The 56,973-nt window shown below is 59.4% G+C and carries 55 protein-coding genes, 3 tRNA genes and 1 other RNA gene (2 of these 59 running past the window's edge); 35 read left to right on the forward strand and 24 right to left on the reverse strand.

The features are described from left to right. The 3 genes from pdxH to anmK form a co-directional block, all read right to left on the reverse strand. Positions 1-60, reverse strand: partial view of a pyridoxamine 5'-phosphate oxidase gene (gene pdxH / locus ACJ8KE_RS07050; protein ID WP_028128179.1) — the start only. The gene continues 594 nt to the left of window position 1, outside the view; 60 of the gene's 654 nt are visible here — the first part of the coding sequence; its start codon is at positions 58-60; its stop codon lies beyond the left edge, outside the window. Between the two features lie 89 nt (positions 61-149). Next, positions 150-452 carry an MliC family protein gene (locus tag ACJ8KE_RS07055; RefSeq protein WP_016927910.1) on the reverse strand — a complete coding sequence of 101 codons (303 nt, stop codon included), beginning with the start codon at positions 450-452 and terminating at the stop codon, positions 150-152. A gap of 44 nt (positions 453-496) precedes the next feature. Next, a complete protein-coding gene (gene anmK, locus ACJ8KE_RS07060; RefSeq protein WP_016927911.1) occupies positions 497-1,618 on the reverse strand; it encodes an anhydro-N-acetylmuramic acid kinase in 1,122 nt (373 codons plus the stop codon). A gap of 359 nt (positions 1,619-1,977) precedes the next feature. Between anmK and ACJ8KE_RS07065 the strand changes: the two genes are divergently transcribed. Continuing rightward, positions 1,978-2,442: a glycine zipper 2TM domain-containing protein gene (locus ACJ8KE_RS07065; protein ID WP_028128178.1), complete on the forward strand. Its 465-nt coding sequence runs from the start codon at positions 1,978-1,980 to the stop codon at positions 2,440-2,442. A gap of 92 nt (positions 2,443-2,534) precedes the next feature. Here ACJ8KE_RS07065 and slyA read toward each other — a convergent pair whose 3' ends face one another. Further along, on the reverse strand, positions 2,535-2,966 hold the full coding sequence (slyA, locus tag ACJ8KE_RS07070) for a transcriptional regulator SlyA (protein WP_004931301.1): 432 nt from the start codon (positions 2,964-2,966) through the stop codon (positions 2,535-2,537). A gap of 180 nt (positions 2,967-3,146) precedes the next feature. Between slyA and ACJ8KE_RS07075 the strand changes: the two genes are divergently transcribed. From ACJ8KE_RS07075 to ACJ8KE_RS07085, 3 genes are read left to right on the forward strand one after another with little or no spacing between them, the layout of a single operon-like run. Beyond that, positions 3,147-3,383 (forward strand): DUF1656 domain-containing protein, encoded by a 237-nt coding sequence (locus ACJ8KE_RS07075; RefSeq protein ID WP_004931303.1) that lies wholly within the window; start codon positions 3,147-3,149, stop codon positions 3,381-3,383. A 3-nt stretch (positions 3,384-3,386) separates the two neighbouring features. Next, positions 3,387-4,250: an efflux RND transporter periplasmic adaptor subunit gene (locus tag ACJ8KE_RS07080; protein ID WP_442517182.1), complete on the forward strand. Its 864-nt coding sequence runs from the start codon at positions 3,387-3,389 to the stop codon at positions 4,248-4,250. A 3-nt stretch (positions 4,251-4,253) separates the two neighbouring features. Next, positions 4,254-6,284 carry an FUSC family protein gene (locus ACJ8KE_RS07085; RefSeq protein ID WP_016927916.1) on the forward strand — a complete coding sequence of 677 codons (2,031 nt, stop codon included), beginning with the start codon at positions 4,254-4,256 and terminating at the stop codon, positions 6,282-6,284. Here ACJ8KE_RS07085 and sodC read toward each other — a convergent pair whose 3' ends face one another. Beyond that, positions 6,285-6,806 (reverse strand): superoxide dismutase family protein, encoded by a 522-nt coding sequence (gene sodC / locus ACJ8KE_RS07090; RefSeq protein ID WP_033640491.1) that lies wholly within the window; start codon positions 6,804-6,806, stop codon positions 6,285-6,287. Between the two features lie 241 nt (positions 6,807-7,047). On the opposite strand from sodC, the gene ACJ8KE_RS07095 reads away from it, so the two are divergent. After that, the gene (locus ACJ8KE_RS07095) at positions 7,048-8,892 is read left to right on the forward strand and encodes a polyurethane esterase (RefSeq protein ID WP_097102149.1); all 1,845 of its coding nucleotides are present in this window, start codon (positions 7,048-7,050) and stop codon (positions 8,890-8,892) included. A gap of 59 nt (positions 8,893-8,951) precedes the next feature. Here the strand turns inward: ACJ8KE_RS07095 and ACJ8KE_RS07100 are convergent, their stop codons facing one another. The 3 genes from ACJ8KE_RS07100 to ACJ8KE_RS07110 all read right to left on the reverse strand — a co-directional run bounded on the left by ACJ8KE_RS07100 (position 8,952) and on the right by ACJ8KE_RS07110 (position 11,140). Then, complete coding sequence (locus tag ACJ8KE_RS07100; RefSeq protein ID WP_004931312.1) at positions 8,952-9,848, reverse strand: aldo/keto reductase; 897 nt, start codon at positions 9,846-9,848, stop codon at positions 8,952-8,954. Positions 9,849-9,947: 99 nt separating this feature from the next. Further along, the gene (locus tag ACJ8KE_RS07105) at positions 9,948-10,187 is read right to left on the reverse strand and encodes a DUF1289 domain-containing protein (protein ID WP_015377731.1); all 240 of its coding nucleotides are present in this window, start codon (positions 10,185-10,187) and stop codon (positions 9,948-9,950) included. Positions 10,188-10,210: 23 nt separating this feature from the next. Next, on the reverse strand, positions 10,211-11,140 hold the full coding sequence (locus ACJ8KE_RS07110) for a LysR substrate-binding domain-containing protein (RefSeq protein WP_442517183.1): 930 nt from the start codon (positions 11,138-11,140) through the stop codon (positions 10,211-10,213). Positions 11,141-11,279: 139 nt separating this feature from the next. On the opposite strand from ACJ8KE_RS07110, the gene ACJ8KE_RS07115 reads away from it, so the two are divergent. The 6 genes from ACJ8KE_RS07115 (at position 11,280) to rnt (ending at position 17,128) form a co-directional block, all read left to right on the forward strand. Next, positions 11,280-11,921 carry an NAD(P)-dependent oxidoreductase gene (locus ACJ8KE_RS07115; protein ID WP_016927920.1) on the forward strand — a complete coding sequence of 214 codons (642 nt, stop codon included), beginning with the start codon at positions 11,280-11,282 and terminating at the stop codon, positions 11,919-11,921. A gap of 139 nt (positions 11,922-12,060) precedes the next feature. Beyond that, entirely contained in the window at positions 12,061-13,698 is a 1,638-nt protein-coding gene (gene eptA, locus ACJ8KE_RS07120; protein WP_016927921.1) for a phosphoethanolamine transferase EptA, read from the forward strand. A gap of 103 nt (positions 13,699-13,801) precedes the next feature. Then, positions 13,802-14,422, forward strand: a complete 621-nt coding sequence (locus tag ACJ8KE_RS07125) for a TetR/AcrR family transcriptional regulator (RefSeq protein ID WP_016927922.1) — start codon at positions 13,802-13,804, stop codon at positions 14,420-14,422. An 89-nt stretch (positions 14,423-14,511) separates the two neighbouring features. Further along, positions 14,512-15,615: an alkene reductase gene (locus tag ACJ8KE_RS07130; protein ID WP_016927923.1), complete on the forward strand. Its 1,104-nt coding sequence runs from the start codon at positions 14,512-14,514 to the stop codon at positions 15,613-15,615. Positions 15,616-15,957: 342 nt separating this feature from the next. Beyond that, positions 15,958-16,365 (forward strand): lactoylglutathione lyase, encoded by a 408-nt coding sequence (gloA, locus tag ACJ8KE_RS07135; protein WP_004931325.1) that lies wholly within the window; start codon positions 15,958-15,960, stop codon positions 16,363-16,365. A 79-nt stretch (positions 16,366-16,444) separates the two neighbouring features. Further along, positions 16,445-17,128, forward strand: coding sequence for a ribonuclease T (gene rnt, locus ACJ8KE_RS07140; RefSeq protein ID WP_016927925.1), 684 nt, complete (start codon positions 16,445-16,447; stop codon positions 17,126-17,128). A gap of 68 nt (positions 17,129-17,196) precedes the next feature. On the opposite strand, the gene ACJ8KE_RS07145 is transcribed toward rnt, so the two are convergent. Next, positions 17,197-17,544 (reverse strand): Grx4 family monothiol glutaredoxin, encoded by a 348-nt coding sequence (locus ACJ8KE_RS07145; RefSeq protein ID WP_004931329.1) that lies wholly within the window; start codon positions 17,542-17,544, stop codon positions 17,197-17,199. A gap of 416 nt (positions 17,545-17,960) precedes the next feature. Between ACJ8KE_RS07145 and ACJ8KE_RS07150 the strand changes: the two genes are divergently transcribed. Together ACJ8KE_RS07150 and sodB are read left to right on the forward strand one after the other, a co-directional pair. After that, entirely contained in the window at positions 17,961-18,779 is an 819-nt protein-coding gene (locus tag ACJ8KE_RS07150; RefSeq protein ID WP_049300308.1) for a C40 family peptidase, read from the forward strand. A gap of 199 nt (positions 18,780-18,978) precedes the next feature. Beyond that, positions 18,979-19,557: a superoxide dismutase [Fe] gene (gene sodB / locus ACJ8KE_RS07155; protein WP_004931333.1), complete on the forward strand. Its 579-nt coding sequence runs from the start codon at positions 18,979-18,981 to the stop codon at positions 19,555-19,557. Between the two features lie 64 nt (positions 19,558-19,621). On the opposite strand, the gene cydH is transcribed toward sodB, so the two are convergent. After that, positions 19,622-19,711, reverse strand: coding sequence for a cytochrome bd-I oxidase subunit CydH (cydH, locus tag ACJ8KE_RS07160; RefSeq protein WP_004931335.1), 90 nt, complete (start codon positions 19,709-19,711; stop codon positions 19,622-19,624). Between the two features lie 324 nt (positions 19,712-20,035). Between cydH and purR the strand changes: the two genes are divergently transcribed. Then, on the forward strand, positions 20,036-21,061 hold the full coding sequence (gene purR, locus ACJ8KE_RS07165; protein WP_004931336.1) for an HTH-type transcriptional repressor PurR: 1,026 nt from the start codon (positions 20,036-20,038) through the stop codon (positions 21,059-21,061). On the opposite strand, the gene punR is transcribed toward purR, so the two are convergent. Next, complete coding sequence (punR, locus tag ACJ8KE_RS07170; protein ID WP_442517184.1) at positions 21,042-22,007, reverse strand: DNA-binding transcriptional activator PunR; 966 nt, start codon at positions 22,005-22,007, stop codon at positions 21,042-21,044. The genes purR and punR overlap by 20 nt on opposite strands. Before the next feature lie 123 nt (positions 22,008-22,130). On the opposite strand from punR, the gene punC reads away from it, so the two are divergent. After that, positions 22,131-23,342 carry a purine nucleoside transporter PunC gene (punC, locus tag ACJ8KE_RS07175; RefSeq protein WP_442517185.1) on the forward strand — a complete coding sequence of 404 codons (1,212 nt, stop codon included), beginning with the start codon at positions 22,131-22,133 and terminating at the stop codon, positions 23,340-23,342. Between the two features lie 344 nt (positions 23,343-23,686). Next, positions 23,687-24,838 carry a cyclopropane fatty acyl phospholipid synthase gene (cfa, locus tag ACJ8KE_RS07180; protein ID WP_004931341.1) on the forward strand — a complete coding sequence of 384 codons (1,152 nt, stop codon included), beginning with the start codon at positions 23,687-23,689 and terminating at the stop codon, positions 24,836-24,838. 71 nt (positions 24,839-24,909) lie between these two features. On the opposite strand, the gene ACJ8KE_RS07185 is transcribed toward cfa, so the two are convergent. Together ACJ8KE_RS07185 and ACJ8KE_RS07190 are read right to left on the reverse strand one after the other, a co-directional pair. After that, positions 24,910-25,203, reverse strand: coding sequence for an I78 family peptidase inhibitor (locus ACJ8KE_RS07185; RefSeq protein WP_016927929.1), 294 nt, complete (start codon positions 25,201-25,203; stop codon positions 24,910-24,912). A 54-nt stretch (positions 25,204-25,257) separates the two neighbouring features. Next, positions 25,258-25,908, reverse strand: coding sequence for a riboflavin synthase (locus tag ACJ8KE_RS07190; protein WP_016927930.1), 651 nt, complete (start codon positions 25,906-25,908; stop codon positions 25,258-25,260). Between the two features lie 239 nt (positions 25,909-26,147). On the opposite strand from ACJ8KE_RS07190, the gene ACJ8KE_RS07195 reads away from it, so the two are divergent. From ACJ8KE_RS07195 to ACJ8KE_RS07225, 7 genes are all read left to right on the forward strand, one after another. Further along, a complete protein-coding gene (locus ACJ8KE_RS07195) occupies positions 26,148-27,524 on the forward strand; it encodes an MATE family efflux transporter (protein ID WP_028128174.1) in 1,377 nt (458 codons plus the stop codon). A gap of 181 nt (positions 27,525-27,705) precedes the next feature. Further along, a tRNA-Val gene (locus ACJ8KE_RS07200) sits at positions 27,706-27,782 on the forward strand. A gap of 20 nt (positions 27,783-27,802) precedes the next feature. Then, positions 27,803-27,879, forward strand: a tRNA-Val gene (locus tag ACJ8KE_RS07205). A 20-nt stretch (positions 27,880-27,899) separates the two neighbouring features. Beyond that, positions 27,900-27,976 (forward strand) — tRNA-Val (locus ACJ8KE_RS07210). A 121-nt stretch (positions 27,977-28,097) separates the two neighbouring features. Continuing rightward, complete coding sequence (locus ACJ8KE_RS07215; RefSeq protein WP_016927932.1) at positions 28,098-28,403, forward strand: hypothetical protein; 306 nt, start codon at positions 28,098-28,100, stop codon at positions 28,401-28,403. A 393-nt stretch (positions 28,404-28,796) separates the two neighbouring features. Further along, entirely contained in the window at positions 28,797-30,209 is a 1,413-nt protein-coding gene (pykF, locus tag ACJ8KE_RS07220) for a pyruvate kinase PykF (protein WP_016927933.1), read from the forward strand. Positions 30,210-30,517: 308 nt separating this feature from the next. After that, positions 30,518-30,754, forward strand: coding sequence for a major outer membrane lipoprotein (locus ACJ8KE_RS07225; RefSeq protein ID WP_004931354.1), 237 nt, complete (start codon positions 30,518-30,520; stop codon positions 30,752-30,754). 143 nt (positions 30,755-30,897) lie between these two features. On the opposite strand, the gene ACJ8KE_RS07230 is transcribed toward ACJ8KE_RS07225, so the two are convergent. The 7 genes from ACJ8KE_RS07230 to sufA form a co-directional block, all read right to left on the reverse strand. Beyond that, positions 30,898-31,911: a L,D-transpeptidase family protein gene (locus tag ACJ8KE_RS07230; protein WP_004931356.1), complete on the reverse strand. Its 1,014-nt coding sequence runs from the start codon at positions 31,909-31,911 to the stop codon at positions 30,898-30,900. A 296-nt stretch (positions 31,912-32,207) separates the two neighbouring features. Next, a complete protein-coding gene (gene sufE / locus ACJ8KE_RS07235; RefSeq protein ID WP_004931358.1) occupies positions 32,208-32,624 on the reverse strand; it encodes a cysteine desulfuration protein SufE in 417 nt (138 codons plus the stop codon). 35 nt (positions 32,625-32,659) lie between these two features. Beyond that, on the reverse strand, positions 32,660-33,886 hold the full coding sequence (gene sufS, locus ACJ8KE_RS07240; RefSeq protein WP_049300242.1) for a cysteine desulfurase SufS: 1,227 nt from the start codon (positions 33,884-33,886) through the stop codon (positions 32,660-32,662). Continuing rightward, on the reverse strand, positions 33,883-35,169 hold the full coding sequence (gene sufD, locus ACJ8KE_RS07245) for a Fe-S cluster assembly protein SufD (RefSeq protein WP_442517186.1): 1,287 nt from the start codon (positions 35,167-35,169) through the stop codon (positions 33,883-33,885). Before sufD ends, sufS begins: the two co-directional genes overlap by 4 nt. Next, positions 35,144-35,890: a Fe-S cluster assembly ATPase SufC gene (sufC, locus tag ACJ8KE_RS07250; RefSeq protein ID WP_016927936.1), complete on the reverse strand. Its 747-nt coding sequence runs from the start codon at positions 35,888-35,890 to the stop codon at positions 35,144-35,146. Before sufC ends, sufD begins: the two co-directional genes overlap by 26 nt. A gap of 43 nt (positions 35,891-35,933) precedes the next feature. Further along, positions 35,934-37,430, reverse strand: coding sequence for a Fe-S cluster assembly protein SufB (sufB, locus tag ACJ8KE_RS07255; RefSeq protein WP_025302644.1), 1,497 nt, complete (start codon positions 37,428-37,430; stop codon positions 35,934-35,936). A gap of 14 nt (positions 37,431-37,444) precedes the next feature. Then, positions 37,445-37,816 (reverse strand): Fe-S cluster assembly scaffold SufA, encoded by a 372-nt coding sequence (sufA, locus tag ACJ8KE_RS07260; protein WP_004931368.1) that lies wholly within the window; start codon positions 37,814-37,816, stop codon positions 37,445-37,447. Between the two features lie 526 nt (positions 37,817-38,342). On the opposite strand from sufA, the gene ACJ8KE_RS07265 reads away from it, so the two are divergent. Further along, on the forward strand, positions 38,343-38,747 hold the full coding sequence (locus ACJ8KE_RS07265) for a hypothetical protein (RefSeq protein ID WP_004931369.1): 405 nt from the start codon (positions 38,343-38,345) through the stop codon (positions 38,745-38,747). Positions 38,748-38,792: 45 nt separating this feature from the next. On the opposite strand, the gene menI is transcribed toward ACJ8KE_RS07265, so the two are convergent. Together menI and ydiJ are read right to left on the reverse strand one after the other, a co-directional pair. Continuing rightward, positions 38,793-39,209, reverse strand: a complete 417-nt coding sequence (gene menI, locus ACJ8KE_RS07270) for a 1,4-dihydroxy-2-naphthoyl-CoA hydrolase (protein ID WP_016927938.1) — start codon at positions 39,207-39,209, stop codon at positions 38,793-38,795. Then, positions 39,206-42,262, reverse strand: a complete 3,057-nt coding sequence (gene ydiJ, locus ACJ8KE_RS07275; RefSeq protein ID WP_028128173.1) for a D-2-hydroxyglutarate dehydrogenase YdiJ — start codon at positions 42,260-42,262, stop codon at positions 39,206-39,208. Before ydiJ ends, menI begins: the two co-directional genes overlap by 4 nt. 245 nt (positions 42,263-42,507) lie before the next feature. On the opposite strand from ydiJ, the gene ydiK reads away from it, so the two are divergent. Further along, complete coding sequence (ydiK, locus tag ACJ8KE_RS07280; RefSeq protein ID WP_049191420.1) at positions 42,508-43,608, forward strand: AI-2E family transporter YdiK; 1,101 nt, start codon at positions 42,508-42,510, stop codon at positions 43,606-43,608. A gap of 258 nt (positions 43,609-43,866) precedes the next feature. After that, an RNA gene (gene rprA, locus ACJ8KE_RS07285) (antisense sRNA RprA) lies at positions 43,867-43,976 on the forward strand. A gap of 109 nt (positions 43,977-44,085) precedes the next feature. Here rprA and ppsA read toward each other — a convergent pair. Beyond that, on the reverse strand, positions 44,086-46,464 hold the full coding sequence (gene ppsA, locus ACJ8KE_RS07290; RefSeq protein WP_028128172.1) for a phosphoenolpyruvate synthase: 2,379 nt from the start codon (positions 46,462-46,464) through the stop codon (positions 44,086-44,088). Positions 46,465-46,924: 460 nt separating this feature from the next. On the opposite strand from ppsA, the gene ppsR reads away from it, so the two are divergent. The 9 genes from ppsR (at position 46,925) to ACJ8KE_RS07335 (ending at position 55,853) form a co-directional block, all read left to right on the forward strand. Beyond that, positions 46,925-47,785: a posphoenolpyruvate synthetase regulatory kinase/phosphorylase PpsR gene (ppsR, locus tag ACJ8KE_RS07295; RefSeq protein ID WP_161544659.1), complete on the forward strand. Its 861-nt coding sequence runs from the start codon at positions 46,925-46,927 to the stop codon at positions 47,783-47,785. Between the two features lie 196 nt (positions 47,786-47,981). Then, a complete protein-coding gene (locus tag ACJ8KE_RS07300; protein WP_015377715.1) occupies positions 47,982-49,028 on the forward strand; it encodes a 3-deoxy-7-phosphoheptulonate synthase in 1,047 nt (348 codons plus the stop codon). Positions 49,029-49,133: 105 nt separating this feature from the next. Further along, positions 49,134-49,619 carry a glutathione peroxidase gene (locus ACJ8KE_RS07305; protein ID WP_015377714.1) on the forward strand — a complete coding sequence of 162 codons (486 nt, stop codon included), beginning with the start codon at positions 49,134-49,136 and terminating at the stop codon, positions 49,617-49,619. Positions 49,620-49,790: 171 nt separating this feature from the next. Further along, positions 49,791-49,973 (forward strand): hemin uptake protein HemP, encoded by a 183-nt coding sequence (hemP, locus tag ACJ8KE_RS07310; RefSeq protein ID WP_016927944.1) that lies wholly within the window; start codon positions 49,791-49,793, stop codon positions 49,971-49,973. A gap of 94 nt (positions 49,974-50,067) precedes the next feature. Further along, on the forward strand, positions 50,068-52,140 hold the full coding sequence (locus ACJ8KE_RS07315) for a TonB-dependent hemoglobin/transferrin/lactoferrin family receptor (protein WP_016927945.1): 2,073 nt from the start codon (positions 50,068-50,070) through the stop codon (positions 52,138-52,140). Positions 52,141-52,206: 66 nt separating this feature from the next. Continuing rightward, entirely contained in the window at positions 52,207-53,244 is a 1,038-nt protein-coding gene (locus tag ACJ8KE_RS07320; RefSeq protein WP_016927946.1) for a hemin-degrading factor, read from the forward strand. Beyond that, positions 53,241-54,071: a heme/hemin ABC transporter substrate-binding protein gene (locus ACJ8KE_RS07325; RefSeq protein ID WP_016927947.1), complete on the forward strand. Its 831-nt coding sequence runs from the start codon at positions 53,241-53,243 to the stop codon at positions 54,069-54,071. The genes ACJ8KE_RS07320 and ACJ8KE_RS07325 overlap by 4 nt, the downstream gene beginning before the upstream one ends. Continuing rightward, entirely contained in the window at positions 54,071-55,075 is a 1,005-nt protein-coding gene (locus ACJ8KE_RS07330) for a FecCD family ABC transporter permease (protein WP_016927948.1), read from the forward strand. The genes ACJ8KE_RS07325 and ACJ8KE_RS07330 overlap by 1 nt, the downstream gene beginning before the upstream one ends. After that, positions 55,068-55,853 (forward strand): heme ABC transporter ATP-binding protein, encoded by a 786-nt coding sequence (locus ACJ8KE_RS07335; RefSeq protein ID WP_016927949.1) that lies wholly within the window; start codon positions 55,068-55,070, stop codon positions 55,851-55,853. The genes ACJ8KE_RS07330 and ACJ8KE_RS07335 overlap by 8 nt, the downstream gene beginning before the upstream one ends. A 33-nt stretch (positions 55,854-55,886) precedes the next feature. Here the strand turns inward: ACJ8KE_RS07335 and ACJ8KE_RS07340 are convergent, their stop codons facing one another. Beyond that, positions 55,887-56,973 carry the 3' portion of a protein adenylyltransferase SelO gene (locus ACJ8KE_RS07340; RefSeq protein ID WP_442517187.1) on the reverse strand. It continues 356 nt past the right edge of the window, so only the last 1,087 of its 1,443 coding nucleotides appear in the window; its start codon lies beyond the right edge, outside the window; the stop codon is at positions 55,887-55,889.

The raw sequence follows: 56,973 nt of genomic DNA on the forward strand, positions 1-56,973 counted from the left end.
GCCGCCCCGGGTGTATTCACGGCGCAGGTCCGCAACATCAAACTCATTCTTTTCAATCATCTGGGTTATCGACCAACTGAAAAAATCCGTCGTTACATTCTGCGCCTGCGGCGTCAGGAACTCAATCGCTCCGACGCCGCCGTCAACCCTCACTCCGTCAACACGCAGTCGCTCATGACTACCTTGCCGTTGCGCTCAAGATAGGCGTTACGGTCTTTCGACCAAAAAGTGTATTTACCGTCGCTGTATTTGGCGCCGGTCAGCGCCAGCACCTGCTTAAGATGCAGCTGCTCGCCATCCATCAGCAGGCTGACTTCACTCGCCTTGCCGTCGAGCGCCACCGTCAGCGGCGTAGTGCCACACTGATAGTGCATCGTCTGGCTGCTCTGCGGCAGGATGTAACTGCAGCCGGACAGCGCCAGCGCGCCGGCGACGAAAAAGACTTTTTTCATGCTGTTGCTCCTTAGAAAAATCCTCACAGGCTATCCTAACAGAGCTAACGGCCCCCCAATGGCAAAACCGGATAAATCCCACCCAGCACCGTTTCACGGCTGGCGCCGGTTACCGAAGGCAGATTGCCGGCCTGGCCGGACAGCGTACGGAAGGCCAGCCAGGCAAAGGCCAACGCCTCCATGTCGTCACCGCTGACGCCGAAATCGTCGGTCAGCCCAACTTCCGTGCCCGGCAGCAGCGCCGACAAACGCGCCATCAGCAGCGTGTTGCGCGCCCCGCCGCCGCACACCAACAGACGCTCGCACCCGCCGGCCAGCTGCACCTGTTCGCTGATGCTGACGGCGGTCAGTTCCGTGAGCGTGGCCTGTACGTCGACCGGCGCAATCGCCGGCAATCCGGCCAGCTGCCGTTCCAGCCAAGCGATATTGAAATACTCGCGGCCGGTGCTTTTCGGCGCCGGCTGCGCGAAGTACGGATCCGCCAGCATCTGCTGCAACAACGGCAAGCAGACCCGCCCCTGCATCGCCCAGCCGCCGTCCTGATCATAAGGCTGCGCGCGGTGGCGCCACACCCAGGCGTCCATCAGCATGTTGCCCGGCCCGGTATCGAAACCGCGCACCGCCGTACCGGGCAACAGCAGAGAAAGGTTGGCGATGCCGCCGACGTTTAGCACCATGCGCCGCTCGACGGGATGCCCAAGCAGCGCCTGATGAAATGCCGGCACCAGCGGGGCGCCCTGCCCACCGTACGCCATGTCACGCCGGCGGAAATCGCCGACGGTGGTGATATTGGTCAGCGCGGCGATGCGGTTGTTATCGCCGAGCTGCATCGAGAAACGCGCGTCGCCTTCCGGCTCGTGCCACACCGTCTGGCCGTGGCAACCGATGGCGGTGACCTGCTCCGCGTCGATGCCGGTTTGCTTCAGCAGGCCGAGCACCGCCTCGCCGAACAGCGAGCCCAACTGCGCGTCCAGCCGGCCGACGGCGGCCAACGTAGTTTGCTGCCCCTGGCACATCCCTAGGATCTCTTTTTTCAACGCCATCGGCATCGGATGGCTATAGCTGGCCTGCTGCGCCACCATGCGATCGTCGATCGCGGCCAATACCACATCGATTCCGTCCAGACTGGTGCCGGACATGACGCCTATATAGCGGCCTGACTTCATAGCAACATCCTCTAACCCGCGCGGTAAGCAAAATTTATCCTGACAAATAAACCAGAATTGCCGGATTAACGCCATGAATTATGATGCTTTTTTTACGCACCGTGAGCCAGATGCCCCCTGGCGCCGCTGTGGCACGGGCTATGTGTTAAACCGTGCCATAACAGGCGACGGAATGTCGCCAAGGCTGTCATAAAGGTAAACCGCGGTTTATTATTGGTTGAACAGAGAAAAGTTAAGCTGCATGCAGCGATGAAGCATGGCGGTGTGTCAACTTTCAGCCATACTTTGTCTATCATTTTCACTGAATCTTGCCTGGTGAGCATTGCCAGGTTATGGACTACTACCATCAGGAGTTTTATATGATCAAGCGTCTTCTCGTCGTTGCCGTCGCCGCCGTTACGCTGGCCGGCTGTGCCAATGAATCCATGTCCGGCGATGTCTACTCGTCCTCGCAGGCCAAGCAGGTACAGACCGTCACCTACGGGACGCTGGTTTCCGTGCGTCCGGTTAAAATTCAGGGCGGCGAAGGCTCCAACGCCATGGGGATGATCGGCGGCGCGGTGATTGGCGGGCTGTTGGGCAACACCGTTGGCGGCGGCACCGGTCGTACGCTGGCTACCGCGGCGGGCGCTATTGCCGGCGGCGCGGCGGGTAACAGCATCGGTGAAGTGGCCGGTCGGACCTCCGGCTACGAGCTGGAAATCAAGACCGACCAGAAAGAGAACATCGTGGTGGTACAGAAAGCGGGCGACACCAAGTTCAGCCCTGGCCAGCGTGTGCGCATGGCGCGCATGGGCGACACCATCACCGTTTCCCCGCTGTAAGTCAGTCGGCGACAAACGGCAAACCGGAGGCAATCGCCTCCGGTTTTATTTCTGATGCTGTGAAACTGTAATCGTAGAAAATAAGAATATTATTATTTGTTCTGCAGTTCGGTGATATTTTGTTCTAACTTGCCAATCAGCCCTACCAACAGATGCACTTCGTCGGCGGTAATGCCGCTTAAAATCTCACTGCGTGTAGACGTGATCACGCTGTCCACTTCCCTGATGATCGGATCGGCCGCCTCGGTCAGCTTGATGCGCTTCGCGCGGCGATCGTTGGCACAGGTGTGACGCGTGATCAGCCCCTTCTCCTCCAATTGGTCCAGCGTGCGAACCAGTGACGGTTGCTCGATACCGATCGCCTTGGCCAACTGGATTTGCGACTGCTCCGGCGGCAAACGATTGATATTGTGCAAAGTGACCCAGTGCGTTTGGGTCAGCTCCAACGGCTTGAGCCGATGATCGATGAGCGCGCGCCAAACACGAACTAATCGTGCTAAATCTGAACCTAATGTTGACTCCACTTCCCCCTCCTTATAATTAGCATGCTAACATTACCTCCCAGAGTTTAGACTATTTTGGGTAACTCACATTAAAAACACAAATGTATATAATGTATATTGTGGAAATAGCCACTATTTTTAGCCGTTATTGTTTAATCGTTATGCAAATATTCAACATATTCACCCTTAGGGATTGTTAATGTGAATACATCATGGTTACACACCTCATCCCCCTTACCCGATTTGGTCCTGGGGGCATCGCTTTATTTTCCGCCTATATTTAAAGCTTTTTTACTAGGACTGGTCTTATGGCTGCTGATTCATCAACTGCTGAGAGACTGGATGTATTCCGGTGAAATCTGGCATCCCATGTTGATGGACCTGTCCATTTTCGTTCTGACCGTCAGCGGTTCCTTATGGATTTTAGCGAGTTGGTAACCCATGCAGCATAAAACATTAAAATACTTCTCTACGGTGATCGTCTGCGCCATTGCCGTCTGCGCCGGTTGGTGGCTCTGGAATTATTATATGCAATCCCCATGGACCCGTGATGGAAAAGTGCGCGCCGAACTCGTCAATATCACCCCTGAAGTCTCTGGAAGATTAGAGAAAATAAGCGCGAATGACAATCAGTTCGTACCTGCGGGAAGTCTGATTTTTACCCTCGACCCGGTGCCCTACCAGATTGCGCTGGACAATGCCGAGGCCGCGGTGGCAAAAGCGCAATCCGATCTGGCCAAAGCGGACCACGAGGCTGCCCGCCGCCGCGGTTTACCGCGTAACGTTATTTCCGCTGAAGACTTGGACGAGTCCAATTTAGCCGCTCAGGCAATGAAGGCCGCCTATAAAGCCGCGCTGGCCAACCTGGAACAGGCCAAATGGAATTTGAGCAAAACCAAAATTTATGCGCCAACCGACGGTTATATCACCAACCTGCAGGCACGCGTCGGAAACTACGCCAACGCCGGCACGCCCCTGGTGGCGTTGGTGGATGTGCATTCGTTTTATGTGCTCGGATATTTCGAAGAAACCAAGCTGAAGCATATAAAAGAAGGCAATAAAGCGGACATCGTTTTATATAACGGCAACACGCCGCTGCGGGGGGAAGTAGAGAGCATCGGACGCGCCATTTACGATCAGAGCGTCGACAGCAGCAACGATCTATTAATGGACGTTAAGCCTAATGTGCCTTGGGTGCGTTTGGCCCAGCGCGTGCCGGTGCGGATAAAATTGCTCAACGTGCCCACCGATTTGACGCTGGTCGCCGGCACCACCTGCACCATCTCGATTCATCAGCGGAACTAAAGTGTGAATCTGCCTTTTCTGGAGTGGAGCCGGACCCCCTGGGGTAAGGCGACCGGCGGACAATGGCGCTATGCCCTGCGCAACTCGCTGGCGATGTGTCTGGCGCTGTGGGTGGCGTTCGTGCTCGAACTCGACGAACCCTATTGGGCACTCACCTCCGCCGCGGTGGTGAGCTTCCCCACCATCGGCGGCGTGATCAGCAAAAGCATCGGCCGCATCTTCGGCAGCCTGGTGGGCGCCGCCGCGTCGGTGGCGATCGCCGGCCACTGCCTGAACGATCCCTGGCTGTTTACGCTGTTCATCGCCGCCTGGATCGGGCTGTGCACCTACGTCTCGAATCATTACCAAAACAACGTCTCTTACGCCTTCGCGCTGGCGGGCTATACCGCCGCCATCATCGCCTTCGGCACGGTCAACGTCACCGACACCCAGCAGATCTTCGACATCGCTCAGGCGCGCGTTTGCGAAGTGATCACCGGCATTCTGTGCGGCGGGTTGATGATGATGATCCTGCCCAGCACCTCCGACGGCGAAGCCCTGCTGACCTCGCTGCGGCGCATGCAGCTGCGCCTGCTGGAGCACGCCGCCATGCTGTGGCAGCCGGAGGTCACCGCGCAGATGCGCACCTCGCACGAAGGGGTCATCGGCCAGATCCTGACCATGAACCTGCTGCGCATTCAGGCATTCTGGAGCCACTACCGGCTGCGGCGGCAAAATAACCTGCTCAACTATCTGCTGCATCAACAGCTGCGCATTACCAGCGTCATCTCCAGCCTGCGCCGCATGCTGCTGAACTGGCCGGATCGCCCCGCCAATCTGATGCCGGTGCTGACGCAACTGCTGGACGAACTGCGCGATCCCGCCACCGATAAATATCGCTTGGCGCGCCTGCTCCAGCAGATCGCGCCTCACGATCCCGCGGACTATCGCCATCGCGCCTTCTGGCTGCGGTTGCGCGATTTCTGTTGGCTCTACCTGCGCTGCAACCGCTGGCTGCGGCGGTTGGAAAGCGCCACGGCGGTCAGCGATCTCCAGCCGCCGCGCGTCACCCCACTGGCGCGCCATACCGACAGCTACGAAGCCGCCTATAACGGCCTGCGCACCTTTTTATGCATCGTGATTGGCTGCGCCTACTGGATCAACACGCAATGGGACGCCGGCAGCGCGGCGCTGACGCTCACCGCCATCAGCTGCGTGCTCTACTCTTCCACGCCTTCGCCGATCAACAGCGTCAGCACCTTGCTCAAGGCGGTGCTGCTGCTCTCGGTCGCCTGCTTCGTGGTGAAATTCGGTTTGATGATCCAGATTGACGATTTCTGGGTGTTTTGCGCCTTCCTGTTCCCGATCCTGGTGACCATGCAGATGCTCAAGCTGCAGAACCCGCCTTATGCCGCGCTTTGGGGGCAGCTGATCGTCTTTATGGGCTCGTTTCTGACCGTCAGCAATCCGCCGAGCTATGACTACCAGTCCTTTATCAATGACAACATCGCTAAAATCGTCGGTGTATTGCTGGCCGGGTTGGCGTTTCAGATCCTGCGCCCCAGCTCGGACAAACGCAAAAGCCGCCGCATTATCCGCGCGCTGCGGCGCGATTTTATCGATCAGTTGAGCAAACGGCCGCAGCAGAGCGAAAGTCAGTTCGAATCGCTGATCTACCATCGCATCAGCCAACTCAATCAAAGTCAGGATCAGGAAGCGCGCACCTGGCTGCTGCGTTGGGGCGTGGTGCTGCTCAACTGCAGCCATATCGTCTGGCAGCTGCGCGACTGGCAGACCCGTTCCGATCCACTGTCGGCGGTGCGCAACGTCTGTATCCACTGCCTGCGCGGCATCATGACGGAGAAAGGCGTGCAGCACAGTTCGCTGGACGCCACGCTGCAGGAACTGCTGCGCATGAGCAACGCGTTGGCGCATCACCCGGAACAGGCGGCGCGCGATCTGGCCGGCCTGATCTGGCGGCTTTACTGCTCACTGCAGCAGCTGCAACAGGCGATGGGCCAGCCCGCCGCCGCACCGGCCGTTAGCGGCGGGTGATCACTTGATCACGCCGCAGGCGAAGCGTTCGCCGCCGCCACCGAGCGGCTGTGGATGATCCGAATGGTTATCGCCGCCGGCGTGCACCATCAGCGCCTTGCCCTCAATTTCGCTGATTTTTTTCAGCCGCGGCGCCAATACCGGGTAATTCGCCATGCCGTCGGCGGTCACATAGATGGCCGGCAAATCACCCAGGTGCCCGTCGGCGTACGGCCCGAGGTGTTTCCCGGTCTTTTGCGGGTCGAAATGTCCGCCGGCCGCCAGCGCCGCCACCGCTTTACCGTCCTTCATGCCCGGCTCGCAGCTGCCTTTTTCATGCACGTGGAAACCGTGTACTCCGGCCGGCAACGCTTTCAGGCTCGGCGTGAACAGTAAGCCGTACGGCGTTTCGCTGATGACCACGTTGCCGATGTCCTGACCGATACCCTGCCCGGTCACCAGATGCATCTCGACGTCGGTTGCCGCCGCCTGAGCCGCGCCACACGCCATCAGGCCGAGCGCCGCATACCAATAACGTTTCATCAATCAGTCTCCTTAATGACTATATCGAGCTATCAGTATAGGAGAGCCTGCGCCGGCACTGTTAACCAACGCACAATCTCGCCAATTTGATTCGCAGACCTAATATTTGGCACTAATAATAATTCTACCGATGTTGGTCCTCCGACCAGCTGTCGTTCGGCTAACGTTGTTTCCCTGTTTCCACCGCCGGCGCATGAGAGTTCGCTTCCAGGCCAGGCGGCATACTTCATAAGGAACTGATATGGGCATCTTTAGCTATAAGGATCTGGACGAAAACGCGTCGAAGGCGCTGTTTTCCGACGCCTTGGCCATCTCTACCTACGCTTACCACAATATCGATAACGGCTTCGATGAAGGCTATCACCAGACCGGTTTCGGGCTGGGTCTGCCGCTGACGCTGGTCACTGCGCTCATCGGCAGCACCCAGTCGCAGGGCGGCCTGCCGGGCCTCCCCTGGAATCCCGACTCCGAACAGGCCGCGCAGGAGGCGGTAAACAATGCCGGCTGGTCGGTGATCAGCGCCGAGCAGCTCGGTTACGCCGGCAAAACCGATGCGCGCGGCACCTACTACGGCGAGACCGCCGGTTACACCACCGCACAGGCCGAGGTGCTGGGCAAATATGACAGCGAAGGCAATCTCACCGCCATTGGCATCTCATTTCGCGGCACCAGCGGCCCGCGCGAGTCGTTGATCGGCGATACCATCGGCGATGTGATTAACGATCTGCTGGCCGGGTTCGGGCCGAAAGGCTACGCCGACGGCTACACGCTGAAGGCCTTCGGCAACTTGCTGGGCGACGTGGCGAAATTCGCGCAGGCCCACGGGCTGAGCGGCGAGGACGTGGTGGTCAGCGGCCACAGCCTCGGCGGGCTGGCGGTCAACAGCATGGCGGCGCAGAGCGACGCCAGCTGGAGCGGCTTCTACGCGCAGTCCAACTATGTCGCCTTCGCCTCGCCGACCCAGTACGAAACCGGCGGCAAGGTGCTCAACATCGGCTACGAGAACGACCCGGTGTTCCGCGCGCTCGACGGCACCACGCTGACCGGGGCGTCGTTGGGCGTTCACGATGCGCCCCATACCTCCGCCACCAACAATATCGTCAACTTCAACGATCACTACGCCTCAGACGCCTGGAACCTGCTGCCGTTTTCCATTCTCAACATTCCGACCTGGCTGTCGCACCTGCCGTTCTTCTATCAGGACGGCCTGATGCGGGTGCTGAACTCCGAGTTTTATTCGCTGACCGACAAAGACTCGACCATCATCGTCTCCAACCTGTCGAACGTCACGCGCGGCAATACCTGGGTGGAAGACCTGAACCGCAACGCGGAAACGCACAGCGGGCCGACGTTTATCATCGGCAGCGACGGCAATGATTTGATCAAGGGCGGCAAAGGCAACGACTATCTCGAGGGCCGCGACGGCGACGATATCTTCCGCGACGCCGGCGGCTATAACCTGATCGCCGGCGGCAAAGGCCACAATATCTTCGATACCCAGCAGGCGTTGAAAAATACCGAGGTCGCCTACGACGGCAACACGCTTTACCTGCGCGATGCCAAGGGCGGCATTACGCTGGCGGACGACATCAGCACCCTGCGCAGCAAAGAAACCTCCTGGCTTATCTTCAACAAAGAAGTGGATCATCAGGTAACCGCCGCCGGATTGAAATCGGACTCAGGCCTCAAAGCCTATGCCGCCGCCGCCACCGGCGGTGACGGCGATGACGTCCTGCAGGCCCGCAGCCACGACGCCTGGCTGTTCGGCAACGCCGGCAACGACACGCTGATCGGCCACGCCGGCGGCAACCTGACCTTCGTCGGCGGCAGCGGCGATGACATTCTGAAGGGCGTCGGCAACGGCAACACCTTCCTGTTCAGCGGCGATTTCGGCCGCGATCAGCTGTATGGCTTCAACGCCAGCGATAAACTGGTGTTTATCGGCACCGAAGGCGCCAGCGGCAATATCCGCGATTACGCCACGCAGCAAAACGACGATCTGGTGCTGGCCTTCGGCCACAGCCAGGTCACGCTGATCGGCGTCTCGCTCGATCACTTCAGCACCGATCAGGTGGTGTTGGCCTAAGCATCGGCATAAAAAAAGCCGGGCGCTTTCGCCGCCCGGCTTTCCTCTTTCTGCCCGCCTTAAGGCACGTCATACCCCAGCGCCGCCTTGCGAATGCGGAACCACTGCTGGCGGCTCAGCACCAGTTTCTGCGCCTTGAGCGCCGAACGCACCCGCTCAATCTTGCCGGAGCCGATGATTGGCAACGGTGACGACGGCAGGCGCATCACCCAGGCGTACACCACCTGCTCGATGGTCTCCGCGCCGATCTCTTGCGCCACCCGCTGCAGCTCGTCGCGCAGCGGCTGAAACTCGGCGTCGTTGAACAGGCGCCCGCCGCCCAGGCAGGACCAGGCCATCGGCTTGATGCGCAGTTGCTGGCACTGGTCAAGCGTGCCGTCGAGAATGGCCGGTTGGTGAATCGGCGAGATCTCCACCTGGTTGGTCGCCAGCGTGAACGGCAGACGCGACTGCAGCAGTTGGAACTGCGCGGGCGTAAAGTTGGAGACGCCGAAATGGCGCACCTTGCCGCTTTTGTGCAACGCAACGAAGGCTTCGGCTACGTCGTCAGCGTCCATCAACGGATCCGGGCGGTGAATCAGCAGCAGATCGAGGTAATCGGTATGCAGATGGCGCAGCGACTGTTCCGCGCTCTGCACGATATGATCGCGGTCGGTGATGTAGTGGCCGATCGGGTTGCCGGGCTTGGCGGTGGTGGCGATGCCGCACTTGGTCACCAATTCCAGCGACTGACGCAACGCCGGTTTCAGGCGCAGCGCGTCGCCGAACGCCTGTTCGCAGGCATAGCCGCCGTAGATATCGGCGTGATCGGCGGTGGTGACGCCCAGTTCGACATGCTGTTCGATGAACGTCAGCAGCTGCTGCGGCGACATGCCCCACTCCATCAACCGCCAGTAACCGCAAATCATGCGGGAAAATTCAGGCCCCTGCGGCGCGAGACGAATACGTTCTACCATTGCGAAAACCTCATGACATTAGTTGTCAGCCAGCATACACAAGCCGGTGAGGCACAGGGAAGCGGTAAGCCACACGAACGTGCGGCAGATCAGGAAAGGTTAAAACAGCGACGGTTGCTCCGGCAGTGGCTCGTCGGGCGCTTTATTGGCGCGCTGCAGCCGCAGGAAGCGTTGACGGCACAGGCGCAGCACCTCGCGCTTTTGCGCATCGCTCATGTTCATCCAGCCGAAACGCTCCTCGCGGCTGCGCAGGCAGCCACGGCAGAATCCACGATCGTCGGCCTGGCAAATGCCGCGACACGGGCTGGGGATGTCGAAAAACTCAAGCTGCTGCGCCACGAGGCTCCTCCTGCGTTCTCTTGCTAATTGAAGACGCCATCGCCGCCGCTGGCAAGTCCCTTTTCGCCATTGCGGCGAAAATAGTCGCGCAAATAGCGCAGCGCCTGGCGGCTTTTTTCCGGCACATCGCGTTCGAGCGTCAGCGCGTGCAGCCGGAGTGCCGCCGGCCGCCACTCCGGCAACAGCAGCAACAGCTCGCCGCGCTGCAGTTCGTCGCCAATTTCATACAGCGGCTGAGCGGAAATGCCCAGCCCGGCGCGGGTAAAGGCGCGCATCACGTTCATGCTCTCGCTGACGATCTGTCCTTCCGCCAGCCGCAGCTTGACCTGCTGGCCGGACTGGTGCAGCAAATCCAGATGTGCCCCGCTGTAGCCGCTGGAAATCCAACGGTGCTGTACCAAATCCTGCGGTTTTTCCGGCACCCCATGCTGGCTGAGGTAGCGCGGTGCGGCGCACAGCACCATCGGCCACGCCGTCAGCGGATGCGCAATCATATTGGCGTCCGCCAGCTGCCGGTTGGCCCGCAGCGCAATGTCGACCCGTTGTTCTATCATATCGACGATGCGATCGTCCGCCAGCACGCGCAGCGTGAGCTTGGGATGCGCCTGCAACAGCGGCGACAGCGCCTCCGCCAACGAGCGGCCGCCGATGCCGACCGGGGTGGCGATGCGCAGCTCACCCACCAGCGTATCCCGCAGCTCAGCCAACCGCTGCTCCGCCTGCAGCGCCTGTTGCAGCATCGCCTCGCAGCCGGGATAGAACGCCGCTCCCGCCTCGGTCAGCGCCAGACGGCGGGTGGAACGATGCAGCAACGGCACCCCAAGCGCCTTCTCCAGCGAGCGCATGTGCTGGCTGACCGCCGACGGCGTCATGCCCAGACGCCGCGCCGCACCAGCCAGCGAGCCCTCCGCCACCACGGTGGCGAATACCGCCATTCGATTGAGTTTATCCACGATTATGAAGTTTTACTTAATCAAGAAAGCATGAATATGGCACTAATCACGGCTATTGTTAAGGACTAGAGTAGAAACCACGCGGCAGGCACCTCGGCCTGCCTCACGATACTGAACCTATCCCCGAAGGAGCATACAGATGAAAGTAGCCATTATTGGAGCAACCGGTTTTGTTGGCCGCCGCGTGGTGGATGAAGCGCTGGCTCGCGGTATTCAGGTGACGGCAATCGCGCGCCAGAAAAAAGATTTGCCGGAGCACGCCAATCTGACCGTCGCACTGGGCGACGTCGCCGACACCGCCTGGCTGGCGGGACAATTGCGCGGCCAGGACGCGGTGATCAGCGCCTACAACCCAGGCTGGGGCGAAGACAACCTGTATGAGAAAACCACCCGCGGCGCCCAGCAGATCCTCACCGCGGTCGAGCAGGCCGGCGTCAAACGCCTGTTGGTGGTCGGCGGAGCCGGCAGCCTGGAAGTGGCGCCGGGCGTTGAACTGGTGGATACGCCGCAGTTCCCGGAAAATATCCGCCCCGGCGCGCAGGCGGTGCGCGATCTGCGCAACAAACTGCGTAACGAGTCGGCACTCGACTGGACCTATCTTTCGCCGGCCGCCCTGCTGGAGCCGGGCAAACGCACTGGCCAGTTCCGCCTCGGCACCACGCAACTGCTGATGAACGGCGAAGCGCCGGCCAGCATTTCGGTGGAAGATCTGGCAGTCGCTATCGTTGATGAGATTGAAAAACCTCAGTTTATTCGCGCGCAATTCACCGCCGCCTACTAAACTGCCCTGCCGCCAGGCCGCTCGGCCTGGCGGTTTTCACGTATTCTCCGTCGCCAGTATTCTGAATTTCTAAGGTTTTCTTAAGTTTCATCCGGTAGATTTCACGACATTATCTACTTTCAGGATCCCGACATTGGCAATGTGGTTACGTCAACGCTTACAGTGCAACAGCCTCGGTTTTACCCTCGCCGCCGCCCTGTTCTTCACTCTGTTTCAAAACGCGTTATTCCTGCATCGCGCCTGGTCGTATATCACCTTCGATAGCGTCCACAGCGTGATTTTCGCGGCCAGTATGCCGGTGGTGATCTTTTGCGCGCTGAATATTATCTTCAGCGTGTTGACCGTGCCCTACCTGCGTAAGCCGTTGATCATCTTTTTCTTGCTCGGCAGCGCCGCAGCCAACTATTTCATGTTCAGCTATGGTGTGGTGATCGATGGCAACATGATGCAAAACGCCTTCGAAACCAACCCCCAGGAGGCGACCGCACTGCTGACGCCGCGCATGGGATTGTGGCTGGCGCTGCTCGGCATTCTGCCGGCGGTGGCGGTCTGCTTCACCCAAATTCGCCAGACTCGCCCCTGGTGGTACATGGTCGGGCTGCGCGCCGCCAACGTCATGCTGTCGTTGGTGGTGATCCTGATCGTCGCCGCGCTGTTCTACAAAGACTACGCTTCGCTGATCCGCAACAATAAAAGCGTGGTGAAGATGTTGACGCCTTCCAACTTCGTGGCCGGCACCATCAAGTTTACCGAACAGCGTTACTTCACCCGCAATCTGCCGCTGGTCAAGATCGGCGAAGATGCGCGTAAAGGGCCGCTGATCGCCAGGCAGACCAAGAAAACGCTGGTGATCCTGGTCGTGGGCGAAACCGCCCGCGCCGAAAACTTCTCCCTCGGCGGTTACGGGCGCGAAACCAACCCGCGCCTGAAGCAGGACGACGTGGTCTACTTCAAGAACGCCAGTTCCTGCGGCACCGAAACGGCGATCTCCGTGCCCTGCATGTTCTCCAACATGCCACGCAAGGAGTATGACGCGACTCAGGCGACGCACCAGGAAGGCATGCTCGACGTGCTGGCGCATGCCGGCGTCAATGTGCTGTGGCGCGATAACGACGGCGGCTGCAAAGGCGCCTGCGACCGGGTGCCGCACATCGACATGACCAAGCTGAAACTGCCGCAGGACTGTGACGGCGAGGTTTGCATGGACAACGTGCTGCTGTACAAGCTGAACGACTACATCAATAGCCTGAAAGACGATGGTGTGATCGTGCTGCACCAGATGGGCAGCCACGGCCCGGCTTACTATCGCCGCAGCACGCCAGAGTTCCAGGCGTTTTCACCGACCTGCAACAGTAATCAGATCCAGGATTGCAGCCATGAACAGTTGGTGAACACCTACGACAACTCAATCCTGTATACCGACGCGATGCTCGATGCCACCATCAAGTTGCTGCGGCAGTATGACGATCGGTTCAATACCGCGCTGGTCTATTTGTCCGATCACGGCGAATCGCTGGGGGAGAACGGCATGTATCTGCACGGCACGCCTTATGTCTTCGCGCCAAGCCAACAAACGCACGTGCCTTTCCTGATGTGGATGTCGGCCGACTATCAGCGCAATTTCGACATCGATCGCCAGTGTCTGAATACGTTGGCGGAAAAGGACGAGGTTTCACAGGACAACCTGTTCCACACCCTGTTGGGCATGCTGAACGTACAGACCCGCGAATATCAATCCCAGTTGGATATCCTGCAGCGTTGCCGCAACGCGGCGTAGCGCTTAACTTCCGCGTGCCGCTGAGGCACAATGTCTTGCAGACAAACCGGCGTTTTGTGCGCCGGTTTTTTTATTCCCATTGACCTAGACCAATCGGTCTATTATGCTCGGCACCATGATGACCAAATCAACGCATTGCAACGTGGATACACGTGAACATCTGCTCGCCACCGGCGAAACCCTCAGCCTGCGCCTGGGCTTTACCGGCATGGGGCTGAGTGAACTGCTGGCCACCGCGGGCGTGCCGAAAGGCTCGTTCTACCACTATTTTCGCTCGAAGGAAGCCTTCGGCGAAGCGATGCTGCAGCGCTATTTCGCGCATTATGATGCAGAAATGCAGGCGCTGTTTGCCGACAGACGCGGCGATGCCCGCCACCAGCTGCTCGGCTATTACGCCCAGGCTATCAGCTACCACTGCCGCAGCGAATGCCACAACGCCTGCCTGGCGGTGAAACTTTCCGCCGAGGTGAGCGATCTGTCGGAACCGATGCGCCATGCGCTGGAAACGGGCACCGCTCGCGTGATCGGCCATCTGCAGGAGGCCATCGAGCGCGGTATCGCCGAGGGCTCGCTGTCGGTGGCCATGAGCCCGGCGGCGACTGCAGAAACGCTGTATTCACTGTGGCTCGGTGCCTCGCTGCGCGCCAAGATCCGTCATTCGCTGGCGCCGTTAACCAGTGCGCTGGAAAGCATCGAGTTGCTGCTGCGCCCGCCGCAACGGTAACGACAACCGTCTTTTTTCGTGAAAAATGCAGTTCGTGTTTTTTTATCGCCCATCACTAGACGACCGGTCTATTAAATACAGGATGCACTATGAAGACTGAAAAATTGCTCTCTCCGCTGAAGGTTGGCGCCGTCACCCTGCCCAACCGCGTGTTTATGGCTCCGCTGACGCGTCTGCGCAGCATCGAACCGGGCGATATTCCTACGCCACTGATGGCGGAATACTATGCGCAGCGCGCCGGCGCCGGCCTGATCGTGACCGAAGCGACGCAGATCTCCTTCCAGGCGAAAGGCTACGCCGGCGCGCCGGGCCTGCATACCCCGGAACAGATCGCCGCGTGGAAACACATCACGCAGGCGGTACACGACAAAAACGGCCACATTGCCGTACAGCTGTGGCATGTAGGCCGCATCTCCCACGCCAGCCTGCAGCCGGGCGGACAAGCGCCGGTCGCGCCTTCGGCAATCAACGCCGAAACCCGCACCACCGTGCGAGATGAAACCGGCGCCTGGGTGCGCGTACCGACCTCCACACCGCGCGCGCTGGAAACCAGCGAGATCCCGGGCATCATCAACGATTTCCGCCAGGCAACCGCTAACGCGCGCGAAGCCGGCTTCGACTTCATCGAGCTGCATGCTGCCCACGGCTATCTGCTGCACCAGTTCATGTCACCGGCTTCCAACCAACGCACCGATCAATACGGCGGCAGCATCGAGAATCGCACCCGCCTGACGTTGGAAGTGGTCGACGCCACCATCGCCGAATGGGGTTCCGAACACATCGGTATCCGCATCTCGCCGCTGGGGCCGTTCAACGGGCTGGACAACGGCGAAGATCAGGAAGAAGCGGCGCTGTATCTGGTGGAAGAGCTGAATAAGCGCAACATCGCTTACCTGCACATCTCCGAACCGGACTGGGCCGGCGGCAAACCGTATTCCGACGCCTTCCGCGACTCGGTGCGCGCCCACTTTAAAGGGGTGATCGTCGGCGCCGGCGCCTACACCGCTGAAAAAGCCGAAGCGTTGATCGAAAAAGGTTTTATCGACGCGGTGGCCTTCGGCCGCAGCTACATCGCCAACCCGGATCTGGTAGAGCGTTTCCGTCAGCACGCCCCGCTGAACGAACCTAAGCCGGAAACCTTCTACGGCGGCGGCGCCGAAGGCTATACCGACTATCCGTTTCTGGCGAAGTAACCCGTCCTGACTCCAACGGCCACGCAATCGCATGGCCGTTTTTTATGCGTCGCGCGCAAACGCAAAAAGGCCCGCACGAGGCGGGCCGGTGTTCCCTGGTGTTGATCTTTATTGCCGTTCGATTTTTACACGATCGCCGCTGGAATAGATAATTGATTGTGCAGATCAATTACTCTGTATCGATCGGTACGCTCGATCAATATTTAGACACCCGCGACGCGAGACCATTAAGTGACATTGTCACCAACTCGTTACGTTGAATTCCCTTGCGGGACAAGGCTATACTCGCTTGTGCTTCAATCCACCCGCCGTCTGCCACGGCACAGTCAATTCAGAGGAATTATGCGCTTACTCCATACCATGATCCGCGTCGGTGACCTGCAACGCGCCATCGACTTCTACACCAAGGTATTAGGCATGCGCCTGCTGCGCACCAGCGAAAACCCGGAGTACAAATACTCCCTGGCTTTCGTCGGCTATACGGAAGAGAGCGAAGGCGCGGTTATCGAACTGACCTATAACTGGGGCACCGACAGCTACGACATGGGCACCGCCTTCGGCCACCTGGCGCTGGGCGTGGACGACGTTGCCGCCACCTGCGACAGCATCCGTCGCGCAGGCGGCAAAGTCACCCGCGAAGCCGGCCCGGTGAAAGGCGGCACCACGGTCATCGCCTTCGTCGAAGATCCGGACGGCTACAAAATTGAGCTGATCGAAAACAAACACGCCGGTCAGGGCCTCGGCCACTAAGCCTCCCCTTCAGGGCGCGCTGGCGCCCTGCTGATTCTCCGCGCGATAGCGCCTGCAACCAGGCGCAAAATTTGCCATAATGCGCGCTGCATTCGATGAAGATAAGAAACTGATGGCCGAAAAAAGTGATCTTAACGCCCTGAGTGGTCGTTTTCGTGGGTTTTATCCCGTAGTAATAGATGTTGAAACCGCCGGCTTCAACGCCAATACCGATGCGTTGCTGGAGATCGCCGCCGTCACGCTGAAAATGGATGAAGATGGCTGGCTGCAGCGGGACGAGACCCTGCACTTCCACGTGGAGCCTTTCGAGGGCGCCAACCTGCAGCCGGAAGCGCTGGCGTTTAACGGCATCGATCCGCACAACCCGTTGCGCGGCGCGGTCAGCGAATACGACGCGCTGCACGCCATTTTCAAAGCGGTGCGCAAAGGGCTCAAGGATCGCGGGTGCAACCGGGCCATTATCGTGGCGCACAACGCCAACTTCGATCACAGCTTCCTGATGGCCGCGGCCGAACGTGCCGGCCTGAAGCGCAACCCGTTCCATCCGTTCGCCACCTTCGACACCGCCGCGCTGAGCGGCCTGGTGCTGGGCCAAACGGTGTTGGCGAAAGCCTGTATCGCGGCCGGTATGCCGTTCGACAGCAGCCAGGCGCACTCTGCGCTGTACGACACCGAGCAAACCGCCCTGCTGTTTTGTGAGCTGGTTAACCGCTGGAAGCGTCTCGGCGGCTGGCCGCTGCCCGCCGGCGATCTCGCCGAATAAAATCAACAAAAAAGGCGGCCCAGTTTGCACTGGCGCCGCCCGTTACGCGATAATCGCAAGCCCGTCGATTAAGACTGCTGGTCTTCTTGCGCTTTATACTTTTCTGCCGTTTCTTTGATCAGTTGCTGCAGTTCGCCGCGCTGATACATCTCGATGATGATATCGCAACCGCCAACCAGCTCACCATCTACCCACAGCTGCGGGAACGTCGGCCAGTTGGCGTATTTTGGCAGCTCGGCGCGGATGTCCGGGTTCTGCAAAATGTCCACGTAGGCGAAACGCTCGCCGCAGGCGGACAGCGCTTGCACAGCCTGCGCGGAAAAGCCGCAGCTCGGCAGCTTTGGCGAACCTTTCATGTACAGCAGAATCGGGTTTTCAGCGATCTGGTGCTGAATTTTTTCAAGTGTCGTCGTCATTTATTGCTTCCTCAAGCCACATTTCATGGCTACAACATGCATCACGCGGGCTATTGTAGCGGCTGGAACAGTCGCAAGAAAACGCCATCTTTTGCAAGGATATTCGCCCGCCGCCGATCGCGTTTCACCGGCCACGTCATTCCGGTCAAAACATACGTTGAGAATAACATTTTTAATCCGACCATTTCACTAATATATTGCGCCGCGATGACGGCGCGGCTTAATTATATCCGCCATCGTCGCCTGGCGCTTTTTTATACATCAACAGGCTGATTTTAAACCAAAAAAAATGTCATTAACGTTTTCTCACAATATGGATTATTATTTATGAGTTCTTCGCTGTTTTATATGGCGAAGTTCGGGAATACTGTAACTCTTTCGATATCCGTTTCGGGGCCAAGGTTGGTGACGTCGACATGCGTTTAATTCTTACGCTCTTTGCGCTGCTGTTTACGCAGCTCTTCTTCAATTTGGCGCACGCTGCGCCACAGGCGCGCGTTGCCGCCGAGCAGCGTAAAAGCCATGCTAATGAAGCGCGGCCTGATGACCGCAGAAAAAAGAAAGCGGATAAAGCCGCCAAAAAAGCCAAAGTGACGGCCCCCGAGAAAAAAACCAGGACCGCCAAGGTCAAAAGCGAGAAAAGCGCGAAAAAGATCGTCAGCGCCAAACCCAAGGCCAAAGCGCAGAAAATCGCCAAAATTAAAGTCACCCCGCCGAAAAAGGGCTATAAAAAAGGCTATGGCCGCCACCGCGACGCCGGTATGGCTACCGCCAAGCTGGCGCGTGATGAAAAACCGTTGAAACTCAGCCCGGCGCACAAAAAGCGTTACCAGCACGCCAAGCAGACCGCGATGGCCAAGCTGATGGATCAGATGGGCAAACCTTACCGCTGGGGCGGCAGCTCGCCGCGCACCGGCTTCGACTGCAGCGGACTTATCTATTACGCCTATAAAGACGTGGTGAAAATCAAGATGCCGCGCACCGCCAACGAAATGTATCACCTGCGAGACGCGGCGCCGATCAAGAAAAGCGAACTGGAAAGCGGCGATTTGGTGTTCTTCCGCATCAACAACCGCGGCGTGGCGGATCATGTCGGCGTTTATCTCGGCAACGGCAAATTCATCCAGTCGCCGCGCACCGGCGAAGAGATCCGCATCAGCCAGCTCGACAACGACTATTGGCAGAACCACTACATCGGCGCACGCCGCGTAGTGACGCCGAAAACCATCCGTTAATTCCCTGTTCTGCGCGGTTGCGGCCCCGGTCGCAACCGCCTGCTCAAGCTATCGCCCATCGCACTCTCCCACGCGCATTTCTCGCTTTTCCTCCTGTTTTTTATGATGAAAATTGTTAAGATTGAATGACCACAATAAAAAACGGCCCATCTGGCTCCCGCCTCGGCGGGAAGAAAGTGGCGCTGTAAAGGAGGAAGCAATGTCGTTTGAATTACCTGCATTACCGTATGAGAAAAACGCGCTCGAGCCGCACATCTCCGCCGAGACCCTGGAATACCACTACGGCAAACACCACAATACCTACGTAGTTAACCTGAACAACCTGGTGAAAGGCAGCGAGTTCGAGGGCAAATCGCTCGAGGAGATCATCAAGACCTCCAACGGCGGCGTGTTCAACAACGCCGCACAGGTGTGGAACCACACCTTCTACTGGCACTGCCTGTCGCCACAGGGCGGCGGTGAACCGCAGGGCGAACTGGCGGCCGCGATCGTCAAATCCTTCGGCTCTTTCGCTGCGTTCAAAGAACAGTTCACCGATGCCGCCGTGAAAAACTTCGGCGCCGGCTGGACCTGGCTGGTGAAAAAACCGGACGGCGCGCTGGCGATCGTCAACACCTCCAACGCGGCAACTCCGCTGACCGGTGAAGATAAACCGCTGCTGACCGTTGACGTGTGGGAACACGCGTATTACATCGATTACCGCAATGCGCGTCCAAAATACCTGGAAAACTTCTGGGCGTTGGTCAACTGGACATTTGCGGCGGAAAACCTGGCGTAAGCGCAGGCCTTGCCTAAGTGATGAGGCGCAGCTTGGCTGCGCCTTTTTTAAAACTGGCGGGAAATCAGTTCAACGCGGCGACAAAGCTGAAAGCGATGATCATCGCCAACGCGCCGACGGTAGTGAACAGAGACATCTTCAGATCGGTATCCATGACAACTCCTTTAAAATGGGCTTTCCTAAGGATAAAAGGCGCACAATTAGTACGTCAAATCATTTTCCCACAGTTCGCCGATAAAATCTTGTTATCATTTCCCGGTTTATAATCTCGATTACCTCTTCCACTTTTGTTCAATATGCGACAAAATTCGCAGTTCACAACTGCGTACCGGCATCCATGCCCCTCCTGATTAAGCGCTGAAGACTTCAACACACTAAAAACTCAGTTTTCGCTTCTCTGGAGAAGGATCTACGTAGGCAAACGATTAACATCACACTTACATGCTGTAAACATGTGAGTTCAGGAGTCATTCCTTACATGGCAACGATTAAAGATGTGGCCAAACGCGCGGGCGTTTCCACCACCACCGTTTCGCACGTCATCAATAAGACTCGTTTCGTCGCCGAAGAGACCAAAGCGGCCGTGTGGGCCGCCATCAAAGAGCTGCACTACTCGCCGAGCGCCGTGGCGCGCAGCCTGAAAGTCAATCACACCAAGTCGATCGGCCTGCTGGCCACCTCGAGCGAAGCGCCCTATTTTGCCGAAGTGATCGAGGCGGTGGAAAACAGCTGCTACAGCAAAGGTTACACCCTGATCCTGTGCAACTCGCACAACAATCTGGACAAGCAGCGCGCCTACCTGGCGATGCTGGCGCAAAAGCGCGTCGACGGCCTGCTGGTCATGTGTTCCGAATACCCGGATCAACTGCTGGGCATGCTGGAGGACTACCGTAATATCCCGATGGTGGTGATGGACTGGGGCGCCGCGCGCGGCGACTTCACCGACACCATCATCGATAACGCGTTCGAAGGCGGCTATCTGGCCGGCCGTTACCTGATCGAGCGCGGCCACCGCGATATCGGCGCCATCCCGGGCCAGCTGTCGCGCAACACCGGCGGCGGCCGTCATCAGGGCTTTATGAAGGCGCTGCAGGAAGCGCATATCGACATTCGCGAAGAGTGGATCGTCCAGGGTGACTTCGAGCCGGAGTCCGGCTACAAGGCGATGCACCAAATCCTGTCGCAAAAACAGCGGCCGACCGCGGTATTTTGCGGCGGCGACATCATGGCGATGGGCGCCATCTGCGCCGCTGACGAGCTGGGGCTGCGAGTGCCGCAGGATATTTCCGTGATCGGCTATGACAACGTGCGCAACGCCCGCTACTTCACCCCGGCGCTGACCACCATTCACCAGCCGAAAGAACGCCTGGGAGAAATGGCCTTCACCATGCTGCTGGATCGCATCATCAGCAAGCGCGAAGAATCGCAGGTGATCGAAGTGCATCCGAAGCTGGTCGAACGCCGTTCGGTCGCCGATGGTCCGTTCATCGACTACCGCCGCTGATATCATCTTCCCTGCCGGAGGCCTGCGCGGCTTCCGGTGCCGCCTCACTCAGCCACTCCTGATTCAGCGTCTCGCCATCGCCCAAATACGCCAGCAGCCAGCTCATCGCCGGTGACGGTTTATCCTGTTGCCAGGTCAGGCAGCAGGGGCTGGCGGGAAACGGCTGCTGCAACTGCAACGCCTTCAGCTCACCGCGCTGCACCCGCGGCAGCGCCAGATGCGCCGGCATCATGCCGACGCACAATCCGGCGCACAAACAGTCGAGCGCCGAGGTCCAGTCCGGCACCACCAGCCGCCGCTGGTTATCCAGCGTCCAGGTGACGCGCTTGGGCAGATTGCGCGAGGTGTCTTCCAGACAAAGCGCAGGGTATGGCCTCAACCGATCGTCATTCAATGGCCCTGCCAGCTGCGCCAACGGATGCTGTGGGCTGACTACGCACAGCCAGTTCATATCCCCCATGTCGCGGAAAGCGAAGCCGCCGCCGACCGGCACCGCGCGCGTGGCGCCGATCGCCATGTCCACCCTGCCGTCCACCAACGCATCCCACACGCCGTTGAACACCTCGGGTTGCAGCATCAGTTCAACGTCGGGGAAATGGCGGTAGAAATCCAGCACCAGCTGGCGGCTGCGCTGCGGTTTGACGATGATGTCGACTGCGATATTCAGCTGGCCGCGCCACCCGTTGGCCACCTGTTGACAGTGGCGGCGGGTGTCGAGCATTTTTTTGATAACAACTCGCGCATCCTTGATAAACAGCGCGCCAGCCGGCGTCAACTCCACATCACGGTGACGCCGCTCAAACAGCGGCACCGCCAGCCATTGTTCCAGTTGCCGCACGGTATAGCTCACCGCCGACGGTACCCGGTGCAGCTCCTGCGCCGCCGCGCTGAAACTGCCGGTGCGCGCCACCGCGTCAACAACTTCAAGAGAATATTCAGACCACATCGCTTTGCCTTCAATTTTTTTAACAGCACTTTGCAAATATTACCGTTTCACAAGCAGAGATCCAGCCGGATACACTGGCCGGCGCTAAAAACCTGCGACACTAAAATATTAACGAGAAATACCATGCGAAACTCCTTTGGTTTTATGTTCTACCTCGCCGGCCTGAGCATGCTGGGTTATCTGGCGACCGATATGTACCTGCCCGCCTTCGGCGCCATGCGGGAGGAACTGCAAATTTCCGCCGGCGCGGTCAGCGCCAGCCTGAGCATCTTTCTGGCCGGCTTCGCCTTCGCGCAGTTGCTGTGGGGGCCGCTCTCCGACCGACTGGGCCGCAAACCGGTATTATTGATTGGCCTGACGCTGTTCGCGCTCGGCTGCCTGGGCATGCTGTGGGTGGAAAATGCCGTGCAGCTCTGGATACTGCGCTTTATTCAGGCCGTCGGCGTCTGTTCCGCCGCCGCCATCTGGCAAGCGCTGGTGGTCGACCGCTATCGCGAAGGCCAGGCCAACCGCGTATTCGCCACCATCATGCCGCTGGTGGCGCTGTCGCCGGCATTGGCGCCGCTGCTTGGCGCCTGGCTGCTGAACCACGCCAGCTGGCGCGCGATCTTCGCCGTGCTGTTGGCCATCACGGCCCTGCTGCTGCTGCCGACGTTGCTGCTCAAAGATCGCGCCAAAACGCAACCCGCCGCCGATGCGCCAAAAAGCAGCGTCAGTTTTTGGCAATTATTGAAATCCCCGGTGTTCAGCGGCAACGTCGCTATGTACGCCGCCTGCTCGGCCGGCTTCTTTGCCTGGCTGACCGGCTCGCCGTTCATCCTCGGTGATATGGGCTACGGCCCGAGCGACATCGGTCTGAGCTATGTGCCGCAGACGCTGGCTTTCCTGTTGGGGGGCTATGGCTGCCGCGCCGCGCTCAAGCGCATCAATGGCAAAACCCTGCTGCCGTGGCTGCTGGTAGCTTATGCTGTCAGCATGGTGGCCCTGTATCTGGTGGCGACCCTGACCAATCCGACGCTCACCACGCTGCTGATCCCGTTCTGCGTCATGGCGCTGGTCAACGGCGCCGGCTACCCGATCATGGTGGCGAATGCGCTGATGCCATTCCCGGAAAGCAGCGGTAAAGCCGCCGCGCTGCAAAATACGCTGCAATTGGGGCTGTGTTTTGTGGCGAGCATGCTGGTGTCGGCGTTTATTGCCCAGCCGCTGTTGGCAACGGTGACGGTGATGGTATCTACGGTAGTCCTGGCCGCGTTGGGTTATTTCCTGCAGCGGGGAAAAGCGGCCGATGCGCAGCAAAAGGCACAGCGGGAACATGCTAACTCAGCGTCATAATTACCAAGATTAATAATCACTTAAAGAATATGCGTGCCGAGTGCGATTTACAGTTGAGTCAACGCCTCGGCACGCCTATACTCAAAAACAACCTTGTAAAGTAACACCTTATAATCTCTATATCTCAATCAGCTATTGTGTACGCGCCTTGCGTCACACTCTTTTTTTAAAGAGGCGTTTATCCTGCGCCGTTTGCGTCGGGCCGTTTCTTTAAATTTCCTCTGTTCATAGTCGGATATCAGACGCCGCGGGCTTATTTCCCGTTGGTATACGTATGCACCCGCAGAAATTGTCTAAGCTGTTTCCTAACGGGTCATCAGTCAGAAGAAGGTGATGGAGAAGCTATGAGTTCATCGTGTATAGAAGATCTGAGCATCCAGGATAACCAGTGGTACCGTATCGCGCACGAAATGCTCGGTCTGGCCGGTATCGAAATCAACGGATCGCGCCCTTTCGATATTCAGGTTAAAAATCCCGAATTCTTTAAACGCGTTTTGCAGCAAGGGTCACTGGGCCTGGGCGAAAGCTATATGGACGGTTGGTGGGAGTGCGAGCGGCTGGATATGTTCTTTCAGCGCGTGGTCAGCGCCGGGCTGGAGAAGAAACTCCCCCACCACCTGAAAGACACCCTGCGTATCGCCGCCGCGCGCCTGACCAATCTGCAATCGAAAAAGCGCGCCTGGATCGTCGGCAAAGAGCATTACGATCTTGGCAACGATCTGTTTACCCTGATGCTCGATCCTTACATGCAATATTCCTGCGGCTACTGGAAAGACGCCACCACGCTGGAGGAAGCGCAGGAAGCCAAGCTGCGGATGATCTGCGAGAAACTGCAGCTGCAGCCGGGCATGCGTTTGCTGGACATCGGTTGCGGCTGGGGCGGCCTTTCCGCCTATGCGGCGAAAAATTACGGCGTGTCGGTGGTCGGCGTGACCATTTCCGCCGAACAGCAGAAGCTGGCTCAGGCGCGCTGCGCCGGGCTGGATGTGCAGATCCTGTTGCAGGATTATCGCGATCTGCATCAGCAGTTCGATCGCATTGTGTCCGTTGGCATGTTCGAGCATGTCGGGCCGAAAAACTACCGCACCTATTTCGACGTGGTGGAGCGCAATCTGGCGCCGCACGGCCTGTTCCTGCTGCACACCATCGGCTCCAACAAGACCGACATGAACGTCGATCCCTGGATCAACAAATATATCTTCCCGAACGGCTGCCTGCCCTCCGTGAGACATATCGCCGAGGCCAGCGAAGGCCATTTCGTGATGGAAGACTGGCACAACATCGGCGCCGACTACGATCGCACGCTGATGGCCTGGTTCGAGCGCTTCAAACAGGCGTGGCCGCAGCTCGCCGAGCGCTATTCCGAGCGCTTCGAACGGATGTTCAGCTATTATCTGAACGCCTGCGCCGGCGCGTTCCGGGCGCGCGATCTGCAGCTATGGCAGGTGGTGTTCAGCCCGAAAGGCGTGGAAGGCGGCATCCGCGTCGCACGCTGAACGCTCCCCTAATAAAAAAAGCCCCGGCAACCTCATCGCCGGGGCTTTTTTGCTCTTTCTAACCAGGCGGCTTAGCCGCAGTAAACGCGGATGATTTTATCGTCGCTGTCGCCAAGGAAGTTCAGGCGGCGCAGGTTGAAATCCATGGTGACGGCAGAGTTGTACGGAATCGCTCGCACCTTGGCGTCGATCCGCACGCCTTCCAACGAGGTCATCGGTTTGCCGACGAAGTTTTGATACTGCGATGCGCCACAGGTATCGTCCGCATCGGCCATTTGAGCGCCAGCGCCCTGCTCAGGCGAACTGCTGCAGGCGCTCAGCGCCAGCAACGCGGTTAACAACAACGTTTTCCCATAAAACTTCACGCGTTTCTCCTCTCTGCTTATGATTCGATGCCGGCGGTCACGCCAGAATCGCTGTCAGTCTTTGTGCGCCGGCGCCATCGCCGCGGCCAACGTCGCTTCCCGATTGGCCAGCACGCGCTCGACGGTGTCCACCACCGCCTGCGTTTGCGGATCGATCTCGATGTTCACCTTGTCGCCGAGGCGTTTCTTACCCAGCGTGGTGCGATCCAGCGTTTCCGGGATCAGGTGCACGCAGAAACGGTTATTCACCACTTCACCGATGGTCAGGCTAATGCCGTCGATGCCGATGAAACCTTTGTGCAGCACATATTTCATCAATTCCGCATTCGGCATGCGCAGCCATACCTGGCGGTTATTTTCCGAGGTATAAATTTTGGCCACTTCCGCCGTGCAGATAATATGGCCGGACATCAAATGACCGCCAATTTCATCATTGAATTTCGCCGCGCGCTCGATATTGACGATGTCGCCCAGCGCCAGATCGCCGAGGTTGGTCAGGCGCAGCGTTTCCTTGATCAAATCAAAGCTGACGCGGTTGCCTTCTACCGCGGTGACGGTCAGGCAGCAGCCGTTATGCGCCACCGACGCGCCCAGCTCCAGCCCCGGCAGCAGCTCGGCAGGCATTTCGATCACGTGGGTGCGGAAATTGGGTTTCTCATCAATGGCGACCAACGGCGCGGTGCCTTGTACGATACCGGTGAACATATGTGCCTCTTCTTGCTAAATAGGTTAAAACGCTACCGGCAGTTTGCCCCAGTTGGCGCTGAAAACCAAATCCGCGACGGCAAAAAACGAATGGCTGCGCATTTAATAACTCTTTATCTGCGGCGTTTGCTTAACGGCGCCGAGCAGGTACAATCTTTTTGACAAAATTCCGCTATTTTAATTGTTGTCCTCTCGCGGCAGCCCTCCCTCCCACATATATAAATAGAAAAGGTGTATGCGTGCAGAAGTACTTAATTGAAGCGCGTAGTTTATTGGCTCTCGCTATCCCGGTCATCATCGCGCAAATATCGCAAACCGCCATGGGCGTGGTGGATACCATCATGGCCGGCGCTTACAGCGCCACCGACATGGCAGCGGTGGCGGTCGGCACCTCGATCTGGCTGCCGGCCATTTTGTTCGGCCACGGCCTGCTGCTGGCGCTGACCCCGGTGATCGCCCAGCTCAACGGCGCCGGCCGTCGTGATCGCATCGCCCATCAGGTACGTCAGGGCTTCTGGCTGGCCTCCGGCGTGTCCGTGCTGTTGATCGTCGTGCTGTATAACTGCAAGTTCGTCATCGACATGATGCACAACATCGATCCGCAGTTGGCGGATAAAGCCGTCGGTTATCTGCACGCCATCATGTGGGGGGCGCCGGGTTACCTGTTCTTCCAGGTGATGCGCAACCAGTGTGAAGGGCTGTCCAAAACCAAGCCCGGCATGGTGATCGGCTTCCTCGGCCTGCTGGTGAATATCCCGATCAACTACATCTTTATCTACGGCAAGTTCGGCATGCCGGAGTTGGGTGGCGTCGGCTGCGGCGTCGCCACCGGCAGCGTCTACTGGATCATGTTCCTGATGATGCGCTGGTACGTGAAGCGCGCGCCGTCGCAGCGCGACATCAAGCGACAGGCAGGCGATCTCGGCAGCCCGGACTGGGCGGCGCTGAAGCGCCTGATCGGCATCGGCATGCCGGTGGCGCTGGCGCTGTTCTTCGAAGTCACGCTGTTCGCGGTGGTGGCGCTGCTGGTTTCGCCGCTCGGGATCGTCGCGGTCGCCGGCCACCAGATCGCGCTTAACTTCAGCGCGCTGATGTTTGTGCTGCCGCTGTCGCTGGGCGTCGGCGCCACCATCCGCGTCGGTTATCGTCTGGGGGAAGGTTCGGTCGAAGGCGCGCGCGTCGCCGCTTACTCCGCCATCGGCGTCGGTATCACCATGGCCGTTTGCACCGCGCTGTTTACCGCCACTTTCCGCGAACCGATCGCCCTGCTGTACAACGACAGCCCGGCGGTGGTGGCGATGGCCTCGCAGTTGATGCTGCTGGCGGCGCTGTACCAGATCTCGGATTCGGTCCAGGTGATCGGCAGCGGCGTGCTGCGCGGTTATAAAGATACCCGCGCGATCTTCTTCATCACCTTTATCGCTTATTGGGTGTTGGGCCTACCGAGCGGCTATCTGCTGGCGTTAACCGATGCGGTGGTGCCGGCGATGGGGCCAAGCGGTTTCTGGATCGGCTTTATCATCGGCCTGACCTTCGCCGCCATCATGATGGCGCTGCGCATGCGCTGGCTGCAGAAACAGCCGACCGCCGTCATTCTGCAGCGATCCACGCGCTGAACCCGCGCCCGGCCGGTTTCCTCCCCGGCCGGGTCGCGGTTTGCGGAAAAAAACGCCGGACTGCGCACAACCTCAGCAATCGCGTGAAATACCGAATAAAATTGCGCTTTTCCCCTTGCCAGCACGCAGGTAGCTCGTTAATATTCGTCCCCGCTGTCAGCCATGACAGACAGGAAAAGATGCGTCCGTAGCTCAGTTGGTTAGAGCACCACCTTGACATGGTGGGGGTCGGTGGTTCGAGTCCACTCGGACGCACCAAATTCCAGAAGCAGTACAGTGCGTCCGTAGCTCAGTTGGTTAGAGCACCACCTTGACATGGTGGGGGTCGGTGGTTCGAGTCCACTCGGACGCACCAAATTTCAGAAGCAGCGCAGTGCGTCCGTAGCTCAGTTGGTTAGAGCACCACCTTGACATGGTGGGGGTCGGTGGTTCGAGTCCACTCGGACGCACCATATTGCTGATTCATCTATTCCCCTATCGCGTTATACTTCCCGTTGTTTCGTCTCTGCCCGACCGTTCGATTTTTCATGTCGATTGCGCCGAACTACCGCCATCAGCCATCAGGAACGCCACATGACCACCTTCACCGCCAAAACCGCCTTTTTACCGCTCGACAATGGCCTTGCCCGCCGTGAAGGCGTGATGAGCGACGGTTCGCCGGCGGCGGAAGTGCGTTTCGAGGCCGGCGCCTTCGGCCAACTGCAAAAGCCCGCGCACGCGCGGCAAACCCGGGTGATATCCGGCGAATTCGAGTTCACCCTCGGCGGCGACACCCGGATAGTACGTGCCGGCGAGAGCCTGACCCTGCCGGCCAACGTCGCCAGCGGCTGCTTCTGCCTGAGCGCTGGCGTGCTGCTGGAAATCCCGCAAACGCGCTAAGCCATATTTACAGCAAGGTTATTTGCGCAACAAGCGGTGCGCAACGCGTTGCATTTGCGCCACATTTGCCCCCGTTTTGACATATCCGCCACACCGCCGCGGTTTTTTATTTTGTTTCCCGCCGCTTAGCCTTTATAATGCGCAACGTCTATCAGTTGAATGGTTTCAGCCCTTGATCTGCGAAAACGCAATAACAACACGATGTGATCTCACCCCGTTGCGCAGCATCTCCGCGCCCCCGCGCGGGCTGAATTTTTCCGCCCCACTTCAACTGTCGTCACCTATCCTTAACTATGTTTTTCACCACCAGGCACGGCTCAAATTCCCTATCGGCGTAAACAACGCCGGTCAAATTCGTTTTTTTATCCATCACAACTTGTAGAAAACTCCGCCATGAAAAAGACCAAAATTGTTTGTACCATCGGTCCAAAAACCGAATCGGAAGAAATGCTGACCAACCTGCTTAATGCGGGCATGAACGTGATGCGTCTCAACTTCTCTCACGGCGACTATGAAGAGCACGGCAACCGCATCAAGAACATGCGCGCCGTGATGGCGAAAACCGGTATCAACGCCGGCATCCTGCTGGATACCAAAGGCCCGGAAATTCGCACCATGAAACTGGAAGGCGGTAAAGACGCCTCGCTGGTCGCCGGCCAAACCTTCACCTTCACCACCGACCAGAGCGTGATCGGCAACAGCGATCGCGTAGCGGTCACCTACGCCGGCTTCGCCGCCGACCTGAAGATCGGCAACACCGTGCTGGTTGACGACGGCCTGATCGGCATGGAAGTCACCAACGTGACCGAGAACGAAGTCATTTGCAAGGTGCTGAACAACGGCGACCTGGGCGAGAACAAGGGCGTCAACCTGCCGGGCGTGTCCATCCAACTGCCTGCGCTGGCCGAAAAAGACAAACGCGACCTGATCTTCGGCTGCGAGCAAGGCGTCGACTTCGTGGCGGCATCCTTCATCCGCAAACGCTCCGATGTGCTGGAGATCCGCGAGCACCTGAAAGCCCACGGCGGCGAGCAGATCCAGATCATCTCCAAGATCGAAAACCAGGAAGGCCTGAACAATTTCGACGAAATCCTCGAAGCGTCCGATGGCATCATGGTTGCCCGTGGCGATCTGGGCGTCGAGATCCCGGTAGAAGAAGTGATCTTCGCCCAGAAGATGATGATCGAGAAATGCAACCGCGCGCGTAAAGTGGTCATCACCGCCACCCAGATGCTCGATTCCATGATCAAAAACCCGCGCCCTACCCGCGCGGAAGCCGGCGACGTCGCCAACGCCATCCTGGACGGCACCGATGCCGTCATGCTGTCCGGCGAGAGCGCCAAGGGCAAATACCCGCTGGAAGCGGTCAACATCATGGCAACCATCTGCGAGCGCACCGATCGCGTGATGCCTAGCCGCATCGACTCCCTGAACGATCGCCGCAAGCTGCGCATCACCGAAGCGGTGTGCCGCGGCGCGGTTGAAACCGCCGAGAAACTGGACGCGCCGCTGATCGTGGTCGCCACCAGCGGCGGTAAATCGGCGAAATCCGTGCGTAAATACTTCCCGAACGCGGTGATCCTGGCGCTGACCACCAATGAAACTACCGCGCATCAGCTGGTGCTGAGCAAAGGCGTCATTCCGCAGATGGTCAAGGAAATCGCCTCTACCGACGACTTCTACCGCATCGGTAAAGAAGCCGCCCTAGCCAGCGGCCTGGCGCAGAAAGGCGACGTCGTGGTGATGGTTTCCGGCGCGCTGGTGCCAAGCGGCACCACCAACACGGCCTCGGTACACGTGCTGTAATATAAAACGTGACATAATTGTCTTGATCAAAACGCCGCTTTGCGGCGTTTTTTTTATCAGCAGTAAACTATTTTTCTCAAAACGCAACCGCGATCCGCTCATTATTTAGCTAATAAAGAATCGGAGTAGTCCCATGGAAGCCGGCTGTTTTCCCTCGTTTTTTTAACTAATTTGTAAAACCAGATGCAAGTTTGAGCGAACGATCAAAATAAAGCACCTCAACACTAAAAAATTATTCTCTTTCGAAAAAAGTTTGTGTAATACTTGTAACGCTACATGGAGATTAACTCAATCTAGAGGGTGTTATAATGAATCGTACTAAACTGGTACTGGGCGCGGTAATCCTGGGTTCCACTCTGCTGGCTGGCTGCTCTAGCAACGCTAAAATCGATCAACTGTCTTCTGACGTTCAGACTCTGAACGCTAAAGTTGATCAGCTGAGCAACGACGTGAACGCAATGCGTTCTGACGTTCAAGCTGCTAAAGACGACGCAGCACGCGCTAACCAGCGTCTGGACAACCAAGCTCACGCTTACAAAAAGTAAGATAGCTTTGGTTATTGAAAACGGCGCACATTGTGCGCCGTTTTTTTTTGTCTGTCCGTCAGCACTGGATGTTGCCTGCACGGCAGGCAAAAAAAAGAGGTTCAGCACGCTGAACCCCTCTTCGACCGCTCAATCCTGCAAACTTAGTTCACCGAACTGATTGGCGCTGCCTTGAATGGGCTCTTATTCGCCGCAGGAGCCGCTGCAGGCGTCAAACTCACCGCCGACGGGCTCTCCCCTACGTTGACCAGCACCGGCATGCCAGAACGGCGTACAACCGCGCTATCGAATACGGCGCGATCGGTTTGCCCATCGGCCGCAAAGGCTTTCTCCGCTTTAGACAACGCGATCGGCATGGTCTGCGGATCATCACTTTCTACCCGCGACAGCGGCTGGTGCACTTCCACATAGCGTTTGCCGTCCGGCTCGACGGAAATCTTCACCGGATCGTTGATCACTTGCACCCGCGTGCCGCGCGGCACCATGTTGAACAGCGCCTCGATGTCCGTCGGACGCAGACGAATGCAGCCGGAGCTGACGCGCATGCCGATACCGAAGTTGGCGTTGGTGCCGTGGATCAGGTATTCACCGCGCCCCATCGCCAGACGCAGGGCGAACAGCCCCATCGGGTTTTCAGGGCCGGCCGGCACCACCGCAGGCAACGTCACGCCCTGGGATTGATAGCGCTTGCGGATGTTGGCGGTGGGCGTCCAGGTCGGATTAGGGATCTTCTGGCTGATGGAGGTCACCTCCAGCGGCGTGTGCATCCCGGTCTGGCCGATGCCGATCGGATAGACGATCACTTTGTTCTCGCCTTTCGGGTAGTAATAAAGGCGCAGCTCGGCCAGGTTGACGATGATCCCTTCACGCTTGGTGTCAGGCAGCAGCATTTGGGTCGGAATGGTCAGCACCGTACCCGGCTTGGGCAGGAACGGGTCAGTGCCAGGGTTGGCTTCCAGCATGCCCAGCAGACCGATCTTGTAGTCAGCGGCGATGGCTTCCAGCGGGCGGCCGTCGTTTGGCACGGTATAAGTGGTGTTTTCGCCGATCAGACGGCTGTCCGGCGGCGGCAGCGGGTACTCGGTCGCACTGGCGGCCTGCGTGCCGGCCAATACGGTGGCGAAGACCATGCCCATTAAACTCAACGCACGTTTCATTATCATCCCTATATTTTTTATGACGGTTCGCCCACAAGGCTAACGAGCGCCTGGTGGTGGGTAAATCAGACAATACCTGATTAATACTAGCAACGCTGGTATCAAAGGCAATAAGTCCTCTAAAAATCAACACGTTATAACGTAATCGCCGTCATTGATTGTCAACGAAACGTCAACAGATAAGCTGCTGAAATATCACTGAATTGGGCGCGTTGTTCGGGGGAAAACCGTGAATTGTAAAGACTCATTGACAAAGCGAAGATATCAATGAGTCTTGAGGATGAGGGCGTTATAGGTCAGGCCAGCTGCGCCGCTTTACTGCGAATGGCGCGGATCATCGCCTCCAGCCCCTGTGAGCGCGAAGGCGTCAGATGTTGGCTGAGCGCCAGCTCGGTGAAAAACGGCCGCACATCGAGATCGACGATCTGCTGCGGCGTCAATTGACGATAAAGAATGAACACCACCGCCAGCAGCCCTTTGACGATCGCCGCGTCGCTGTCGCCGTGAAACTCGACCTGCCCCTGCTCATCGCGGCGCATCACGATCCACACCTGGCTCTGACAGCCGGAGATCAGGTTGCCGGCCTGCCGCTCGGCCTCGTCCAGCGGCGGCAATTTGGCGCCGAGTTCAATCACGTACAGGTATTTCTCCTCCCAGTTCAGACAGCGGGAGAAATTACGCACCAATTTATCTTTGTCCGGCAAATTCGCCATGGGGATCCTTTTGTACGCCGGGGACGCGCCCCGGCCTAGCCTAATAGCTGATGAATGCGTTGCAGCCCGGCCACCAGCCGGTCCACCTCTTCGCGGGTATTATATAACGCCAGCGAAGCGCGGCACATGCTCGGCACCTGATAAAACGCCATCAGCGGCATCGCGCAGTGATGGCCGGTGCGAATGGCGATACCGTACTGATCGAGGAAGCTGCCGACGTCATAGGCGTGGTGTTCCCCCAAATTAAAGGCGATCACCCCAGCGCGATGCGCCGGACCATAGATTTTCAGCGTTGGCACCTGCTTGAGCGCCTCGAGCGCGTAATGCATCAGCGACTGTTCATAATCGTGGATCGCATTCAGGCTCAAAGCTTCGACGTAATCAAACGCCGCGCCCAACCCCATGATGCCGGCGGTGTTCGGCGAACCGGCCTCGAAGCGCCACGGCGGATCGGCGAAGGTGGTGCCCGCCGTCAGGCTGACCTGCCGGATCATCGAGCCGCCCCCTTCCCACGGCGGCATCTGCTGCAACAACGCCTGGCGGCCATACAGCATGCCGATGCCGGAAGGGCCATACAGCTTATGGCCGGAAAACACGTAGAAATCGCAGTCCAGCGCCTGGACATCGACGCGCTGGTGCATCACCGCCTGCGCGCCGTCCACCAGCACCGTCAGATCCGGCGCCAGGGTTCTGGCGCGGGCGATGATGTCGCGCACCGGGTTGACGGTGCCCAGCACGTTGGAGACCTCGGTCAGCGCCAGCAGTTTGCAGGACGCGTCGACCAGTTCCGGCAACCGCGCCAGATCCAGCGTGCCGTCCGGCTGCAGCGGCCACACCCGCAGCTGCAACCCACGCTCTTGCGCCAGCATCTGCCACGGCACGATGTTGGCGTGGTGCTCCATCTCGGTGATGAGAATTGCATCGCCCGGCTGCAGCAGGTGGCGGCCAAAGCTGTTGGCCACCAGGTTGATGCCTTCGGTGGTGCCCTTGACGAACACCATCTCTTCCGCCGAGGCGGCATTGATAAAGCGCGCCGCCTGTTCCCGCACCGCTTCCATCTGCTGAGTCGCCTCGGCGCTCAGGGTGTGGATGCCGCGATGCACCGCCGCATAACCGTGGCGGTAGAACCCCAGCTCACGGTCGATCACCGCCTGCGGTTTCTGCGCGCTGGCGGCGCTGTCGAGATAGGCCAGCGGTTGGCCGTTCACCTCACGCGCCAACAGCGGGAAATCGCCGCGTACGCGTTCAATCGGATAACTCATGCAGCCTCCCCCGGCAGGCGCTGGGCGATGCGAGCCAGCACCCGTTCCCGGATGGTGTCGTTGGCGATGCCTTCGGTCAGCTCGGCGGCGAAGGCGAAGATGATCATCTGCTGCGCCGCGTGCTTGTCGATGCCACGCGACTGCAGATAGAACAGCTGCTCTTCATCGATGCGCCCCACGGTGGCGCCGTGGCTGCACTTGACGTCGTCTGCGTAGATCTCCAGCTGCGGCTTGGTATCCACTTCTGCCACCTTGCCCAACAGCAGGTTATGGTTGGTCATCTGGCCGTCGGTTTTGATCGCGTGCTTGGCCACTTTGATCATGCCGTTGAACACCGCCTTGCCGCGATCGCTGACCACGGTTTTATGCAGCTGCCGGCTTTCGCAATAGCCCTTGTTGTGCTCCAGATAGGTGCGGGTGTCGCAAATCTCTTTGCCCACCGGCAGCACCAGGCTGTTGATCACCAGATTCGCGCCTTCGCCGTTCAACTGCGCGCTGGTGTTGTGCCGCGTCAGGCCGGCGCCCAGCAGGAAGCTGTCGCTTTTCACCCGCGCGTCGCGGCCGATAACCAGATCGTTGTGGGCAAAGTGGTAGCTTGGCTGGCTCTCAAACGCCAGCTTGCAGTGCAACAGCCCGGCGTTGTCCGCCACATTGGCGGTCAGGCGCGCGCCGGTGAAGTGTGCGGCCTCGCCCAGGCTGACGTAGTGTTCGATCACTTCCGCCTCAGCCCCGCGCCCGATCTCCAGATGATGGCGGTGATGCACGGTGTTCACTTCCCCGGCTGCGCCGCGTCCGCTGCTGATGTGCAGCAGATACAGCGGGCGTGCAGGGATCTTGCCGGCCGGCAAGCGAATCAGGCTGGTTTCCTGCGCCAGGCTTTCGGTCAGGTGCAGAAAAATCTCCGGCTGGATCGGATCCGGCAACGCCTGAGGCGTGCCATAGGCGGTCAACTCGAACTGGTAATCGCCCAAGTCGCCATCGCTCAGCGCGGCGCTGTAGCGGCCGTCGATAAACACCAACCGACAGGCATCGATGCCGAGCGCCAGCGCATCGAGCTGCTCTGCGCTCACCGGGGCGGGCTGCGGTTCGAGGAATTGCTGCTCCAGCAGGCTCTCCAGCGGCGTGTATTTCCAGTTTTCATGCTTGCGCGTCGGCCAGCCGAGGCGCAGCGCCTGCTGCCAGTGCGCCAGCGCATGCGGCGAACGCTCGCCGCCGCGGCCTTCGAACAGGCGATACAGCTGCTGCAGCGCGTTTGAATTACTGTTGGTCGGTAAGCCAGCCATAGCCCTGCTCCTCCAACTGTTTCACCAGCGAGAAATCACCGGATTTGACGATGCGCCCCTGCGACAGTACGTGTACGTAATCCGGCTGGATATAGTCCAGAATGCGCTGGTAGTGGGTGACGATGATAAAGGCGCGCTTGCCGTCCCGTAGCGAGTTGACACCGTTGGCGACGATCTTGAGCGCATCGATGTCCAGGCCGGAGTCGGTTTCATCGAGAATGCACAGATCCGGTTCCAGCGCCGCCATCTGCAGAATGTCGTTGCGTTTTTTCTCGCCGCCGGAGAAGCCGACGTTGACCGAACGGGTCAACAGATCGGCCGGCATGTCCAGCAGCGCGATTTTCTCTTCGATGAAATCGGCGAAGTCAAAGCGATCCAGTGGCTCCTGTTCGCGGTATTTGCGCACCGCGTTGACCGATGTCTGCAGGAAGAAGTGGTTGCTGACGCCGGGGATCTCCACCGGGTACTGGAAGGCCAGAAACACGCCCTCGCCCGCGCGATCTTCCGGATCCAGCTCCAGCAGATCCTTGCCTTTGAAGGTGACTTCCCCTTCGGTCACTTCATATTCTTCACGCCCGGCCAACGTGGCGGACAGCGTGCTCTTGCCCGAGCCGTTCGGCCCCATGATGGCGTGCACTTCGCCCGGTTTGATCTCCAGATCCAATCCCTTGAGGATCTCGTTGCCTTCCACGCTGACTTTCAAATTCTTGATGCTTAACATGCTGTGTCCTCAGATAGCGCCGACGGCGCTAAAAATGCGGCGATTAACCCACGCTGTGTTCCAGGCTGATGGCCAGAAGTTTTTGCGCCTCGACGGCGAACTCCAGCGGCAGCTCGGAGAAAACGTCCTTGCAGAAACCGTTGACGATCATCGAAATGGCGTCATCCTCGCTGATGCCGCGCTGCAGGCAGTAGAACAGCTGGTCATCGCCGATCTTCGAGGTGGTGGCTTCGTGCTCCAGCTGCGCGCTGTTGTTGCGCGCTTCAACGTAAGGGAACGTGTGGGCGCCGCTGTCCGGCCCGATCAGCATCGAGTCGCACTGGGTAAAATTACGGGCGTTTTCCGCCCCCGGCAGGATTTTCACCAGGCCGCGATAGGTGTTCTCGCTGTGGCCGGCGGAGATGCCTTTGGCGATGATGGTCGACTTGGTGTTTTTGCCGATGTGGATCATCTTGGTGCCGGTATCCGCCTGCTGATGGCCGCTGGTCAGCGCCACCGAGAAGAATTCGCCGATCGAGTTGTCGCCCTGCAAAATCACGCTCGGGTATTTCCAGGTGATGGCCGAGCCGGTTTCCGACTGGGTCCAGGACATTTTCGAACCGGCGCCTTCGCACAGCGCGCGCTTGGTGACAAAGTTGAGGATACCGCCCTTGCTCTCGCCGCCGGAGAACCAGTTCTGCACCGTCGAGTATTTCACTTCGGCGTCTTTATGCAGGATCACTTCCACCACCGCCGCGTGCAGCTGGTAGCTGTCGCGCACCGGGGCGGAACAGCCTTCGATATAGCTGACGTAGCTGCCTTCGTCGGCGATCAGGATGGTGCGCTCGAACTGGCCGGTTTTGGCGGCGTTGATGCGGAAATAGGTCGACAGCTCCATCGGACAGCGCACGCCTTTCGGCACATAGACGAAGGTGCCGTCGGAGGCCACCGCGGCGTTCAGCGCAGCGAAGAAGTTATCGTTGGACGGCACTACGCGCCCCAGGTACTGACGCACCAGATCCGGGTATTCCTGGATCGCTTCGCCGAACGAGCAGAAGATCACCCCGCTCTCCGCCAGTTTTTCACGGTAGGTGGTGGCGACCGAGACCGAGTCGAAGATGGCGTCCACCGCCACCTCGCTGCCCTCGCGCACCGGTACGCCGAGCTGGTTGAACGCCAGCTCCACTTCGCTGGTCAGGTAATCTTTTTCCGTCGCCGCGCCCGGTTGCTGCTCGGCGCCGGGTTGCGAACCGCAAGCATCGTCGCAGCTGCCGCAGGACGGCGCCGAATAGTAACTGTAGTCCTGGTAGTTCAGACGTTCGTAATTGGCCTTCAGCCAGTGCGGCTCCTCCATCTGCAGCCAGGCGCGGTAGGCCTCGAGGCGGAATTCCAGCATCCACTCGGGTTCGTTGCGCTTGGCCGAGATGGCGCGCACCACCTCTTCGTTGATGCCTTTGGCCAACTCATCGGTTGCCAGCTGGGTGAAGAAACCTTCTTTGTAGCGACCTTCGCTGACCCAAGCCTGCACTTCATTAGGCATTTCTACATTGCTTCGTGTCATGTTGATTGCATCGCTCAAACGCCAAAGCTCTCGCCGCACCCGCAGGCATGCTGAGCTTTAGGGTTGTTGAATTTGAATATCTGATTCAGCCCTTCGCGGACGTAATCTACCGTGGTGCCATCGATGAACGGCATGGCCTTCAGCGGCACGTAGAGTTTGGCGCCGTCGCGCTCAAACAGCAGATCGTCATCGGCGGGTTCGCGGGTCAGATCCAGCACATAGGCAAAGCCGGCGCAGCCGGATTGTTTCACCCCTAGCTGCAGCCCTTTCACCTGCGGATCCTGCTGCATCAGTTTGGTTATTTGTCGTACGGCGCTGTCGCTGAGCGAAATGCCTTGCCAGACATTTTCATCCAGAGAAAAAGTGCCGACATTTTCCGTTTGCATAGGGTCTACCTCACACTCGTGTTTGGCCACAGCCAATCTGGGTTGCTTATATGTTAGTGATAACGATTATCACTTCAACCGTTTGTTTTGCGGGGGTATCCGCCGCGAGCGCGGTTTTTCGCTGCGGCGTGCGGCAAGCCAGCGGGACATCCGTGGCGGCTTGCGGCGTCTGGCGGCAAGGTGTACATGCTATCCCTATGAATTTGTTCTTTATCCTGCATCACCGTACCGCACTCCCCGGTGGCCCGTCAGCGTTACAGCGCCGCGGTGCATTGCCGATCTAAACATTCATAGAAAATACCTATTTCTGCATTCTGTCTGTCGTAAATGTGCGTTTATCGGCATTTCGTGGCGCAGCGCAAGCGCGCACCCTCAGGTTAAAGTTTAGTCGCTCAGGCTCAAGTTGGGTCGTCGGCAGCCTTTTACACCTCACGCAATGAAAAAACGCCACGCCGGGGATTGATCGGCAACGCGGCAGTTTATATGATAATGATTATCATTCAATTGTAATTTGAGCGCGAAGCCAATGACTCTTTCGATCAACGCATGGTTGCTGGGCAAGATTGATGACTACAAATTCAGCGTGCGCGACGCCACGGTGGACTTTTACATGGCCGAAGCGGCGCTACGGCGCCCGGAATGCAATATCGACCACCTGAAGCGGTACAACAGCGTCAGCCTTACCATGGCCAATCTGTGTCTGGAGAACGGTGACGACGACAGCTACCTGCACGCGCTCAGCAAGCTGCACAACCGGCTGATCGTCGAGATCAACAATCCGCAGCGTTGCCAGCTGTTTCGGGTGCAAAGTTACCACTTCGCGCGCCATACGCTGACGCTGATCTGCCAAAAATACGCAATGGAAGGCACCTGGGAGAAGGCGAACGCGTTTCAGAAGGACTTCGTCAAACGCGTGCCGTTTCAACTGTAAAGCGAAAGGCTCCGCAGGCCGAGCGCCTGCGGAAACCGGCGGGGATCAGTCGATGACCGCCGTGGTCAGACGCGAAGTGCAGCACAGCCGATCGCGCGCGTCGAAGATCTCGATTTGCCATACTTGATGACGGCGGCCAACGTGCAGCGCGCGGCACACCCCGCGCACCTGGCCATCGAACACCGCGCGCAGGTGGTTGGCGTTGATCTCCAGCCCCACCACTTTCTGCTCGCCCTCACTGCACAGGTAACCGGCCATCGATCCCATCGATTCCGCCAGCACCACCGACGCCCCGCCGTGCAACAGCCCGAACGGCTGCCGGGTGCGGCCATCGACCGGCATGGTGGCCTCGAGGAAATCCTCGCCCAGCTGGGTAAACTCGATGCCCACATGGCTGACCATGCAGCCGTCACCGGCGCGGTTCAGCTGCTCCAGCGACGTTTCACGTTTCCACAATTTCACTCAATCATCTCCAGAAGTGCCTGTAATGGGTGGCGCACGCCATTGCCCTCGATGCGTTTCACCTGGCTGCGGCAGGAATAGCCGGTCGCCAGGCAGCGCTGCCGCGGCAAACGCTGTAGCGTCGGATGCCATGATAGCTCATAAATGCCGAGCGAGTTTTGCAGGTTCTTGGCTTCATGGCCGTAAGTGCCCGCCATGCCGCAGCAGCCGACGCTGACGTTCTCCAGTTTGGCGCCGAAGCGGGCGAAGATCGCCGCCCATTGTTGGCCGCTGGCCGGCAGCGCGGTGGTTTCGGTGCAGTGGCCGAACAGATACCACGGCTCGCCGGTCGCCGGCTGTTCGGCGCGATCCGCGATCCGCTGCTGCAGCCATTCATGCACCAGCTGCACCTGGAAATCGCCGCGCTCGGCGCCGAGGATCTCGCGGTATTCGTCGCGGTAACACAGCACCAGCGCCGGATCGACGCCCACCAGCGGCATGCCGAGCTGCGCCACGCGGTTGAGAAAATCGGCGGTTTTGCGCGCGGTGCGGGCAAACCGCGTCAGGAAACCTTTCACATGCTGCGCCTTGCCGTTCGGCGAGAACGGCAGCAGCACCGGTTTATAACCGAGCTTCTCCACCAGCCGGACAAAGTCCGCCACCACTTTGGCGTCGTAATAGCTGGTGAACGGATCCTGGACGATCAACACGTGTTCTGCCCGCTGCTCGGCGCTCAGCCCTTCCAGCTGCTCCAGCGTCAGCGTGGTCGCGCGGTGGCCGGACAGCTGCTGACGCAGCGTCGGGCTGGACAACAGCGGCAGATCAACCATGCCGATGGCGTTGCGGCTCATCTCTCGCAGCCACGGCTGGCGGAAGAAGAAGTTGAACACCTTCGGCGCGCGGGCCATCAATGGGGTATAGCTCTCTACGCCGGCGACCATGTAGTCACTCACCGGGCGCAGATAGCGGGTGTGGTAGAGCTGCAGGAAGCGCGAACGGAACCCCGGCACGTCAATTTTGATCGGGCACTGGGTGGAACAGGCCTTGCAGGCCAGACAGCCAGACATCGCCTCTTTCACTTCGTGCGAAAAGTCGTACTCGCCCTTGCCGGCATGCCAGCTGTTGCGGGTTTTCTCGATTAGACCGCGCAAGCTGAGGCGCTGCTGCGGCAGCTGTTTCTCCAGCGCCAACGGATCGACGCCTTGCTCGGCCAACAGACGCAGCCACTCGCGCACCAGCGTCGCCCGCCCTTTCGGCGAATGAATGCGGTTGCCGCTGATCTTCATCGACGGGCACATCGGGCTGCGCACGTCGAAGTTGAAGCACAGGCCGTTGCCGTTACACTCCAGTGCGCCGCGGAACGAGGTGCGCACCTCGACCGGGATCTGGCGATCGAAGGTGCCGCGTTTGACCGCGTCAACCTGCATCATCGGCGCATCGACCGCCAGCGGCGAACAGATCTTGCCTGGGTTCAGGCGATTATCCGGATCGAACGCCGCCTTGATGCGGCGCAGCTCTTCATACAGCGTTTCCCCGAAGAATTCAGGGCTGTATTCCGCGCGGAACCCCTTGCCGTGCTCTCCCCACAGCAGGCCGCCGTATTTGGCGGTCAGCGCCACCACCCGATCGGAGATCTGCTTCATCAGCACTTCCTGCTGCGGGTCGCACATGTCAAGCGCCGGGCGCACGTGCAGCACCCCGGCGTCGACGTGGCCAAACATGCCATAGCTCAGATTGTGGTCATCGAGCAGTTGCCGAAATTCGACGATATAGTCCGCCAGATGTTGCGGCGGCACACAGGTGTCCTCGGCGAACGGAATCGGCTTGGCACGCCCTTTGGCGTTGCCCAGCAGCCCGACCGCCTTCTTGCGCATGTTGTAAATGCGCTCGATGCCAGCCAGATCGCCGCAGATCTGGTAGCCGATCACGCCGCCCTGCCGCTGCGCGATCAATTCGTCCAGCCGTTGGCACAGGGCTTCCATCTGGCCGTCGATCAGCGCCCGATCGTCGCCGGCGAACTCGACGATGTTCAGCCCGAGCATCTCTTTATCCGGCACGTCGGCGATCAGTTCGTTCACCGAGTGCCAAACAATGTCTTCACGCGCCAGGTTCAGCACCTTGGAATCGATGGTTTCCACCGACAGCGCCTTGGCCTCGACCATAAAGGGCGCATTGCGCAGCGCAGAGTCAAAGGAGTCGTACTTCACGTTGACCAGGCGGCGCACTTTCGGCAGCGGCGTGATGTCCAGCCGCGCCTCGGTGATAAACGCCAGCGTGCCCTCGGCGCCGGTCAGAATGCGCGTCAAATCGAAGGTCTGCAGATCGTCGCTCAGCACGTGGCGCAGATCGTAACCGGTGAGGAAGCGGTTGAGCTTGGGGAATTTCTCCAGGATCAGCGCGCGCTGCTCGCGGCAGCGGTTGAGCACCGTGCGGTAGATGCGCCCTTCGGCGGTCTCTTCCTGAGCAATCGTTTCCGCCAGCGCTGTCGGCATGGCGCGGGTATCGATCATCTCGCCGCCCAGCAGCACCGCCCGCAGGCCCAACACGTGATCGGAGGTTTTGCCGTACACCAGCGAGCCCTGGCCGGAAGCATCGGTGTTGATCATGCCCCCCAGCGTGGCGCGGTTGCTGGTGGACAGTTCCGGCGAGAAGAAGTAGCCGAACGGCCGCAGGTATTGATTCAGCTGATCCTTGATCACGCCGGCTTCGACTTTCACCCAGCCTTGTTCGACGTTGATCTCCAGAATGCGGTTCATGTGGCGCGACATATCGACCACGATGCCGGTATTGAGCGACTGGCCGTTGGTGCCGGTGCCGCCGCCGCGCGGGCTGAAGGTCAGCGTATTGAAGCGCTCTTCTCCGGCCAGACGGGCGATCAGCGCCACATCGGCGGTGGAACGGGGGAACACCACCGCATCGGGCAGCAGCTGATAGATACTGTTGTCGGTGGCCATCGTCAGCCGGTCGGCATAGCTGGTGGCGGTATCGCCGTTGAATCCGTTTTGCTTCAGTGCTTCCAAAAAGTCGAGCACCCGTTGAACGAGGCCGGGCGCCTGAGAAATCTGTGGGATCATTCGCTTTTTTGACCCTGTCCGTCTATTTTTTATGCGCTGATGTACGCTGAATCGGGCCTTTAATTCAGACCCACCCTATTTTTTAGTGACACTAAAAACTAACATACTCGTTTAGTGAAGGCATTCACATTATTACCGCCCTGCGAGCGCCGCCACAGGCGGCCGCCCGGCGGTGATAAACCGACCGACAGGCACCCCGATTCGCCGGTGCCAGGGATTTAATTGACCAGGATGAGAACCCACTGATGCCACTCCCGCAATCGCGTTACGACTTACCGCGAATTATTTTCGGCGTGCTGTTTATCGCCATCATGATCGTTGCCTGTTTTTGGGTGATCCAACCGTTTATTCTCGGCTTCGCCTGGGCGGGTATGGTGGTGATCGCCACCTGGCCGTTGCTGCTCAAACTGCAAAAGCTGCTGTGGGGCCGCCGCTCGCTGGCGGTGTTGGTCATGACCCTGCTGCTGATCCTGCTGTTCATTCTGCCTATTTCCCTGCTGATCAGCAGCGTGGTGGATAACAGCGCGCCGCTGATCGCCTGGGCCAGTTCGCCCGGCAAGCTGCACATTCCCGATCTCGCCTGGCTGCAGTCCGTGCCGATGATCGGCGACAGGCTCTATACCAGCTACCACACATTGGTTAACGCCGGCGGCGCTGCGCTGCTGGCGAAGGTGCAGCCGTACTTCGGCCAAACCGCCACCTGGTTCGTGGCGCAGGCGGCGCATATCGGTCGTCTGCTGCTGCACTGCGCGCTGATGCTGCTGTTCAGCGCCTTGTTGTATGCGCGCGGCGAGCAGGTGGCGCTGGGTATCCGTCACTTTGCGGTGCGCCTCGGTTCCAAACGCGGCGATGCGGCGGTGCTGCTGGGCGGCCAAGCGATCCGCGCCGTCGCGCTGGGCGTGGTGGTGACGGCGTTGGTGCAGTCGGTGCTGGGCGGCATCGGTCTGGCGGTAAGCGGCATTCCTGCCGCCACTCTGCTGACGATGCTGATCTTTATCTGCTGCGTGGCGCAATTGGGGCCGCTGTTGGTGCTGGTGCCGGCCATCATCTGGCTGTACTGGCACGGCGACACCACCTGGGGCACCGTGCTGCTGGTCTGGAGCTGCGTGGTGGCCACGCTGGATAACGTGCTGCGCCCGGTGCTGATCCGCATGGGCGCAGACCTGCCGCTGCTGCTGATCCTGTCCGGCGTTATCGGCGGTTTGCTGGCCTTCGGCATGATTGGCCTGTTCATCGGCCCGGTGGTGTTGGCGGTATCTTATCGCCTGTTGACCGCCTGGATGGATGAAGCGCCGGAGCCGACCTCCGCACCGGAGCAAGTCATCGAAGATCTGGAAAAACGCTAATTCCCCCCTTCCGCCCGCATCGTCGGGCGGAACTTTTCACGCCTGTCATTATTCCTACCCCATTCGAGTAATATCTCCGCCCAATATAATGCCGCCCTATATTGATTTCAGTACGGCGAATGAAAGGTGCAATGTAAATCCCTGTTTGTTGCAAACGGAAAAAAGAGATAACTACCGCAAATAAAATGTGATGCCGCTATCGATTAGGATGATTCTTAATGACTAGTCGCGTTCAAAAATCTAGTATTATGGCCATCTATTGCTTCAAATCACTGATTTTAAAGCAACCTTTCTGAACAATGTAATGCCATACATGTGAATTGCTGTGTGTAGTCTTTGCCCATCTCCTACGGTGGGCTTTTTTTTATTCTTTTTTCGTCGAATTGATTATTTTACGCGCCGTTATTTACATTCAGAAATAAAAAGGCCGCAGCGTTAACTGCGGCCTGACGTTAATGCCTCAGCGAGGCCGAGACATTATTTCTTTTTCGACAAATTGATCCAGGTCTGCACCACAGTGTCCGGGTTGAGCGACAGGCTGTCGATGCCCTGCTCCATCAGCCACTCGGCGAAGTCTTCATGGTCAGACGGACCCTGGCCGCAGATGCCGACGTATTTGCCGTGGCGCTTGGCCGCCTGAATCGCCATCGACAGCAGCGCTTTCACCGCCTCGTTGCGCTCGTCGAACAGTTCCGACACCACGCCGGAATCGCGATCCAGCCCCAGCGCCAGCTGAGTCATGTCGTTGGAGCCGATGGAGAAGCCGTCGAAGTGCTCGAGGAACTGATCCGCCAACAGCGCATTGGACGGGATCTCGCACATCATGATCACTTTCAGCCCGTTTTCGCCGCGCTTCAGCCCCTGACGCGCCAACTCGGCCACCACCGCTTCCGCCTGCGCCACGGTGCGCACGAACGGCACCATGATTTCGACGTTGGTCAGCCCCATGTCGTTACGTACGCGTTTCACCGCCTCGCACTCCAGCGCGAAGCAATCGCGGAAGCTGTCGGCCACGTAACGGCCGGCGCCGCGGAAGCCCAGCATCGGGTTCTCTTCGTGCGGTTCATACTTATCGCCGCCCACCAAGTTGGCGTACTCGTTGGATTTGAAGTCGGACAGCCGCACGATCACACGCTTCGGCCAGAAGGCGGCGCCCAGCGTCGCGATCCCTTCTGTCAGGCGGCCAACGTAGAACTCGACCGGGTGGTCGTAACCCTGCATCAACGCGCGAATTTCGTTTTGCAGCGCCGGCGTCTGCTGATCGAACTCCAGCAGCGCGCGCGGGTGCACGCCAATCATGCGGTTGATGATAAATTCCAGCCGCGCCAGGCCCACGCCTTCATTCGGCAAACGCGCAAAGTCGAAAGCGCGATCCGGGTTGCCGACGTTCATCATGATCTTCAGCGGCAGATCCGGCAGCTCGGTCACTTCAGAGCTCTGCACGCTGAAATCCAGCATGTCGCTGTAAACGAAGCCGGTGTCGCCTTCCGCACAGGATACGGTGACTTTCTGGCCGTCTTTCAGCACGTCGGTGGCGTGGCCGCAGCCCACCACCGCCGGGATGCCCAGCTCACGGGCGATGATCGCCGCGTGACAGGTGCGCCCGCCGCGGTTGGTGACGATCGCGGCGGCTTTCTTCATGATCGGTTCCCAGTCTGGGTCGGTCATGTCGGTGACCAGCACGTCGCCCGGCTGGATGCGATCCATTTCGCTGATGTCGTGGATCACTTTCACCGGACCGGCGCCGATGCGGTGACCGATGGCGCGGCCTTCCACCAACACCGGACTGGTGCCGTTCAGCTGGTAGCGCTCCATGGTTTGTTCGTTGGAGCGTACGGTCTCCGGGCGTGCCTGCACGATCAGCAGCTTGCCGGTATGGCCGTCTTTCGCCCACTCGATATCCATCGGGCGGCCGTAATGTTTTTCGATCAGGATCGCCTGCTGCGCCAGCGCCTGCACTTCGTCATCCGTCAGCGAGAAACGGCTGCGCTGCGCTTCCGGCACGTCTTCAATGCGCACCTGTTTGCCGTGATCCTGCGACGGCGCGTATACCATGCGGATCTTTTTCGAACCCAGGTTGCGGCGCACGATCGCCGGCTTGCCGTTTTGCAGCGTCGGTTTGTGCACGTAGAACTCATCCGGGTTCACCGCGCCCTGCACCACCATTTCACCCAAGCCGAAAGCGGAGGTGATGAATACCACCTGATCAAAGCCGGACTCGGTGTCGATGGTGAACATGACGCCCGAGGAGGCCAGATCCGAGCGCACCATGCGCTGTACGCCGGCCGACAGCGCCACGCCGCGGTGATCGTAGCCCTGGTGCACGCGATAAGAGATGGCGCGGTCGTTGAACAGCGACGCGAACACGTGCTTGATCGCCACCATTACGGCGTCGATGCCCTGCACGTTGAGGAAGGTTTCCTGCTGGCCGGCGAAGGAGGCGTCCGGCATGTCTTCCGCCGTGGCGGAGGAGCGCACCGCAAAGGAAGCTTCCGGTTCGCCGTCGGCGAGCTGTTGGTAAGCCTGATGAATTTCACGCTCGAACTCGGCGTGGAACGGCGTGTCGATCACCCATTGGCGGATCTGGGCGCCGGCCTTGGCCAGTTGGGCAACGTCGTCAACGTCGGTCTGATCCAGTAGCTGATAGATGCGCTGGTTAACACCGCTTTGTTCGAGGAAATCGTTAAACGCCTGTGCGGTGGTGGCAAAACCGTTAGGCACGGCCACGCCCAAATCGGAAAGATTGGTGATCATTTCACCGAGGGAGGCATTTTTGCCGCCGACACGGTCAACGTCGTGCATGCCAAGCTGGTTGTACCAAAGCACATTACGCAAGTCTGGGCCATTGTTGGACATCGAGACAATCCTTATTGCTATCAGTAGGGTAAAGACGGATTTAATTCGCTTGCTTTACGGCGCCGCTAACACGGAGCCGAATCAGACTAGCACACTGATCCGGGGAAAATGGAAAGGTGAATCGATCAACCCACTGAAGAAAGTGGTTTTTAAGAGAATGTCCTAACCGGCTGATTTGCCTGGGAACCGTTCCCAATCGCACGAAAAGCTTAGTTCTCAACAAATTACGCTCTTTTTAAAATTCTGTTTTAATGACCACGCAAACGCTATCGTTTTTGGTGAAAATAGCGGCAAATTTACGTTTCGGCTCGAAAAGCGTCGCTGCGCCGCGATTTCTATCGCCGCCAACGCGCGCTTTTTTTTCGCGCGCCGCCGCAAGACGCTTTACCGCCCCGCCGTCACAATTTTTTCCCTCGCCCCTTTACCCGCGGATCGTCTGCGGCTCATGATATTGGCAGTGATGACAGCAGGAACACCGTTTTCAGGTAAGGAGCCTCGGGTGGAAAGAAGCGTTTTTTATATTTCGGATGGTACGGCGATCACCGCCGAAGTGCTGGGGCACGCGGTGCTGTCGCAGTTCCCGGTCACGGCGACCACTTACACCTTGCCGTTTGTCGAAACCGAGGCGCGCGCACGCGCAGTTCGCCAACAAATCGATGATATCTATAATGAAACTGGTGTACGGCCGCTGGTGTTTTACTCCATCATCTCGCCGGAAGTGCGCGATGTGATCGTGCAAAGCCAAGGCTTCTGTCAGGATATCGTGCAGGCGCTGGTCGGCCCGCTGCAGGGTGAGCTGGACGTGGAGCCAACGCCGGTGCCGAACCGCACCCACGGTCTGACCGCCAGCAACCTCGGCAAGTACGACGCGCGCATTGCCGCCATCGACTATACCCTGGCGCATGACGACGGCATTTCGCTGCGCAATCTCGATCAGGCGCAGGTGATCCTGCTCGGCGTGTCGCGCTGCGGCAAAACCCCCACCAGCCTTTATCTGGCGATGCAGTTCGGCATCCGCGCCGCCAACTATCCGTTTATCGCCGACGATATGGACAATTTGCACCTGCCGGCCTCGCTGAAACCGTTTCAGCATAAATTATTCGGCCTGACCATCGATCCGGAACGCCTTGCGGCGATCCGCGAAGAACGGCGCGAAAACAGCCGTTACGCCTCACTGCGCCAGTGCCGCATGGAGCTCGCCGAGGTCGAGGCGCTGTTCCGCAAAAATCAGATCCGCTACCTCAATACCACCAACTATTCGGTCGAAGAGATCTCCACCAAAATCCTCGACATCCTTGGCATGAGCCGCCGCATGTTCTGATCTTTCCCTCGCGGGGCCCCGTGCCCCGCCGCCTGCCGTTTATTTCAGCAGCAGCTGATTTTTTTGTGCTTTTTTTCGCGGCTTTGATCAACAGAACACAATCTCTACGGTTGAATTCAGCGCTTTTTGCGTTATTGTGATCGCCATCACTTCCCGGCACTCCTGCCGCAGAGAAGAACAGTTTCCAGGGAACAACATGCACAAAACAGATGAACTGCGGACCGCGCGCATCGACAGCCTCGTCACGCCGCAAGCGTTGGCGGACAAGCTGCCGATCTCGGCGGCCATCGCCGATAACGTGACAGCGTCACGTAAACGCATTGAAAAAATCCTCACCGGTGAAGACCGCCGCCTGCTGGTGGTGATCGGCCCCTGCTCGATCCACGATCTCGATGCCGCCGTCGATTACGCCGGCCGGCTGAACGCCCTGCGCGAGCGCTACCAGGATCGCCTGGAGATCGTAATGCGCACCTATTTCGAAAAACCGCGCACCGTCGTCGGCTGGAAAGGCCTGATCTCCGATCCGGCGCTGGACGGCACCTTCCAGGTCAACCGCGGCATCGAAATGGCACGCCGCCTGCTGCTGGAAGTGAACCAGCTCGGCCTGCCGACCGCCACCGAATTCCTGGACATGGTCGTCGGCCAATACATCGCCGATCTGATCAGCTGGGGCGCCATCGGCGCACGCACCACCGAAAGCCAGATCCACCGTGAAATGGCCTCGGCGCTCTCCTGCCCGGTCGGCTTCAAAAACGGCACCGACGGCAACACCCGCATCGCCATCGACGCCATTCGCGCGGCGCGCGCCGGGCACATGTTCCTGTCGCCGGACAAACATGGCCAGATGACCATCTACCAGACCAGCGGCAACCCGTACGGCCACATCATCATGCGCGGCGGCAAAACGCCGAACTACCACGCCAGCGATATCGCCGCCGCCTGTGACAGCCTGCGTGAATTCGATCTGCCGGAGCACCTGGTGATCGACTTCAGCCACGGCAACTGCCAGAAAATGCACCGCCGCCAGTTGGAAGTGGCCGACAACGTCTGCCAGCAGATCCGCGCCGGCTCTGCCGCCATCACCGGCGTGATGGCGGAAAGCTTCCTGGTGGAAGGCACGCAGAAGATCGTCGCCGGCCAACCGCTGACCTATGGCCAGTCGATCACCGATCCTTGCCTGAGCTGGTCCGACAGCGAACAGCTGCTGGCGATGCTGGCGGATGCGGTCGATAGCCGTTTCTGACGCAACACAGGCCGGGGCCTCGCCCCGGCTTTATTCATCCCGCCCTGCTCATCTATACTGATTGCAACGCTTTAGCACCCGCCGAAACGCACTGGGAGCCCCGGCATGATTCACTCTCTGTTATCCATTCCCTGCGTCACGCTGCAGGGCGAGCAAAAAACGCTGGGCGATTTCCCGGCGCGCGCTTACCTGGTGGTCAACACCGCCAGCAAGTGCGGCTTCACCCCGCAATACCGCGGGCTGGAAAATTTGTGGCGATACTATCGCGAGCGTGGCCTGATGGTGCTCGGCTTCCCCTGCAACCAGTTTGGTTCTCAGGAGCCGGGCAGTCCGCTGGAGATCGCCAATTTTTGCAGCCTCAACTACGGCGTCAGTTTCCCGCTGTTCAGCAAGATCGACGTTAACGGCCCCGGCGCCCACCCGCTGTTCAATGAGCTGAAACGCCTGGCGCCCGGCATTCTGGGCAGCCGCCGCATCAAATGGAATTTCACCAAGTTCCTGCTCACCGCCGACGGCCAGCGCGTGACGCGCTTTGCGCCGATCACCAAGCCCGAACGCCTGTTTGACCGCATCGAAACCCTGCTGAAATAACGCCCCTTTTTTACGGGCCGAGTGCGCTCGGCCCGCCGCCGGATGTCCGTTCGACAAAAAGGTTCCATCGGTAAGAAAATTTTCCTTGATGTAACCTTTCCTTCACATGATAATGATTCTCAGTTTGATATTAATTACCATTTAATAATCTGTTTTATAAGCACAATGATGATGGATACTGCCAACACGCCAACCCCCGCCGCCGCGGCCCCGACCGAGCACAGCGCAAACGCGCCGCCCAGCTACGACAGCGCACAGCTGCTCGGCGCCGACGGCATCGCGTTCATTACCCATCAGGGCCAGCGCTATCAGCTGCGGCAGACCAAAGCCGGGAAATTGATCCTGACCAAATAACCACAGAACCCTCAAACGCCAGCCACCCCGATCGTTTGATCCAGGCAGCCAGCAAATCTATTGATATGTTTTATTACATACGGAGAGTTGCACCATGCCTCTGACATTTTCCACCCGGCTGCGTTTTTCCGCGTTGAGTCTGGCGATTGCCTGCGCTCTGCCTACGGTGGCCTTGGCACAAAACACCAGCACAACAACTTCTTCCAACGCGGCAGCGGCCAAAAACGCCGACGAGACCATGACCGTGGTCGCCACCGGCAACCAACGCAGCAGCTTTGAAGCGCCGATGATGGTCACGGTCATCGAAGGAAACTCGCCGGAAAGTCAAACTGCAGGCACCGCCGCCGATATGCTGCGCCGCGTGCCGGGCATTACCGTCACGGGTTCCGGGCGCAGCAATGGGCAGGATCTCATGATGCGCGGTTACGACCGACGCGGCGTGCTGACGTTAGTTGACGGCATCCGCCAGGGGACCGATACCGGCCATATTAACGGCACTTTTTTGGATCCTGCGTTAGTGAAACGCATTGAAATCGTGCGCGGCCCCTCCGCGTTGCTGTACGGCAGCGGCGCGTTGGGTGGCGTAGTGTCTTATGAGACCGTCGATGCCGCCGATCTGCTGCTGCCGGGCCAGGATAGTGGGTTCCGCGTCTACGGCACCGCCGGCACCGGCGACCACAGCCTGGGCATGGGCGCCAGCGCCTACGGCAAGACCGATAACCTCGACGGCCTGCTATCGTTCGGCACCCGCGACGTCGGCGATCTTCGTCAGGGCAACGGCTTCGATGCGCCTAACGACGAAACCATCAGCAACGTGCTGGCTAAAGGCACCTGGAAGATCGACGATAGCCAGTCGCTAAGCGGCAACCTGCGCTACTACAACAACAGCGCCCAGGAGCCGAAAAACCCGCAAACCCCAGCCAGCTCCAGTGGAAACTTAATGACCGATCGTTCGACGATTCAACGCGATGCGGCATTGAGTTACAAACTGAAGCCAATCGGCCAGGATTGGCTGGATGCGGAAGCGAAAGTGTATTATTCAGACGTGAAAATTAACGCTCACGCCAATGGCAGCGAGGATGAAGCGCGTAAACAAACCACGAAAGGCGCCAAACTCGAAAACCGCACGCGCCTGTTTGCGGATACTTTCGCTTCACATCTGCTGACCTACGGCACCGAGGCTTACAAACAGGAGCAAACGCCGGGCGGCGCTACCGAAAGTTTCCCGCACGCAAAAATCAACTTCGCTTCAGGCTGGCTGCAGGACGAAATCACGCTGCGCGATCTGCCCGTCACCCTGCTCGCCGGCACCCGCTATGACAATTACAAGGGCTCAAGCGACGGCTATGCCGATGTGGATGCGAACAAATGGTCCTCACGCGGCGCAGTCAGCATTACGCCTACCGACTGGCTGATGCTGTTCGGCTCCTATTCTCAGGCGTTCCGCGCGCCAACGATGGGTGAGATGTACAACGACTCCAAGCACTTCTCAATTCCAATGGGACCAACCACCATCACCAACTATTGGGTACCTAACCCGAATTTGAAGCCGGAAACCAACGAGACCCAAGAGTACGGGTTTGGTCTGCGTTTCGATGATTTGATGCTGGCCGATGATAGCCTGCAGTTCAAAGCCAGCTATTTCGATACCAAAGCCAAGGACTACATCACCACCGATGTCACGATGGAACTGGGACGCGGTCCGCGCGGCCCTTACTGCATCAGTTGCACCACCTTCTCGACCAATGTCGATCGCGCCAAAATCTGGGGATGGGACGCTACGCTCAGCTATAAAACCCCCTGGTTCGGCTGGGATTTGGCTTACAACCGCACCCGTGGCAAAAATGAAGCGACCGGTGACTGGTTAAGCAGCATCAATCCGGACACCGTCACCAGCTCGCTGGACGTGCCGCTGGGCGAAACCGGTCTGTCTGCCGGCTGGGTCGCCACCTTCGCCGAACGCGCGACGCGCGTGGAGACAGGCACGGCCGAACAAGCCGGTTATGGCGTCAACGACTTCTATCTGAGCTACAAGGGCCGCGACCGTCTGCAGGGCATGACCACCACCGTGGTGTTGGGTAACGCCTTCGACAAAGAATATTACTCGCCGCAGGGCATCCCGCAGGATGGCCGCAACGCCAAACTGCTGGTCAGCTACCAGTGGTAATCATTTGACTATCTGGCGGACAACCCGATTGTCCGCCGTTCGCATTACAGCGCAGGAGAATCCGGCATGAGCAACACCCTATACGAACGCTACCAACAGGCTAAAATCGATCACCCCGGCAAATACGCCCGCGATCTGGCGGCGATCCTTGGCGTCAGCGAAGCGGAGCTGACGCACGCCCGCGTCGGCCACGACGCCCGCCGCCTGCAGGCCGACGCGCGCACCCTGCTGACCGAGCTTGAGCAGGTCGGCGTCACCAAGTCCATCACCCGCAACAGCTATGCGGTGCATGAGCAGATGGGCCGCTACCGCAACCAGCACCTTAACGGCCACGCCGGGCTGATCCTCAACCCGCGCGAGCTGGATCTGCGTCTGTTCCTCAACCACTGGACCAGCGTTTTCGCCATGAGCGAAACCAACAAACGCGGCGTGCGCCACAGCATCCAGTTCTTCGACCAACAGGGCGATGCGCTGCACAAGGTCTACACCACCGAGGAAACCGATCTGCCGGCCTGGATGGCGCTGGTGGAACGCCATCTGAGCGAAGAAAACCCGGCGCTGACGCTGCAGCCCGTCGAGGCGAATACCGTTGATGAAACAACGCAAGATCATGCCAAAATCGACGCTGAATGGCGCGCGATGACCGACGTTCACCAGTTCTTCCAGCTGCTGAGCCGCAATAAACTCACGCGCCAGCAGGCGTTCCGCGCCGTCGGCGACGATCTGGCCTATCAGGTGGACAACAGCGCGCTGTCGCAGCTGCTGGAAGCAGCGCAGCAGCAGCAAAACGAGATCATGATATTCGTCGGCAACCGCGGCTGCGTGCAGATCTTCACCGGCCAGATCGAACGTTTGATGCCGCAGGAAGGTTGGATCAACGTGTTCAATCGCCGCTTCACGCTGCACCTGATCGAAGGCGCCATCGCCGAAAGCTGGATCACCCGCAAACCGACCAAGGACGGCATCGTCACCAGCCTGGAGCTGTTCGCCGCCGACGGCACGCAGATCGCGCAGCTGTATGGCCAACGCACCGAAGGCCAGCCGGAACAAACCCAGTGGCGCGAGCAGGTTGCCGCGCTCGCCGCCAAGGACATCGCCGCATGAAATCTTCCTTGATCCGCCGCCTGGCGCTGATGATGACGCTGGCGCTGCCGCTCACCGCGGCGGCGGCGCAGCGCATCGTCTCGATCGGCGGCGACGTGACGGAAATCGCCTTCGCGCTCGGCGCCGGCGACGACGTGATCGCCCGTGACAGCACCAGCTTGCACCCGGCGGCGGTGAAAACGCTGCCGGACGTCGGCTACATGCGCCAGCTGAATGCCGAAGGCATTTTGGCGCTCAAACCGACGCTGGTGCTGACGACCGAGCTGGCGCAACCGGCGCTGGTGCTCAAACAGCTGGCGGACAGCGGCGTCAAAGTGGTCAGCGTGCCGGGTGACACCACCCTGCAGGCGGTGCCGCAGAAAATCGCTACGATCGCCGCCGCGCTGCAACGCGTTGAGCAAGGCAAACAGCTGAGCGAGCGCTATCAACAGCAGCTGGCGGCGGTCGACACCTCTCCGCTGCCGGTCAAGGTGCTGTTTGTGATGAGCCACGGCGGCATTACGCCGATGGCCGCCGGGCAACACACCGCCGCCGACGCGGTGATCGCCGCCGCCGGACTGAAAAACGCCATGCAGGGCTTTGACCGCTACCGTCCGCTGTCGCAGGAAGGCGTCATCGCCAGCGCGCCGGATCTGTTGCTGGTCACCACCGACGGCGTGCGCACCCTCGGCGGCGAACAGCAGCTGTGGACGCTGCCGGGCCTGGCGTTGACGCCGGCAGGCAAGCAGCGCCGCGTACTGATCGTCGATGACATGGCGCTGCTGGGCTTCGGTCTGGATACGCCGGCGGCGCTGGCCAAGCTGCGCCACGCGGCGGAGCAAAAGTAATGCGCTGTCGCACCTCGCCTCAGTTGGCCATCATCGGTCTGCTGGTGCTGCTGACGCTGCTGGCGCTGGTCGCCGCCAACCTGGGCGCGCTGACGCTGTCGTTTCGCACCCTGTGGCGCGAACCTTTCAGCGACGCCGCCTGGCACATCTGGCTGAACATCCGTCTGCCGCGCGTGCTGCTGGCGGTAGTGATCGGCTGCGCATTGGCGGTGTCCGGCGCCGTAATGCAGGGACTGTTCCGCAACCCGCTGGCGGATCCTAGCCTGCTGGGTATCAGCAGCGGCGGCGCGCTGTTTGTCGCGCTGTTCATCGTGATGCCGCTGGCGTTGCCGGTGACGATCGCGCTGTACGGCCATATGCTGGCGGCGTTCCTCGGCAGCCTGCTGGTATCGTTGTTGATCTACGGCATCAGCCGCAGCGGGCACGGCAACCTGTCGCGGCTGCTGCTGGCGGGCATCGCCATCAACGCCCTGTGCATGGCGGCCATCGGCGTGCTCTCCTACGTCAGCAGCGATCAACAGCTGCGCCAGTTCTCGCTGTGGATGATGGGCAGCCTCAGCCAGTCGCAGTGGCCGACGCTGGCGGTTTCGGCCTCGCTGATCCTGCCTACGGCGCTGCTGACGCTGCTGCAGGCGCGCCGGCTGAACCTGTTGCAGTTGGGGGATGAAGAGGCCCACTATCTCGGGGTGAACGTCCAGCGCGCCAAGCTGCAACTGCTGTTGCTAAGCGCCCTGCTGATCGGTGCGGCGGTGGCGATGAGCGGCGTGATCGGTTTCGTCGGTCTGGTGGTGCCCCATCTGGTGCGCATGCGTCTCGGCGGCGATCACCGCTGGCTGCTGCCCTGCTCCGCGCTGGGCGGCGCCTGCCTGTTGCTGGTCAGCGATACGCTGGCGCGCACGCTGGTGGCGCCGGCCGAAATGCCGGTGGGGTTGATGACCAGCCTGATCGGCGGTCCTTACTTCTTGTGGCTGGTGATGCGCCAGCGGGAGCGAACCGGTGGATAACGCCGCTTGCCTGACGGCCCGAGAGCTGCGCTACAGCCTCGGTACGCGCCGCCTGATCAACGACGTTTCACTCAGCCTCGCCAGCGGTGAGATGGTGGCGATTATCGGCCCTAACGGCGCCGGAAAATCGACGCTGTTGCGCTTGCTGACCGGCTATCTGACGCCGGACTGCGGCGAATGCCGGCTGCTCGATCGCCCGCTGGAACACTGGGCGCCGCAGCAGTTGGCCAAAGTCCGGGCCGTGATGCGCCAGTACAGCGATCTGGCGTTTCCCTTCAGCGTGGAAGAAGTGGTCAGCATGGGGCGGGCGCCGCACGGCAAACGCGACGAGCATCAGGCGCTCCAACAGGTGATGGAACAAACCGACTGCCTGGCGCTGGCGCAGCGCGACTACCGTCAGCTTTCCGGCGGCGAACAACAACGGGTGCAGCTGGCGCGGGTGTTGGCGCAGCTGTGGCAGCCGCAACCGTCCCCCGCTTGGCTGTTCCTCGACGAGCCGACCTCGGCGCTGGACCTGTATCACCAGCAGCACACCCTGCGCCTGCTGCGCTCGCTGACGCGCCAACAGCCGCTGGGCGTCTGCTGCGTGCTGCACGATCTCAATCTGGCCGCGCTGTACGCCGATCGGATCCTGCTGTTGCATCAGGGCCGCCTGGTGGCGAGCGGCACGCCGCAGGAAGTGCTGCAGGCCGACATTCTCACCCGCTGGTATCAGGCCGATCTCGGCGTGGTGCATCATCCCGAAGCGTCGCTGCCGCAGGTCTATCTACGTCAATAACATCAAGGGCGCCATGAGGCGCCCTTTTTCATCTCAGCTGGAACAGGAAATCTCCAGATGTTTGCCCCAGTCCGGCGGCAGCGCGGCGAGATCGTCATACTCCGGCGCCTCGTCGAACGGCCTGAGCAGGGCCTGATGCAACCGCTGCAAACGGCCCACGTCGTCTTTTTCTGCGTCCTCAATCGCCTGCTGCGCCAGATAGTTGCGCAGGATCAGGCGCGGGTTCACCGCCTTCATCGCCCGTTGCCGTTCCGCATCGCTGACCTGTTCCTGTTGCAAACGCTGACGATACTGCTGATACCAGGCGTCGAACGCCGCACGGTCGATAAACTCGTCGCGCAGCGGCGAGTGCGCCTGCTGCTGTTCAGTGTCGCTCAACAGGCGGAACGTGCGGGTATAGTCCCGCCCTTCCTGCGCCATCAGGCTCAACAAACCGGTGAGCACGTCATTATCCTGCGCCGTCGGCGTGAAGAAGCCGAGTTTGGCGCGCATCTGTTCACCGTAGGCGCGCATCAGCGCGGGCTCATACGCCGCCAGCGCCTGCTGCAGCTGCTCGGTGGTCATCAACCCAGACAGAGTTTGCGCCAGGCGATGCAGGTTCCACAGCGCCACCGCCGGCTGATTGTCGAAGGCGTAACGTCCCTGGTGATCGGAGTGGTTGCAGATATAGCCGGGCTGGTAGTCGTCCAGGAAGCCATAAGGGCCGTAATCGATGGTGATGCCGAGAATCGACATATTGTCGGTGTTCATCACGCCGTGGGCGAAACCGACGGTTTGCCAATGGGCGATCAAACGCGCCGTGCGTTCGACCACGTCGGTAAACCACAGCTGGTAACGCTCAGCCTGATCCTGCAGCTGTGGCCAGTGATGGGCGATGACGAAATCCGCCAGCTGCCGCACTTGCTCCGGCTGTTTACGGTAATAAAAGTGTTCAAAGTGGCCGAAGCGCACATGGCTTTCCGCCACCCGCATCAGCATGGCGCCGCGTTCCGGCTGCTCGCGATATACCGGTTGTTGGCTGGTGACGATGGTCAACGCTCGGGTGGTGGGGATCCCCAGATGGTGCAGCGCCTCAGAGGCCAGAAACTCGCGGATCACCGAACGCAGCACCGCGCGGCCA

The sequence above is a fragment of the Serratia sp. CY56464 genome, assembly GCF_052168435.1.
Classification (GTDB): domain Bacteria; phylum Pseudomonadota; class Gammaproteobacteria; order Enterobacterales; family Enterobacteriaceae; genus Serratia; species Serratia marcescens.

Coding starts and splice junctions, on each gene's coding strand:
- ACJ8KE_RS07080 (WP_442517182.1), top strand. CDS start 3,387: ATGCAGCATAAAACATTAAAATACTTCTCTACGGTGATCGTCTGCGCC.
- cfa (WP_004931341.1), top strand. CDS start 23,687: ATGAGTTCATCGTGTATAGAAGATCTGAGCATCCAGGATAACCAGTGG.
- ACJ8KE_RS07230 (WP_004931356.1), bottom strand. CDS start 31,911: ATGAAACGTGCGTTGAGTTTAATGGGCATGGTCTTCGCCACCGTATTG.
- sufD (WP_442517186.1), bottom strand. CDS start 35,169: ATGGCTGGCTTACCGACCAACAGTAATTCAAACGCGCTGCAGCAGCTG.
- ACJ8KE_RS07215 (WP_016927932.1), top strand. CDS start 28,098: ATGACCACCTTCACCGCCAAAACCGCCTTTTTACCGCTCGACAATGGC.
- ACJ8KE_RS07300 (WP_015377715.1), top strand. CDS start 47,982: ATGCACAAAACAGATGAACTGCGGACCGCGCGCATCGACAGCCTCGTC.
- ACJ8KE_RS07190 (WP_016927930.1), bottom strand. CDS start 25,908: ATGTTCACCGGTATCGTACAAGGCACCGCGCCGTTGGTCGCCATTGAT.
- sodC (WP_033640491.1), bottom strand. CDS start 6,806: ATGAAACGTTATTGGTATGCGGCGCTCGGCCTGATGGCGTGTGGCGCG.
- ACJ8KE_RS07305 (WP_015377714.1), top strand. CDS start 49,134: ATGATTCACTCTCTGTTATCCATTCCCTGCGTCACGCTGCAGGGCGAG.
- ACJ8KE_RS07225 (WP_004931354.1), top strand. CDS start 30,518: ATGAATCGTACTAAACTGGTACTGGGCGCGGTAATCCTGGGTTCCACT.
- ACJ8KE_RS07130 (WP_016927923.1), top strand. CDS start 14,512: ATGAAGACTGAAAAATTGCTCTCTCCGCTGAAGGTTGGCGCCGTCACC.
- ACJ8KE_RS07095 (WP_097102149.1), top strand. CDS start 7,048: ATGGGCATCTTTAGCTATAAGGATCTGGACGAAAACGCGTCGAAGGCG.
- sufB (WP_025302644.1), bottom strand. CDS start 37,430: ATGACACGAAGCAATGTAGAAATGCCTAATGAAGTGCAGGCTTGGGTC.
- anmK (WP_016927911.1), bottom strand. CDS start 1,618: ATGAAGTCAGGCCGCTATATAGGCGTCATGTCCGGCACCAGTCTGGAC.
- ACJ8KE_RS07055 (WP_016927910.1), bottom strand. CDS start 452: ATGAAAAAAGTCTTTTTCGTCGCCGGCGCGCTGGCGCTGTCCGGCTGC.
- pykF (WP_016927933.1), top strand. CDS start 28,797: ATGAAAAAGACCAAAATTGTTTGTACCATCGGTCCAAAAACCGAATCG.
- ACJ8KE_RS07325 (WP_016927947.1), top strand. CDS start 53,241: ATGAAATCTTCCTTGATCCGCCGCCTGGCGCTGATGATGACGCTGGCG.
- purR (WP_004931336.1), top strand. CDS start 20,036: ATGGCAACGATTAAAGATGTGGCCAAACGCGCGGGCGTTTCCACCACC.
- sufE (WP_004931358.1), bottom strand. CDS start 32,624: ATGGCGAATTTGCCGGACAAAGATAAATTGGTGCGTAATTTCTCCCGC.
- ACJ8KE_RS07145 (WP_004931329.1), bottom strand. CDS start 17,544: ATGACGACGACACTTGAAAAAATTCAGCACCAGATCGCTGAAAACCCG.
- sufA (WP_004931368.1), bottom strand. CDS start 37,816: ATGCAAACGGAAAATGTCGGCACTTTTTCTCTGGATGAAAATGTCTGG.
- ydiJ (WP_028128173.1), bottom strand. CDS start 42,262: ATGATCCCACAGATTTCTCAGGCGCCCGGCCTCGTTCAACGGGTGCTC.
- ppsA (WP_028128172.1), bottom strand. CDS start 46,464: ATGTCCAACAATGGCCCAGACTTGCGTAATGTGCTTTGGTACAACCAG.
- punR (WP_442517184.1), bottom strand. CDS start 22,007: ATGTGGTCTGAATATTCTCTTGAAGTTGTTGACGCGGTGGCGCGCACC.
- hemP (WP_016927944.1), top strand. CDS start 49,791: ATGGATACTGCCAACACGCCAACCCCCGCCGCCGCGGCCCCGACCGAG.
- ydiK (WP_049191420.1), top strand. CDS start 42,508: ATGCCACTCCCGCAATCGCGTTACGACTTACCGCGAATTATTTTCGGC.
- gloA (WP_004931325.1), top strand. CDS start 15,958: ATGCGCTTACTCCATACCATGATCCGCGTCGGTGACCTGCAACGCGCC.
- sodB (WP_004931333.1), top strand. CDS start 18,979: ATGTCGTTTGAATTACCTGCATTACCGTATGAGAAAAACGCGCTCGAG.
- sufS (WP_049300242.1), bottom strand. CDS start 33,886: ATGAGTTATCCGATTGAACGCGTACGCGGCGATTTCCCGCTGTTGGCG.
- ppsR (WP_161544659.1), top strand. CDS start 46,925: ATGACAGCAGGAACACCGTTTTCAGGTAAGGAGCCTCGGGTGGAAAGA.
- ACJ8KE_RS07265 (WP_004931369.1), top strand. CDS start 38,343: ATGACTCTTTCGATCAACGCATGGTTGCTGGGCAAGATTGATGACTAC.
- ACJ8KE_RS07100 (WP_004931312.1), bottom strand. CDS start 9,848: ATGGTAGAACGTATTCGTCTCGCGCCGCAGGGGCCTGAATTTTCCCGC.
- rnt (WP_016927925.1), top strand. CDS start 16,445: ATGCGCGCTGCATTCGATGAAGATAAGAAACTGATGGCCGAAAAAAGT.
- ACJ8KE_RS07320 (WP_016927946.1), top strand. CDS start 52,207: ATGAGCAACACCCTATACGAACGCTACCAACAGGCTAAAATCGATCAC.
- sufC (WP_016927936.1), bottom strand. CDS start 35,890: ATGTTAAGCATCAAGAATTTGAAAGTCAGCGTGGAAGGCAACGAGATC.
- ACJ8KE_RS07330 (WP_016927948.1), top strand. CDS start 54,071: ATGCGCTGTCGCACCTCGCCTCAGTTGGCCATCATCGGTCTGCTGGTG.
- ACJ8KE_RS07125 (WP_016927922.1), top strand. CDS start 13,802: ATGCTCGGCACCATGATGACCAAATCAACGCATTGCAACGTGGATACA.
- ACJ8KE_RS07315 (WP_016927945.1), top strand. CDS start 50,068: ATGCCTCTGACATTTTCCACCCGGCTGCGTTTTTCCGCGTTGAGTCTG.
- ACJ8KE_RS07115 (WP_016927920.1), top strand. CDS start 11,280: ATGAAAGTAGCCATTATTGGAGCAACCGGTTTTGTTGGCCGCCGCGTG.
- ACJ8KE_RS07065 (WP_028128178.1), top strand. CDS start 1,978: ATGATCAAGCGTCTTCTCGTCGTTGCCGTCGCCGCCGTTACGCTGGCC.
- punC (WP_442517185.1), top strand. CDS start 22,131: ATGCGAAACTCCTTTGGTTTTATGTTCTACCTCGCCGGCCTGAGCATG.
- cydH (WP_004931335.1), bottom strand. CDS start 19,711: ATGGATACCGATCTGAAGATGTCTCTGTTCACTACCGTCGGCGCGTTG.
- ACJ8KE_RS07150 (WP_049300308.1), top strand. CDS start 17,961: ATGCGTTTAATTCTTACGCTCTTTGCGCTGCTGTTTACGCAGCTCTTC.
- eptA (WP_016927921.1), top strand. CDS start 12,061: ATGTGGTTACGTCAACGCTTACAGTGCAACAGCCTCGGTTTTACCCTC.